The following is a 57,671-nucleotide window of genomic DNA, read 5'->3' as shown; positions in this document are numbered from 1 at the left end:
CTCCCGCGTCGGCGAGCGCACGCCAGGCCGACGCGACGGTTCCCGTCGACACCCCGAGAGCCGCGGCGACATCGCGGACCGTGGGCAGTCGTTCCCCCGGCGCGAGCGTCCCGTCGCTGACGAGCCGCGCGATCTCCGCCGCCAGGCCGGCTGACGTGCGCTCCACGAAGGAGTCGGGCGGGATCATGGGCCCCCAATTTACGGCGGTGTCACTCGTGGAAATCGTGGAGAAATGTTCAGGCGCGACAGTAACAGAACCGGGTCCTCGCCCGTCGGCAGCGACGGAATCGAGCCACGACGGCCCGGGAGGAACGAGGGCACCATGACGACGGTACGCGCCGCGATCACGCAGACCACCTGGACCGGCGACAAGGCATCGATGCTGGACAAGCACGAGCAGTTCGCGCGGGATGCCGCGGCGCAGGGCGCCGAGGTCGTGTGCTTCCAGGAGCTGTTCTACGGCCCCTACTTCGGCATCACCCAGGACCAGAAGTACTACCGCTATGCGGAGCCGGTCGACGGACCGATCGTGCAGCGCTTCGCCGCCCTGGCGAAGGAGCTCGGCGTGGTGTCGGTGCTGCCCATCTACGAGGAGGCGCAGACCGGCGTCTACTACAACACCTCCGTGCTCGTCGACGCCGACGGCACCGTGCTCGGCAGCTACCGCAAGAACCACATCCCGCACCTCGACAAGTTCTGGGAGAAGTTCTACTTCCGCCCGGGCAACCTCGGCTACCCCGTCTTCGAGACCGCGGTCGGCAAGGTCGGCATGTACATCTGCTACGACCGCCACTTCCCCGAGGGATGGCGCGAGCTGGGCCTGAACGGCGCGCACATGGTGTTCAACCCCAACGCGACCAAGCCCGGACTGTCGAACCGCCTGTGGGAGGTCGAGGGTCCGTGCGCCGCGGTCGCCAACGGCTACTTCGTGCTGCAGCCGAACCGTGTCGGCCGCGAGGACAACGAGTACGGCGAGGATGCCGTCACCTTCTACGGCACGAGCCAGGTGATCGACCCGCGGGGCAACCACGTCGGAGCGGTCGGTTCATCGGAGCACGAGGAGGTGCTCATCCGCGACCTCGACATGGACCTCGTGCAGCAGATGCGCGACGACTGGCAGTTCTACCGCGACCGCCGGCCCGACACCTACGGCGAGATCGTGGAGGCCTGAGATGGCGACCACCCTCATCACGGGCGGCACCGTCGTCTCGGCGACGGGGCGCAGCGCCGCCGACGTGCTGCTGGACGGCGAGACGATCGCCGCCGTGCTCGCGCCGGGCTCGACGCTCCTCGGCCACGACCTCGAGGCATCCGTCGACACCGTCATCGACGCGACCGGCAAGTACGTGATCCCCGGCGGCATCGACGCGCACACCCACATGCAGCTGCCCTTCGGCGGCACGAGCGCGTCGGACACCTTCGAGACAGGCACCCGCGCCGCGGCCTGGGGCGGGACGACGACGATCGTGGACTTCGCGGTGCAGCGCGCCGGCGAGCGCGTCCAGGACGGACTCGCGCACTGGCACGAGCTCGCGGCCGGCAACTGCGCGATCGACTACGGCTTCCATCAGATCGTCGGAGGGGTGGATGCCGACTCACTCGCGGCCCTGCCCGGCTTGATCGACGAAGGCATCTCGAGCTTCAAGATGTTCATGGCGTACCCGGGTGTCTTCTACGCCGACGACGCGCAGATCCTCCGGGCGATGCAGGTCGCCGCCGACACCGGGCTGCTGACGATGATGCACGCGGAGAACGGGCCCGTCATCGACGTGCTCGCCGAGCAGCTGATCGAGAAGGGCAAGACCTCGCCGTACTTCCACGGCGTCGCGCGCGCGTGGCAGATGGAAGAGGAGGCCACGCACCGCGCGATCATGCTCTCGAACCTCACCGGCGCGCCGCTGTACGTCGTGCACGTGAGCGCGAAGCAAGCGGTGGAGCAGCTCGCGTGGGCCCGCGACAACGGGCAGAACGTGTTCGGGGAGACGTGCCCGCAGTACCTCTACCTGTCGTTGGAAGACCAGCTCGGAGCCTCGAGCGAGGAGTGGGGCGACTTCGAGGGCGCGAAGTGGGTGTGCTCTACGCCCCTGCGCTCGAAGCACGAGGGCCACCAGCACCACATGTGGCAGGCGCTGCGCACCAATGACATCCAGATGGTGTCGACAGACCACTGCCCCTTCTGCATGAAGGACCAGAAGACGCTCGGCCAGGGCGACTTCCGCGCGATCCCGAACGGCATCGGCTCGGTCGAGCACCGCATGGATCTCATGTACCAGGGCGTCGTCACCGGGCAGATCACGCTCGAGCGCTGGGTGGAGCTAACCAGCACGACGCCGGCGCGCATGTTCGGCATGTACGGCAAGAAGGGCGTCATCGCCCCCGGCGCGGATGCCGACATCGTCGTCTACGACCCGGCCGGGCACACCTCGATCGGCGTGGGCAAGACCCACCACATGAACATGGACCACTCCGCGTGGGAAGGCTACGAGATCGACGGGCACGTCGACACCGTCATCTCGCGCGGCAAGGTCGTCGTCGACGAGGGCGCGTACATCGGCGCCAAGGGCGACGGGCGCTTCGTCAAGCGCGGCCTGAGCCAGTACCTGGTCTGAGAGGAGACCCCATGGATTTCGGCGTCGTCCTGCAGACCAACCCACCCGCGGCCCGCACGATCCAGCTCTCGCAGCTGGCCGAAGCGCACGGTTTCAGCCACGTCTGGACCTTCGACTCGCACCTGCTGTGGGAGGAACCGTACGTCGTGCACTCCGCGATCCTCGCCGCGACGCGACGAGTCACCGTCGGACCGTTCGTGACGAACCCCGCGACCCGCGACTGGACCGTCACGGCATCCACGTTCGCGACCCTGAACGAGATGTACGGCAACCGCACGATCTGCGGCATCGGCCGCGGCGACTCCGCAGTGCGAGTGACGAACGGGCGTCCGACGACGCTGAAGGCGCTGCGTGAGTCGATCCACGTCATCCGCGAACTCGGCAACTCCCGCGCCGTCGAGTACAACGGCGCGACCCTGCAGTTCCCGTGGAGCCGCGGGTCGAAGCTCGACGTGTGGGTCGCCGCTTACGGCCCCCTCGCGCTCAAGCTCACCGGCGAGGTGGGCGACGGCTTCATCCTGCAGCTCGCCGACCTCGACATCGCCGAGTGGATGATCAAAACGGTCCGCAAAGCCGCCGAGAACGTCGGCCGCGATCCCGACGAGATCGCCTTCTGCGTGGCCGCGCCCATGTACATCGGTGAGGACACCCCCGAATCGCGCGCGCACATGATCGAGCAGTGCCGGTGGTTCGGCGGGATGGTGGGCAACCACGTCGCCGACATCGTCGCGAAGTACGGCGAGGGCTCCGACGTGCCGGCCGCGCTGACTGACTACATCGCGGGCCGGACGGGCTACGACTACAACTCGCACGGCAAGAGCGACAACGACCACGTCGACTTCGTGCCCGACGAGATCGTCGAGCGGTTCTGCGTGCTCGGCACCGCCGAGGAGCACATCGCCAAGCTCGAGAAGCTGCGGGCGCTGGGCGTCACGCAGTTCGCCGGCTACCTCCAGCACGACAACAAGGAGGAGACGATGCGGGTGTACGGCGAGACGGTGATCCCCGCCCTGTCCGAGCACGTCACGGCGAAGCGGTGAGCGCCCCGTGACCGATCAGGTCGTCACGCCGGGCGAGACAGCGGTCGTCGGAAGGGTCGCGTCCACGCGCGGACGCACCGCGGCGGCCCGGATCGGCTGGGGTGCAGCCGGGGTGGCGGCAGTCATCGCCCTCTGGGAGCTGTACAAGTTCCTCGGTCCCGCTGACGGCGTGACCGTGGGCGGGGACGGATCCGCCGGGTCGGGCGTCATCCTGCTCCCCCGGACGCACGACCGCGCCATGCCGCACGTGTGGGACATGATCGCGCGGATGTTCGCGCCGACCAGCGGAGGAGAGACGCCGCCGCTGCTGCTGTCCGTGGTGCAAGCTGCCGGTACGACTCTCGGTCTCGCGGCCCTCGGGTGGCTGATCGGGGTGGTCGTCGGGTCGCTGCTAGGGATCGCGATGCAGCGCTGGCGTCTGGTCGAGGCGGGACTCCTGCCGTGGATCGTCGTGAGCCAGATCGTGCCGCTCATCGCGTTCGCACCGGTGGTGAATGCGCTCGGCACGCAGATCGACCGCTCCGGCTTCCCGTGGCCGCAATGGTTCTCGGTGGCGCTGATCGCGTCGTACCTCGCGTTCTTCCCCGTCGCGGTCGGCATGCTCCGCGGGCTCGAGGCCCCCGATGCCCTGCACCTCGACCTCATGCGCGCGAGCTCCGCCGGGTGGTGGCAGACCCTCGTGCACCTGCGGCTCCCCGCCGCCGTGCCGCACCTGCTGCCCGCTCTGCGTCTGGCCGCGGCATCCGCCGTCGTCGGTGCCGTCGTCGCGGAGGTGTCGATCGGTCTGCGCGGCGGGATCGGCCGCATGCTCATCCAGCTCGCGGGGCAGGCCTCCTCCGACCCCGCCGCGCCCTGGGCACCCACCTTCGGCACCGTCGTGATGGGACTCGTCGCCGCCGGCGGCGTCGCCCTGGTCGGCGTGGCCCTTCATCGTTTCCGTCGCGGGGAGGACACCGCATGACCACCGACACCGCTGTTCGAGCCCGCGGGCTCGGAAAGGTCTTCCCGAGCGCAGGGGGCGAGGTGATCGCCCTGACCGACGTCGACCTCGACATCGCGGCCGGCGAGTTCGTCTCGCTCATCGGCCCCTCCGGCTGCGGCAAGTCGACGCTGCTGCGCCTCATCGCCGACCTCGACACCGCGACGAGCGGCGAGCTGACCCTCGCGGGCAAGACGGCACGGCAAGCGCGACTCGACCAGGACTACGGCATCGCGTTCCAGCAGGCGGGTCTCCTCCCCTGGCGTACCGTCGCGGCGAACATCGCGCTGCCTCTCGAACTGCACCGGTGGACCCGCGCCCGCCGGGAGGCCCGCGTCGCCGAGCTCGCCGAACTCGTCGGTCTCACCGACTTCGTCGGGCGATACCCCGACCAGCTGTCCGGCGGCATGCAGCAGCGCGTCGCGATCGCCCGCGCCCTCGCGGCCTCCCCGAAGCTGCTACTGATGGACGAACCGTTCGGCGCTCTCGACGAGATGACCCGCGAGCGTCTGCAGAGTGAGCTCGCCCGGATCGCCGCCGAGACCGGAGCGACGGTGGTGTTCGTCACCCACTCGATCCCCGAGGCCGTGTTCCTCTCCGACCGGGTAGTCGTGATGAGCCCGCGCCCCGGACGCATCACCGACGTCGTCGACACGCGCCCGGGTCGCGCCCGCGACGACCTCCTCCGCGAGTCCCCCGAGTACTTCGCCCGCGTGACCGCCGTGCGCGAAGCACTCCACGGCTCGCCCGTGCAGCGGGCGAACGAGCGATGAACGCCGTCCGCCTCCCCGGCTGGGCACGTCTGCTCGCCCCGATCGTCGTCGGCATCGCGGGACTCGCCGCCTGGTACGCCTTCGTCGCCTCGGGCAGCGCCCCGCGGATGCTGCCCGATCCGTTCGCGGTCGTCACCGAGTTCGTCGAGCGCTTCGGCCTCATCGCCGAGGCGGCCGGCATCACGGGCACCAACGCGCTCGTCGGCCTCCTCGCCGGCAGCCTGCTCGCGATCCTGCTCGCCGCCCTCGCCGCGACCTGGCGCCCCGTCGACGGCATGACGGCACCGCTGGTCGCGGCCCTCGCCGTGGTGCCGATCGTCGCCCTCACCCCTATCTTCAACACGATGTTCGGTGCCTCGAGCCAGTTCGGTCGCCAGGCGGTCGCCGCGATCGCCGCCTTCGTCCCCGTGTTCGTCAACACGCTGCGCGGCCTCCGCCAGACCCGCCCGGTCCAGCGCGACTTCTTCCGCGCCACCGCCGCCAGCGGAGGGCAGACGTTCCTCCGTCTCACGCTGCCGACGGCCCTGCCGTACCTCGTGACGGGCGTGCGGGTCGCGGCATCCCTCGCCGTCATCTCCGCCCTCGTCGCCGAGTACTTCGGCGGACCCGCCGACGGCATCGGTACCGCGATCGCCACCTACGCCAAGTCCGGACGTGCATCGCTCGCCTGGGCGTTCGTGGGCGGAGGCATCGTGATCGGCCTCGTCTTCTTCCTCGTCACCTCACTGCTCGAACGCCTCGTCGCGCGCCGTCTCGGTGCGGGACGCGCGCGCAGCTGATCGGCATCCACCCCACGACGAAAGAGCCTGCACCACCCGCCACACGCTCCACCCGAACCGGAAGGACCTTCCATGAGACACAGCATCCGACGCACGCTCGGCGCGATCGCCGGCGTCAGCGTCGCCGCCCTCGCGCTCTCCGCCTGCTCCGGCGGCAGCTCCGCACCCGCGGCATCCGACGCCGACTTCACGCCTCTCACCTCGGTGAAGCTGCAACTGCAGTGGCTGCCGCAGGCGCAGTTCGCGGGATACTACGTCGCCCTGGACAAGGGCTACTTCCAGGAAGAGGGCTTCGACAAGGTCGACGTCATCCCCTCGGGCGGTGACATCGTGCCGCAGGACGCGCTGGTCGCCGGAGACGTGGACTTCGCCGTCGCGTGGGTGCCGAAGGTCCTCGGCACAATGGAGAACCAGGGCGTCGAACTCACCGACATCGCCCAGGTGTTCCAGAAGTCCGGAACGACCCAGGTGTCGTGGAAGGACTCCGGCATCACGTCGGTCGACGACTTCGAGGGCAAGCGCATCGGCTCGTGGGGCTTCGGCAACGAGTGGGAGATCTTCGCGGCCATGGCCGACAAGGGTCTCGACGCCTCGACGGTGAAGATCACGACGCAGGACTTCTCGATGAACGCGCTCCTCGACAAGGACGTGGATGCCGCCCAGGCGATGACGTACAACGAGCTCGCGCAGCTGCTCGAGACGGTGAACCCCGCCACCGGCAAGCTCTACACGATGGACGACATCAACGTCATCTCGTACCAGGACACCGCCGGCGCCATGCTGCAGGACGCGATCTGGGCCGACACGAAGCGTCTCTCCGACGACCCGGCGTACGCCGACGCCGCCACGCGCTTCCTCAAGGCCGTGACGAAGGGCTGGGTCTTCGCCCGCGACAACCCCACCGAGGCGGCGGACATCACCTACAAGGCCGCGACGGCTCCCGGTGTGAACGCGTTCCCCGTGGGACCCGTGCACCAGCTGTGGCAGATGAACGAGGTCAACAAGCTCATCTGGACGGGCGGCGACTTCGGCACGGTCGACTCGGCCGCGTGGGACAAGACGGTCCAGGGCGCGCTGAAGGCGGTCAACCAGGACGGCCTCAACCTCATCACGACCGAGCCGGCCGACTCCGCGTACTCGAACGAGTACATCGACAAGGCGCTGTCCGAGCTGAAGGACGAGGGCGTCACCGTCGACGGTGAATACACGCCGATCGACGTGACCCTCACCGAGGGCGGTCAGTAACACCACACGCACGCGCGGGGCGGCCGGATGCCATCGGCCGCCCCGTCGCGCACGTCCGGGGTTCTTTGCGAGCGGCGTGGTTTACTGACGCCGTGCCCCCCGAACCCTCCGCCGCTCACGCCCGCCGCCGCCCCGATTCGGGCTGGCGCCGAGGACTGAAACTGCTCGCCATCGGCCTCACCGTGGCCGTCGTCGCCGCGGTGGCGGTCGGGGGCGTGTACGCCTGGATGCTGTCGCAGCGCCTGCAGGAGGTCGCGGTGCCGCTCCCCGACGCCCCCTCGCAGGCCCCGTCGCTGAGCGAGTACGCGGGCGCGTTCGACGTGCTCATCGTCGGAACCGACGAGTGCGACGACCAGGTCAAGGACGATTTCGGCGAACGCTGCAGCGATCCAGAGGCCGAGGGCATCCGGAACGACGTCAACCTCCTCGTGCACGTGTCGGAGGCTCCACGCCGCGCGACGGTGGTCTCGTTCCCGCGCGACCTGCGGCTCGAGATCCCGGAGTGCACCAACGAGGACGGCTCGGTGTCGTCCGGGGCGTGGAAGGCGTCGATCAACACGGCGTACGAGGCCGGCGGCCTCGCGTGCGTGGCCAGCACGGTGTCGAACCTCACGGGTCAGCAGATCCCCTTCGCCGCGAAGGTGAGCTTCGGCAACGTCGTGAACATCACCGACGCCGTCGGTGGCGTCGAGGTGTGCATCGGCGGCGACGGCATCAACGACTACGACGCCGGGATCAACTGGGAGCCCGGCCCGCGCGTCGTCCAGGGATACGACGCCCTGGCGTTCCTGCGCACCCGCAAGGGCATCGGCGACGGCAGCGACCTCGCCCGCATCGGCAACCAGCAGCAGTACCTCTCGCGGCTGCTCAACAAGGTGCGCAGCGAAGAGGTGCTCTCCAACCCCGGAACCCTGCTGGCGCTCGCGAACACCGCGGTCAACAACGTCACCCCGAGCGAGAGTCTGGCCGATCCCGTTCGCATCGCACAGTTGGCGTACACCCTCAAGGACGTTCCGCTCAGCGACACCACGTTCGTGCAGTACCCCGTGCTGACCGACCCCGACGACAGCGACAAGGTCGTTCCCGACCTCGACGGTGCCGCCGTGTTGTGGGACGCCCTCGCCCGCAACGCGCCGATCGCCCTCACCGGTGAGCTCGGCGCGAACGAGGGCGTGACGCTGGACCCCTCGGCACCCACGGCCGAGCCCACGGCGCCCGAGACCCCCACCCCGGGCGCGACGGATGCCACCCCCGGTCCCGAGGTCGTCGAACTGCCGGGGAACGTCAGCGGGAGCAAGGCCGACCAGGCGACGTGTTCGCGCGGGAACGGTTGAGCCCGCGCGCAAGGGGAGGCGGTCCGGGTCGTCCGTGCGAGAGCATCGGAGGGTGAAGACCGCCACACGGACCTCCGCCCTTCTCGTGCTCACCGCGCTCGCGCTCACCGGGTGCGTCCCCGATCCCGCTCCGACGCCGAGTCCGACGGCATCCCCCTCTCCCACACCGACACCCACGCCGACGCCCACGACCGACCCGCTCGCGGGGATGAGCCTCGACGACAAGGTCGGGCAGATGTTCATGGTGGGCACGTCCGTCGAGGGAGCCGACCAGACCACCCTCTCGGCGGTCGCGGACGATCACATCGGCGGGATCTTCCTGCACGGGAGATCGGATGCCGGCGCGCAGGCGACCGCCCAGCTCGTGTCGACATTCACCTCGGCGCAGGCCGCGGGTCAGCCGCTGCTGTGGGTGTCCACCGACCAGGAGGGCGGCGAGGTGCAGGTACTGAGCGGACCCGGGTTCGATGAGATCCCCTCCGCGGTCGACCAGGGGCAGCAGGACGACGCGACCCTGCGCAGCAACGCCGCGACCTGGGGCGGGCAGCTCACGCAGGCCGGCGTGAACATGAACCTCGCTCCCGTCGCCGACATCGTCACGAGCCCCGAGACCGCGCAGAGCAACCCGCCGATCGGCGAACTCGAGCGCGAGTACGGCTACGACGGGGCGACGGTCGCGGCCAAGGCCGGGGCGTTCGCCGCCGGGATGCGCGACGGCGGCGTGCTTCCGACCTTCAAGCACTTCCCCGGGCTCGGGCACGTGGGCGACAACACCGATACGACCGCCGGGGTGACGGACGACTTCGTCACGGCCGACGGCGCCGACGTCGGCGTGTACTCGACGGTGCTGCCGGAGGGACCCGCCGTGGTCATGCTGTCGACCGCGATCTACGAGAAAATCGACTCCTCGGCGCCCGCAGCGTTCTCGCCCACAGTGGTCGGCGTGCTCCGCAACACGGTCGGCTTCGACGGAGTCGTGACCACGGACGACCTCTCCGCCGCGCAACAGGTGCAGGCGTGGTCGCCCGCCGACCGCGCAACACTCGCCATCGAGGCGGGGATCGACCTGCTGCTGGTCTCGGCCGATTCGTCGGTCTACCCCGAGATGCGCCAGGCCGTGCTGTCGAAGGCGCAGAACGACAGCGCGTTCGCCGCGAAGGTGGATGCGGCGGTGACCCGGATCCTGGCAGCGAAGGCTGCGATGCCCTGACGCCCGTCCGCGTCATCTGCCGGAAAACGTCGCTTCTCCGCCCTCCGAAGCGACACACCGCGGCAATCCACGCGGGTCGAAGCCGCCCTCTCCGCTCGCGAAACCCACACGGTCCGACATTGAGTTGTCGCATATGTGCGCCACCCCCCACGCGACGCGGCCACTCGCGGCAAACGAACGCCCCGCGGGCACTCGAACGTCGCACTGACTTGCCGCATATGTGCGCCACACCCCGCCCGACGCGACCAATCGCGACAACTCACGCGCTGACGCGAACGGTTGGGGCCGGACGCGGAGGCGCCACCCCGCGATAGGCTGGAAGGCTGTGTCTGTCGAACCCGTGATCGTCTACCCGCCCGAGCTACCCGTCAGCGCCGCGCGGGACGAGATCGCGCGCGCCATCCGCGACCACCAGGTCGTGATCGTCGCCGGCGCGACCGGATCGGGCAAGACCACGCAGCTGCCGAAGATCTGCCTCGAGCTCGGCCGCACCTCCATCGCGCACACGCAACCCCGCCGCATCGCCGCGCGCACGATCGCGGAGCGCATCGCCGAAGAGATGCGGGTGCCCCTCGGTTCGACCGTCGGGTACAAGGTGCGCTTCACCGACAAGGTGTCGGCCGATACACGTGTGGCGCTCGTGACCGACGGCATCCTGCTCAACGAGATCCACCGCGACCGGCTCTTGCGCCGCTACGACACGATCATCGTCGACGAGGCGCACGAGCGTTCGCTCAACATCGACTTCCTGCTCGGGTACCTCCGCCGCATCCTGCCGAAGCGCCCCGACCTCAAGGTCATCGTCACCTCGGCGACGATCGACCCCGAGAGCTTCGCGCGCCACTTCGCCGCGCCGCCCGCCGAGCCGGGCGGCGAGCCGGTGCCGGCGCCCGTGATCGAGGTGTCGGGGCGGACGTATCCGGTCGAGATCCGGTACCGGCCGCTGGATGGCGCCGACGGTGCGGGCGAAACTCCTGAGGATCCGGATGCCGACGGCTCCGACGCCGCGACATCCCGTGGCCGCGGGGTCGCAGCGCCGCAGAAAGTCAGGAGTTCGGCCCGCGCGACGCGCGACGGCGACGACGCCGACGAGGTCGGGGCCGTCGTGGCGGCGCTCCGCGAGCTCGACCGGGAGCCCGCGAGCGACGTGCTCGTGTTCTTCCCCGGTGAGGCGGAGATCCGGGATGCGGCGGATGCCATCCGCGGGGCGTATCAGAAGGATGCCGCGCCGACAGAGGTCCTCCCCCTGTACGGGCGCCTGTCCGCCGCCGAGCAGCACCGCGTCTTCGAGCGCTCCACCGTCGCGGGCGTTCGCCGCCGTGTCATCCTCGCCACCAACGTCGCCGAGACGAGTCTCACCGTCCCCGGCATCCGGTATGTGATCGACACCGGCACAGCCCGCATCTCGCGGTACAGCAACAGGTCGAAGATCCAGCGGCTGCCGATCGAGGCCGTGTCCCAGGCCTCGGCGCAGCAGCGATCCGGTCGCGCGGGGCGCACATCGCCCGGTGTCGCGATCCGCCTCTACTCCGAGGACGATTTCACGCGTCGGCCGGAGTACACCGAACCCGAGATCCTGCGCACGTCGCTGGCATCCGTGATCCTGCAGATGCTCTCGCTCGGGTTCGGCGACATCCAGGCTTTCCCGTTCCTGACCCCGCCCGATTCGCGCGGTGTGAAGGCGGCGTTCGACCTGCTCGTCGAGCTCGGCGCGGTGAAGCTGCCGGCACCGGGGGCGCGCTCGCGCGACGACCGACCCGATCGCGACCCGTCGCGCGGTGGCGGGCGTGAAGACGGTCCCCGCCTCACCGAGATCGGCCGCGAGATCGCGCGGCTGCCGATCGACCCGCGCTTCGCGCGAATGCTCATCGAGGCGCGCCGGAACGACGTCTCGGCCGAGGTCCTCGCGATCGTCTCCGGCATGTCCATCCAGGACGTGCGCGAGCGCCCCGAGGACCGCCGCGAGGAAGCCGACCGGTTCCACGCCCGGTTCACCGACCCGACCAGCGATTTCCTCTCGCTGCTGAACCTGTGGGAGTACCTGCAGGAGAAGCAGGCCGAGCTCGGCTCGAGCGCGTTCCGGCGCCTGTGCCGGAGCGAGCATCTGAATTACGTGCGCGTGCGCGAGTGGGTCGACGTGCACCGGCAGCTGCGCTCGTTGGGCGCCTCGGGCGAGCGCCCCGGCTCCGGCGACGGCGGGCGCGGCGCTTCCGGGCGCGGCGCGAAGAACCATGTCCCACTTATGGCCGGTGCGGAGCGCTCGAAGCAGCACAATTCGGGACACGCACCGTCAGAAGTGGGACGAGGCTCCTCGGGGGACACACCGGAGGGCCACGCCGCCGGCGACGCCATCCACCGTGCGATCCTCTCCGGACTGCTGTCGCACATCGGCATCCTGGATCCGCGCACGATGGCGCAGGCCAAGGACCGCAAGACCCCGGGCGACGCACGCCCCGTCAAGGGCGAGTACATCGGCGCCCGCGGCGCGCGGTTCGCGATCTTCCCCGGCTCGGGGCTGAAGAAGAAGCGTCCCTCGGCTGTGATGGCCGCCGAGCTCGTCGAGACCTCGCGCCTGTTCGCGCGGACGGTCGCGGCCGTCGACCCGGCGTGGGCGGAGGAACTCGCCCCCGACCTGGTGAAGCGCTCGCTGAGCGAGCCGCACTGGTCGAAGGATGCCGGCTCCGCCGCCGCGTACGAGAAGGTCACGCTGTTCGGTGTCGAGCTCGTCGGCCGGCGTCGCGTCCAGCTCGCGCGCTTCGACCGCCCTCTCGCCCGCGAGATGTTCGTCCGCCACGCCCTCGTCGAGGGCGAGTGGGACCCCTCGGTCCTCGACAAGCGCCTCACGGCGTTCCTCCGCCGCAACGTCGAGCAGCGCCGCCTGCTCGAGAAGATCGAGGAGCGCGAGCGCCGCCGCGACATCCTCATCGGCGATGAAGCGGTGTTCGCGTTCTACAACGCCCGAATTCCCGCCGACGTCACCGACGTCCGCTCGTTCGAGACCTGGTGGAAGGATGCCTCGAACCGCACACCGCACCTGCTCGACCTGCGCGAGTCCGACCTCACCGGAGACCGAGCGCAGGGCGACGACCGGGCCTTCCCCGCGCGCTGGCGGCAGGGCGATCAGACCCTGAACCTCGCGTATCGCTTCGAGCCGGGCGCCCCCGACGACGGCGTGACGGTCGTCGTGCCGCTGCCCCTGCTCGCGCAGCTGCGCCCCGACGGCTTCGACTGGCAGGTGCCCGGAATGCGCGACGAGCTCGTCACCGCGTTGCTTCGCGCCCTGCCGAAGACCATCCGCCGCAACGTGGTGCCGGCCGCCGACTGGGCGGAGAAGTTCTCGGCCGAACTCGCCGAGAAGGGCCCCGAGCACGCGAACGGCCTCCCGAAAACGACGCTCGTCGACGCCCTCGCCGCCCTGGTGCAGCGCGTCGCGAACCAGCGGGTGAGCGCGGCCGACTTCGAGCTCGAGCGCGTTCCCGCGCACCTCCTCCCCTCGTTCCGAGCGGTCGATGCCCGGGGCCGGGCGGTCGGCAGCGACCGCGACCTCGGTGCGCTGCAGCGACGACTGGCCGACCGGGCGCGCTCCAGCGTCGAGTCGACGATCTCTCGGCCCCCGCAGAGGGCCGCGAAGGTCGCCCAGGCCTCCCCCGCTTTCGCTTCGCGCACGAAGCTCACCACCTGGGACCTCGACGAGCTCACCGAGGTCGTCGACACCCCCGTCGCCGGCGGCGTCGTACGCGGCTACCCGGCGCTCGTCGACGAGGGCGACAGCGTCGCTCTGCGCGTCGAGGCGACACCCGAAGACGCCGCGCGGCTCACGCGGGCCGGCATCCGTCGCCTGATGCTGCTGGCCGTCCCCTCCCCCGCCATCTACGTTCTCGACCACCTCACCGCGAACGAGAAGCTCGCGCTCGCGGCATCCCCCTACCAGAACGCGAAAGCCCTGATCGAGGATGCGCGCGCGGCCCTGGCCGACGACATCCTCGGGCGCGACGGCGCCGTGCGCACCCGAGGGGACTTCGAGCGGGTGCGCGACGCGTTCTCTTCCGTTTCGGTGGAGCGCACGTTCCAGACGGTGTCGCTCGCGGCCAAGATCCTGCTCGCGCAGCGCGAGGTCGAGAGGGCGATGAAGGATGCCGCGTCGATGACGCTCCTCGGAGCGCTCAACGACGTGCGCGGCCAGGTGAAGGGGCTGCTGTTCCCCGGTTTCCTCTCGCGCACCGGCATCCCACGCCTGCAGCACTACCCCCGCTACCTCGCCGGTGCGCTCGAGCGGGTGAAGACGCTCTCGGACAACCCGGGCCGCGACCGCCAGCGCATGACCGAGTACGAGCGCGCCGCCGCCGGTTTCGTCGAGGCCGGAGGCACGGTGCCTCTTCCCGCCGACGCCCCGGCGAACCTCGTGCAGACGCGGTGGCTGCTGGAGGAGCTGCGCGTGAGCCTGTTCGCCCAGCGCCTCGGCACCGCGGAACCCGTGTCGATCCAGCGCATCGCGAAGGCGCTGAAGGGCGCGTGAGTCGCGCGCGGGATGCGCCGTGCGAGGCGATCGCCCGTGCGGGCGGCTTGTCGTAGCGGAAGACACGTGCGTGAGTTGCCGCAATTCGTCGCCTGAGCACGCGCCACGCGACAAACATGGGCAACTGAGGCGCGGGCGCGCCGGCGTCGGCAATCCTCATTTGCCGCACTTCGTCGCCCTGGCATGCGCCGAACGTCAGATTGAGGCAAACCAGGCGCGGGCGCGACGGCGTCGGGGCGTCAATTACCGCACGCGGTCAAACGAGCGTGCGACGAACGTCAAATTGAGGCAAACCAGGGACGGGCGCGACGGCGTCGGGGCGTGACTTGCCGCACGTGGTCGCCGGAGCATGCGCCGCACGACAAATAGGGGCAAACAAGCGCGGGCACGGCGGCGGCACCGGAAGCGTCAGCACAGCCTCAGCGCCTACACGCCGAGGGCAGACCCCCAGTTGCGCAGCAGCGCCTCCAGCGCACGACGGTCGGCCGGACGGAGCGCCGACAGCAGGCGCTCCTCGTTCTCGACGTGGGCGACCAGCGCCTCGTCGATGACCCGCCGGCCCGCCGGCGTGAGCGACACCACCCGACCGCGGCCGTCGTCGTCGCTCGCGCTTCTCGACACGAGCCCGGATGCCACGAGCCGGTCGACGCGCTTGGTCACCGCGCCGGTGGTCACCATCGTGTGCCGCGCGAGCTCGCCGGGTGCGCACGCGAAGGGCTCGCCGCTCCGACGGAGCGCGGCGAGGATGTCGAACTCCCCCTCGCCCAGGCCATAGCGCCGGAACACGGCGAGCAACTCGGCCTCGAGGCGGTCGACGATGCGGCTCATGCGCCCGATGATCTGCATCGGCGAGGCGTCGACGTCGGGACGCTCGGCAGCCCACTGCGCGACGAGTTCATCGACGTGGTCGGTCATGGCATCCATGATACCTTCCGCGGAAACTATACTGTCTTCCATGGAAGATAAATGGCGGCTCGTCGCGATCACCGCGGTTGCCCCGATCGCGTGGGGTGCCACGTACGTGGTCACGCGACACCTGCTCCCACCCGATGCACCGCTCTGGGGCGCGGCGCTGCGCGCCCTGCCCGCCGGACTCCTGCTGTGGGCGATCGCCCGACGCCGGCCGCGCGGCTCATGGTGGTGGCGGGCCCCCGTCCTGGGACTGCTGAACTTCGGCGCCTTCTTCGTGCTCGTCTACCTCGCGGCGCAACTGCTCCCGTCGTCCATCGCGGCGTCGATCATGGCGCTGGCCCCGCTCGCCCTGGCCGGCATCGCCTGGCCTCTCCTGTCCCAGCGCCCGACCGCGCGGTGGGCGGCCGGGGCCGTGCTCGGCATCGCGGGGGTGCTGCTGGTCGTCGGGCTCGGGGCACGCGCCGTGTCGCCCGCCGGGGTCGTGGCATCCGTCATCGCTCTGCTCGCGTCGTCGCTCGGGGCGATCCTCACCACCCGGTGGCGCGACGACTCCCCGCTGCTCGCGACGACGTCATGGCAGCTCATCGCCGGAGGGATCGCGCTCGTGGTCGCCGCGGCGATCGTCGAGGGGCCGCCCCCGCGCGTGGATGCGATCGGCGTCGCGGCCTACGCGGGGATCGCCGTCGTCGCCACCGCGCTGGCGTTCGTGTGCTGGTTCACCGGGCTTCGCCACCTGCCGGCGGGCACCGTCGGGATCATCGGGCTGCTGAATCCCGTCACCGGGGTCGTGCTCGGAGTGCTGGTCGGCGGCGAGTCCCTCGCGCCGCTCCAAGCCCTCGGCATCGCACTCGTCCTCGTGTCGCTGGTCGTCGCGCGCTCCCGGGTCACGCCGACCAGCCCGCGGCGAGCATCATCGTCGCCGCCCCAGCCATCAGCAGAGCGTGCAGGCGATGAGAGATCCCTCGCCGCTCGCGAACGTGATGCACCGTGACGCCGGCATAGAGCAGGAAGAGTACCGCGACCGTCGCGCCCAGCCCGTCGGATGCCACGTGATGATGCGCCGCTCCGGGTTGCCCCGCGACCATGCGGGCCATCGTCGCCGCCATGAACAGCAGCGCGATCGACTCGTGCAGGGTCGTCGTCGAGACCGGCGCGCGACGCGAGCCCGCGGCGACCCTGGCCGCCACCGCGAGCGCCACCGCGACGATGATCTGCGCCGAGACCCACCAGACCGCGTCGATCCGGCGTCCGAGGATCGTGTCGACCATGGCCGCCGTCATGAGGACGGCAGCGCCCACGGCGGCCCCGTGCTCCCGACGCGGAGGCACGAGGAGCGTCGCCGTCGCCGCGGCCGTCGCGAGAGCCGCCCCACCGTGAAGTGCCTCGGACAGCACCGGCTCAGCGCGCGGCGAAGCGCCGCCAGGGCAGCGAGTCGACGTCAGCCGGGGCCCCGGCGGCGAACTCCAGCGCCGCGGCGTCCACGTCGATCGCCACCGTGAGCTTCGTCTCCCACCGCAGATGCTCCGGCTGCTCGGCGCGAGCTCGCACCGAGATCCCCGGCCCGGACACCGCGCCGAACGCGCGCGCCCGCTCACGCGGTGCGACGATCCGGGCGAGTGCGGCGTTGTCGACGAGGCACTCGTACCGCGGCACGCTGGTCGTCTCATACGGCGAGCACTCGCCCGCCGCGAGGTGCGCGTCGAGGAAGTGGTTCGTGTGCGCGAGACTGTCGCCCGCGCCCACCGGGAGCACCGCGACACCGTCGGGCGTCACCTCGATGGCGGCAGCGGCCCCCTGCACGACGACGGTGAGCACGCTCGACGCGGCGAGCGGCACGGCACGCGCGAGGGCGGCGGCCTCGTCGAGGGTGCTCGCCCGATCGAGGATCATGCGAGAGAGCACGTGCACCGGCACACCGACCCGCGACCCGTCCGAACGGTGGTGGAGGATGTTGAAGTGCACGCCCAGACCACGGTCGTTCACACCGATCTTCGCCGGCTGCCCGAACTCGCAGAAGGCCGCGACCCGGGTGCCCGTGCTCGTGCGCCAACGCCGCACGAGGGTCTCGTTCGAGAGCGTCTCGTGCCAGTCCCAGGTCTGCAGCGTGCGGGGAGCGGCATCCGCGGCCGGTACGTGCACGATCGTCGAGCACTCCATCGACGGCGTCATACGGGCGAGCACCTCGGTCCGAGAGGTCAGCAGCAGCACAGCCTCCGGGTCGAGTCCGCTGCCGTCCGCGACCCCGCGGAACTCGGCGGCGACCTCCGGCGCGAACTGCTCGGTCGCCTCGCCGCATTCCCGGGCTATCTCGCCGACCATCCCCGCATCCACCCCGGACTGCTCGAACAGGGTGCGGTAAGAGGCGACGGCGGCATGCAGCTGGGGAGCCCACGCGGCTCCCAGACGGCGGCCCTCGGCCTCGGCATCCGTCCCCTCCGCCGACCACTCGTGCACAATCATGCGTCTCTCCCCACGCTCTCGATGAGACTCGCGACGTCGCCGTAACGGTCGCCCCGCGAGCGCGCGGCCGCCACGACCCGCGCCCGCACGTCGGCGGGCTTGTCCTGGCTGAGCTTGAACACGGCGCGTTGCTCGATGACGTCGAAGCGGAACGACACGACGCCGCCGACGATGCGCTCGAAGGTCGCGAGCGACGACGACGCGTCCCACGCGGTCGGTTCGAGGGCCTCGAGCTCCTGCACCGTCCGAGTCACCACGTGCATGCTGGCGTCGCGGTCGTCGAGCACCGTCACGCGCGCGGTGAGGTGGACCGCGGCATAGTCCCACGTGGGCACGTTCGGATCGTCCGCGTACGCCGTGGGTGAGACGTATCCATGCGGGCCGGAGAACACCAGCAGCACCGGCTGCCCGTCGCGGAGCGTCTTCCATTGCGGGTTCTTCCGCGCGATGTGGCCGAGGAGCTCGGCCCCCACGAGCGTGCTGTCATCGGGCATGTCCTCGATGATCACCGGGGTGTGCGTCGCGATCGGAGCAGCGTCGGAACCTCCGCCGGAGACGACCAGGGCGAACGGATGCCGACGCACGAGGTCGGTGACCTCGACCTGCGACGGAGCGAGATACGCGGGGAACTCGTGCACGACTCAGCCCGCCGCGCAGAGGATCGCGTCCCAGGCCGTCTCGCCCGCGAGGGTCGCGACGGCGGTGGGGTTCAGCGACAGCCGCCCGCGCGAGGTCGCCGGATCGACCGGCAGGTCCACCTCGTCGGTGGTCAGCGCGAACAGCGTGTCGCCGTCCATCGAGGTGTGGAAGGGCTGGATGCCACGGTGCATCGAACTGTGGACCTGAAGCGCGAACTGCTGCAGGTCGGTGTCGCTCAGGCGCACGTTGGTGACCACCGCGGTGATGGTCGTGTTCCCCGACACCGGCGCGACCAGGCGCGTCTCGGCGATCGCCTCCTCGTAGTCCGCGGCGGGATGCCGACGCTCCCCCGTGCGCTCGTCGTAGTTGCCCCGGACGATCCGCCCCTCGCGGTCCACGATCACGCCGTACGGGTTGAGGACGGTGACGACGAGCACCTTGACGTCGCCGACCTGCCGGAAAGCCGCTCCCTGGCCGGTGAATTCCACGCGGGACGGGTCGACCTTCCCGGCGGAGGCCGCGGCTCCACCACCGACGCGTCCGACCTCGACGACGCCGTCACGAGCGGCGCCGTACGCGGCCCTCCCGAGGGCGGCATCGGGGAAGACGCCGTTCTCGCGCACCGAGTAGTCGTAGATGATGGCTCCCGAGACCAGCTGCAGCTCGTCGAAGCCGGCGCGGTGGTCCACCACGTCGAACAGGGCCTCGGAGACCCCGGCGACGGCGGACAGCCCGTAGACCGAGCCACCGGCGAGACAGATCGCGTGGTTGAAGCCGTACAGTCCGCTCGCGCCGACCGCTCCGCCGCGGCGGTCGGCGTAGGTGCGGGCCCCGCGCGGGACGGACAGCACCGTCGCCCCGGTCGGACCCTCCGCGTATTCGGCGGTGCCCACGAGCACACCCGGGAAGTCATAGGCGACCCGACCGCGGTCGGTGCCGTGCACCGGCTGCAGGGCGAAGTCGGCGTTCGACAGGCGGGCGCCGTGCGTGCGCACGGGGGCGAGGCGGGGAGACGGGGTCATGAGGTGAGCTCCTGGAACAGTTGACGCGAGTAGGGGTGAGCGGGTGAGTCGTAGAAGACGCTCGTCGGGGCGAGCTCCACGATGCGGCCGCGCTGCATGACCGCGACACGATGCGAGATGTAGCGGACGGCGGCGAGATCGTGCGAGATGAACAGCGCGGCGAAGGCGTACTCGCGCTGGAGGTCCTGCAACAGGTTCAGGATCTGCGCCTGGACCGAGACGTCGAGAGCGCTGACCGCCTCATCGAAGACGACGAACGCGGGGCGCGTCACGAGCGCGCGTGCGACGCTGACGCGCTGCAGCTGACCGCCCGAGAGCTGGTGCGGGCGGCGCTGGTCGAAAGAGGCGGGCAGGCCCACGGCGTCCAGCATCCGTCGCGCCTGTGCCACCGTCGCGGGCGAGCGGCGACCGTTCACGAGCAGCGGTTCCAGGACGGCGTCGATGACGCTCGATCGCGGGTCGACAGCCCAGCGCGGGTGCTGCAGAACCGCCTGGATGCGACCGGCTCGCGCGCGCAGATTGCGCGCCAGCGGCATGCCTTCGAAGCGGACGTGTCCCTCGTCGGGGCGCTGGAGTCCCAGGACGACGGCGCCGGTCGTGGATTTCCCCGAGCCCGACTCGCCGACAAGGCCGAGCGTCTCGCCGGCCGCGATGTCGAACGAGACGTGGTCCATCGCGGAGATCGCGCGCCGCGTCGGACCGAAGCCCGACGAGAAACGGACCGACACGTCGTCGAGCGAGATCACGGGGGCGCTCACGCGGACACCTCGCTTTCGCGGACGCGGGGGCGGAGTTCGTCGGTCCGGATGCAGAGGGTCGCACGGGGGCCCAGCGGTTGCGGCCGGGTGCGCGCGCACGCGTCGATCCGCGACGGACAGCGCGACTCGAACGCACACCCCACCGCCTCGCCGTGGAGGACCGGAGGCGCGCCGGGGATGCTGACGAGCCGCTCCCCCTGGCTGACCCGTGAGGGGTCGGTCGCGGCGAGGGCACGGGAGTAGGGGTGCACGGGTGCGCCCAGGACATCGGCGGCACGCCCGCGCTCCACGACGCGTCCGGCGTACATCACCGCGACGTCGTCGCACCATCGCGCGACAGCGGGGAGGTCGTGACTGAGCCACAGGATCGTCGTGCCGAGAGCTCGCGCCTGATCGAACATCAGCCGCACGACCTCCTCGCGCACCTGCGAGTCCAGCGCCGCGGTCGGCTCGTCCGCGATCAGCAGACGGGGCCCACGGCACAGAGCCAGCGCGATCGCGATGCGCTGCGCCATCCCGCCCGACACCTGGTGCGGAAAGAGCGGGATCACGCGCTCGGGGTCGGCGATCCTCATCGCCTCGAGCATCTCGACCCGGCGTCGGAGCGACGCATCCCGTCCGGTGCTCTGCAGGACGAGCTGCAACTGGCGGCCGATGCGCATCGTGGGGTCGAGCGAGCCGATGGGGTCCTGCGCGACGAAGGCCAGTTCGTCGCGACGGAAGCGGCGCAGGGCGGGAGTATCCAGGGAGAGCACATCGGTACCCGCGACGTGCACGCTGCCGCGCACGATCCGTGCCGAACGGGGCTGCAACCGCCCGAGAACGGACGCGAGAGTCGACTTGCCCGACCCCGATTCGCCGACGAGGGCGAGCGAGGAACCCTCTGCGATCTCGAGGTCGACACCGTCGAGGGCACGGACCGGCGGCGAATCATCGAATTCGAGGGCGAGATCGCGGATGGTGACGGCGCTCATGTGAGGGACCTCGTTTCGCGGGGTTCGAGGCGATCGCGCAAGCTGTCGCCGATGAGGTTGATGCACAGGATCGCGACGACCAGCACAGCGCCGGGCACGATGAGCAGGTGCGGGGCGAAGGTCATCGCGAGCATCCCCTGCTGGATGAGCAGACCGAGGGAGGCCTCGGGCACCTGCACTCCGAAGCCGAGGAAGCTGAGCCCGCCCTCGACCAGGATGGCGACCGAGAGCGCGTAGCTGGCCTGCACCACGACCGTGCCGGCGATGTTGGGCAGCACCCGTCGCACGAAGATGACGGGAGTGCGCACCCCGCTGATCCGCGCGGAGACGACGAAGTCTCGTTCGGCGATCGTGCGGGTCGCCACCCGCACGACCCTCGTCATCAACGGGATGGTGATGGCGACGATGCTGATGATCGCCGCCGGCCGGCCCGGGCCGAGCAGCGCCGAGACGAGGATGGCGAGCACGAGGGCGGGGAAGGCGTAGAGGACGTCCACGATCCGCATCACGAGCTCGCTCACCGCGCCGCCGTAGTACCCGGCGACCATTCCGATGATGATACTGATGGCCACGGAGCACAGCACCGCGACGATCGAGACCACCAGCGTGGTCGCGATGCCCTCGAACAGGCGCGGCAGGAAGGACCGACCGAGGTTGTCGGTGCCCAGAGGAGCTGTCGGGCTGGGAGGCGCGAAGCGTCCGCTGATGGTCGCACTCGTCGACCCGAAGACGCCGGTGAGCACGGCGACCATCGTGAGCAGCACGAGCGCGGCCAGGACGATCATCGCGGTCCGGGCGAGGCCGTCGAGACCGCGCCACGCGCCGAACGTGCGGTCGCGCGCGCTCACCAGGCGCTGCGTCGAGGTGGGGGTGATGGTCATCGTCGACCCCCTCCGGTCAGGCGCAGGCGCGGGTCGATGGCGTTCGAGACCAGGTCGACGACGAGGGCGGTCACGATGAAGACGGTCGCCGCCAGGAGGACGGCGTTCTGGATGATCCCGTAGTCCCGGCGCCCGAGCGCGGTCTGCAGGTAGGACCCCATTCCGGGGACGTTGAAGACGGACTCGACGATGACGGTGCCGCCGAGGAGCACCGCGACCAGGGCGCCGACGATCGTCAGGATCGGGACAGCCGCGTTGCGCAGCACGTGGTGCCGGATGATGAACATCGGCGTCTCGCCTCGCGCGACGCTCGCCTGCACGTGGGGTTCCACCAGCACATTCAGCACGGCGTCGCGGGTGTTGCGGGCCACGACGGCGACGCACCCGACGGACAGCACGACGATCGGCAGCACGAGAGAGCCGAAGAAGCGCGCCGGGTCGTCGGCGAACGACGAGTACTGCCCGACCGAGATCCCCAGCCCCAGGGTGGACACCGCGAAGACGAGGAGCCCCGCGAGAAGGAACTCCGGCACGCTGATGCCCAGGGCGCTCACGAGGCGGCCGGCCGCTCCCGCCGATCCCTCGGCCCGCAGGGCCGAGACGAAGCCGAGGGGGATGCCGATGAGCAGCGTGACCACGACGGTGATCGCCGCGATGGTCGCGGTGACCGGCAGGCGCGCGGCGAATTCGTCGGTCACCGACACGTTGGAGACGAAGGAGTAACCGAGGTCACCGGTGAGCACCCCGCCGATCCAGCGGAGGTACTGCTCGGGAAGCGGCAGATCCAGACCCGATGCGGCCACGGCCTGGGCCCGCTGCGCCTCGGTGGCGAGCGGACCCAGGACGAGGTCGGTGTAGTCACCGGGCATCAGTCGCACGGAGGCGAAGATGAGCACGGAGACCCCGACGAGCGTGGCGAGAGCCGCGAGCACCCGTCGGAGCGACCAGAGGACGACGGTCATGTCAGCCGACGCGGAACTCGGCGATGTGACGAAGGACGTTGCCGTATCCCTCGTCGGCGGTGAGGGTGGGGCTGAGCTCGGCGGTGTTCCAGCCGATCGTGGAGGGCCGAAGGACCAGCGGCACCATCTCGCTCTGCCGGTCGGCGAGGTCGCACACGTCCGCGAGGGCCGTCGCGCGCTCCGCACCGGCAGGGGTCGACGCACCCGCGGCGATCGCGGCGTTCAGGTCGTTCGATCCGGTCATGTACACCGCCGAGAATCCCGCGAGAGAGGGGTTCCACCAGGTGGTGACCATCGACGGGTCGGCGTAGCCCGCGAACCAGCTCAGAGCGAGGTCGAAGTCGGAGGGGTCGGCGTACACCTTCCCGGAGTACGTCGCGTAGTCGACCTGCTCGATCGAGACCTTCACGTCGATCTCGGCGAGGTTCTGCTGGATGATCTGCGCGATCTGTGCCAGGACGGGCTCGTCGGTGTAGACGAGCAGGTTCAGGTCGAGACCGCCGACGGCGTCGATCGCGCTCTTGGCTGCGGCGAGATCGCGGGCTGTGGAGGGCAGCATCGAGGGGTCGCAGGAATCGGGGAGTCCGGCGGGCGTGACGCCGGTGACGGCGGTCGAGCCGCCGAACACCAGCGTGTTGATCGCCTCGCGGTCGATCGCCGAGTTCAGGGCGAACCGCACCTTCTCGTCCGCGAGTGCGGGGTCCCCTCCGATCGAGTTGATCATCAGGTAGTGGAAGTCGGTGTTGCGCTGTGTCGCGACACGCACATCGGCGGCCCCCGACAGCAACGAGGCCGAGTCGGTGGAGTTGAGGATCGCGAGGTCGGCCGACCCGTCCCGCAGCGCGGCGGCACGCGTCGCTTCATCGCCGACGATGTCGACGGTGAGGGTCGAGAAGCCGAGGGACTCGGCATCCGGGTGGTGCTCGTTGGGGACGAAGGTCCACTGCTCGTCCTGACGGTGGGCCGAGGCGACCAGCGGCCCGGTGCCGAGCATCTCGGTCGTGATGTCGACGGTGCCCGCCTCGATCTCGGCCATCGGCAGGATCGCAGCGGGCGTATTGGCCAGGGCGGCCAAGAACGGGGTGTACGGCTCTGACAGGGTGACGGTGACCTCGCGGTCCCCCGTCGCCTCGATGGACGCGATCGGGCCGAGCTGGCCGGTCCAGGTCACCGGGGTGTCGCGCAGGCGCTGGAGACTGCCGACGACATCGGCAGCGGTCATCGGCCGGCCGTTGGAGAAGACCGCGTCGTCGGCGAGGGTGAAGACGTACTGCGTGTCGGACGGCGTCTCCCACGACGTGGCGAGGCCGGGAGCCACGTCGAGGTTCTCGTCGATCGTGGTCAAGGTCTCGTAGACGAGGCCCTCGAGCATCCACGACCGAGCGGTCGCCGCGGCCTGCGGATCCAGGCCGGCGGCTTCGGCGGTGTCGTAGTCGACCTGCACGACGAGATCTCCCCCGGCGGGGGCGGACTCATCGGCCAGAGCGAGGAAGCCGGGCGCGACCTCTTCCGACGTGGCAGCGGGGGCGGGACCGGATGCGCCGGTGCACCCGGTCAGGGCGAGGAGGGCGATCGCGGTGATCGCGGCTCCCGCGGTTGTGCGTGTTCTCATGGCGGTTCCTCTCGAGGGGCCGGCCCGCGGATCAGGGTGCGGGGCTCGACGGCGAAACAGGGAGGTGGTGCGAGTGGGACGGGTGGTGCGAGTGGGACGGGTGGTGCGAGTGGTGCGGGTCAAGCGAGGTCGTCGAGTGGGTGGGCGCCTCGTGGGCGCATGCACAGGACGATGCGGACGCCGGGACGTCCAGGGTCGGGTTCCGGTCGAAGAAGTCGTGCGGGGTGAGCGCGAAGCCGCAGGAGTCGACGGGCATGATCGGCCAGTCCTCCAGACGGGGGAAGTGCGTGAGGCCGAAGGTGTGCCACAACACCAGGTCAGCGGGTTCCAGCGACGCATCGTCGGCGATGAAGGCCGGGAGTCCCTGCTCCCCCACGCTCTGATTGACCACCGCACCGGCGGGGTACCGCTCGTCGGGGTCGTAAGCGGTCACCCACAGGTCGGACGTGGCGAACCGTGCCCGTGACGCGATCACGGACTCGGGGTGGGCTTGGAGCACGGGCTTGCCCTCGGGCTTGAGCACGTACGACACCGGGCGGCCGAAGCGATTGGTCGCTTCCGCGCTGCTCACGCGCCAAGTGCGGTCGACGGAGGCATCGGCGCGGCGCACGGCCTCGCTCTCGCGGGTGAGTCGTGTCGAGCGGAAACCGATCGCGGTGCCGTGCGGGTTGCCGTCGTCGATGGGGACGGTCGCGACATCGATCTCGTCGATGACCGCGGGGCCCTCGTCGACGGCCATGTCCAGGCGGGCGCAGAACAGGTGCTGGTGGTACGGAGCGGCCAGGCCCGGCGCGAGCTCGCTCGCGAAGCGTGCGGTGCGCTCGTCATAGGCCGCGGTGAAGACGAGTCCGGTGGCCTTCGCCTCGAACTCGATCTTGCCGTCGAGGTACAGGTACCAGTAGAAGCCGTAGTCGTAGTTGCCCACGGTGACGAAGAACGACACCACCAGTCGACGTTGACGACGCACGTCGCTCGTGCCGGTGAACTGCTCGGTGTGCTTCCACAGCACCCCGGCGTCCTCCTCGTGGATGCAGATCGCGTTGGGGAGCACCTTGACCTCGCCGTGGGCATCGGCGATGGGGACGTCGAGGTAGGTGATGTCGCCGACGCAGTCGCACCCCAGCTCGAGGCTGTTCACGAGACGACCCAGCAGGTACTCGCCGGTGTCGAAGTAGTTCTGCCAGAAGCGCACCGGACCCGGGTCGCCGTAGGGGACGAGCATCTCCGCGATCGAGGCACGGTGCACGACGGGGCGCGTCCGGCCGGCATCCTCGAAGCCGATCCCGTGGAGGATGAGCCCCTCGCGCATGTCGTAGCCGATGCGCAGCGACCACTTCTCCCAGGTGAGCACGTCGCCGTCGAACGAGAAGCTCGGCCCCTCCGGCTGCTGGATCACGATCGGTCGCTGGGTCGTCCGCTCGGGGCCGAACGTCCCCGGCACGTGATAGTCGGCCGTCTCCTGCGGGATGGGCATGACCTCGACGTCGACCACTCGTGCCACGCGACGGGCGCCGAGGTCGACGTAGGCGACGAGACCGTCGATGGGGTGCGCCCACGGCATGGTCTGCGGGGTGGGCTGGTGATGGGCGAGCACGCGTGCGAGCCGACGCCCCTCCTCTCCCTCGATCGGGTAGCGCCCCGCGGAGAGCCCCGCCAGGGCGACGGTGGAGGGGTCGGTGATCCCGCGCAGACGCAGCGCCGCCATCCAGTCCTCGTCGACCGCCAGCAGATCGCGGATGAGCGCGTGTTCCTCCTGCAGGAGCGGCACCTGTCCGCTGTCGTCGTGGTCGATGGGCGCGTCGAGGACGAGCGTGCCCGTCTCGAGGTCGACCGCGATGTCGCGGGCGTGGCCGGTCGCCACGTCGAGCACTTGCGCGCGAGCCCGCCGGGCCACCGTGCGCCCCGCCCGCACATCGCGCCGGTCCGGCTCGTCGAGGCCGAGGTACGCGATGCGGTGATCGGTGCCGAGGGCCCCGTTGGCACGCAGGATCTCGGCGGCACGTCGCAGCTCGCCCTCGGAGAGGGTCGCGTACGGGGCCCCGGACTCGTCGCCGAGTCGGCGCGAGCGCGAGGTGTGCGGGGCGGGGGTGCAGGTGCAGGTCATCGCATCTCCAGTCGGGCGGCAAGACTGATGCCGGAACGTTCCGGCAAAAGTATGCGAGAGTCCCGTTTCGGCGCAAGACCCGAAATGTTTCGGGGAGATGACGCTCGCGGCGGTGTGGTTAGACTCCTCGGCATGCACGAGACCGGCCGAGCGCGCCTGATCGATGTCGCCCGTCGCGCCGGGGTCGGCAAGACCACGGCGTCGGACGCCCTGAGCGGAACCGGACGAGTCTCCCCCGCGACCCGCGAGGCGGTGCTCGCGGCGGCCGCGGCCCTCGGCTACACCGCCAACACCGCCGCTCGACAGCTGCGCAGCGGCTCGGTGGGGACGATCGGCATCGTCCTGCCCGAGGTCGTCTCGCGCTCTTCGTACTACATGGCCTTCACGTTCGGCATCGTCACCCACGCCGCCGCGCACGACGTCGACGTCACGATCGTGAGCCCCTCGGTCTCCTCGGGACGATCCCGCCCGATCCGCGCCGACGGCCTCGTCATCGGAGACCCGCTCGCGGGAGACCCCGCGTTGCCGGCGCTCTTCGCCTCCGGCATCCCCATCGTGACCCAGGAGCATCTCCCCGCCGACGTCGAGGGCGAGCCCGTCGGCGTCGTGTGGTCCTCGCACGAGTCGGCGATGCGGCGACTGTTCGACGAGATCGACCGCACGGGCGCCCGTCACCCCGCTCTCCTGGTCGCGCCGGACTCCTCGGACTGGGGCCGCCAACTCGTCGCCGGATACCGCCGCGCGTGCGGGGAGCGCGGACTCGACCCCGTCCTGGCAGCGGTGTCGTTCGAAGCGCCCTGGGTCGAGATCCGCAGCCGCACCGAGCAGCTGCTGGCGGAACGGCCCGACACCGACGTCATCGTCTGCGGGCCCGACTCCAGCGCGATCGAGGTGGTCGCCACCCTCGAACGACTCGGCCGGACAGTCGGCGACGACATCACGGTCGTCTCGTGCGTCGATCATCCCTCGCTGCCGTTCCTGCGCCCGTCGATCACCTCGATCGACCTGCGTCCGCGAGCCTCGGGGGTGGCGTGCGCCGCGCTCCTCCTCGATGTGCTGGAGGGGCGGAGCCCGCGTGGCACCGACGTCGAGTTCCCGATCGAGGTCGTGGCGCGCGCGTCCACGGCGCACGCGCTGGCGGGGGTGCACACGTGAACGCCCCCCTCGAGGGCGTGGTCGTCGCCGACTTCTCACGGGTGCTCGCGGGCCCTCTGGCCACGATGATGCTGGCCGACCTCGGCGCCCGCGTCGTGAAGATCGAACGCCCCGGGGGCGGCGACGACACCCGCGCGTGGGGCCCGCCCTACGCCTCCTCGGGCATGACCACGTACTTCGAGGCGGCCAATCGCGGGAAGTCGTCCATCGCGCTCGACCTCACCCTCCCCGGCGATCGAGCGCGGGCCGAGCAGATCATCGCCCGCAGCGACGTCGTCATCGAGAACTTCCGCCCCGGCCAGTTCGCGCGGCTCGGCTTCGACTGGGAGACGTTGTCCGCGCGGCATCCGCGACTCGTCTACGCCTCCGTGAGCGGCTTCGGCCTCGACGGGGGCGCGCGCCTCCCCGGCTACGACTTCGTCGCCCAGGCCGTCGGCGGGCTCATGCACATCACCGGCGAGAGGGAGGGCGAGGCCATGAAGGCGGGGGTCGCGCTCGTCGACGTTCTCACCGGCAAGGACGCCGTCATCGGCATCCTCGCCGCACTCCGACGTCGAGAGCTGACCGGGCGAGGTTCCCGCATCGACGTCAACCTCCTGTCGAGCCTCCAGGCAGCGCTCGTCAACCAGGTCTCGGCTCACCTCGGTGCCGGGGCCGAGCCCGCGCGCCTGGGGAACCGGCATCCCTCGATCGCCCCCTACGAGGTGTTGCGATGCGGCGACGGTCCCCTCGCGGTGGCGTGCGGCAACGACGCGCAGTTCCGACGCATGACCGAGGTGCTCGGCGTCGGCCACCTCGCCGAGCACGAGCGCTTCGCGACCAACGCGCTCCGCGTCGGCAATCGTGATGACCTCGCCGTGGCCCTCGAGGAGGCCCTGGCCGGCGACACGGCCGCCGCGTGGGCCGAACGCCTCAACGCGGTGGGCGTCGCTGCGGGCGTCGTGAACACCATCGGCGAGGGGCTCGCGCTCGCCGACCGCCTCGGCCTCGATCCCGTGTACGAGACCCGGGGAGCGGACGGGCGTGCCTCGCGCCAGGTGCGATCGCCCATCGCCTGGTCACCCGCCGTGCCGAGCGCCTCGTCCGCGCCGCCGCGACTGGGAGAGCACACCGAGCAGGTGCTCGCGTGGCTCGACGAGGTCAACGGCTGACGCGACGGAGAGCGATCCAGAGCTCGGCGGCGGCGTCGGGGTCGGTGAGAGCGACGCCCATCGCGCGTTCCGCCGCCGCGATCCGCTGTCGGGCCGTGTTGCGGTGCACGCCGAGAGCACGCGCGGTGTGCTCGACGCGCTGTCCTCCGGCGAGGTGCGCGCGGACCAGGTCGCGCAGCTCGGGCGTACGGAGCGCGTCGAGCCATCGAGTCGCGCGGTCCGCGGGCTCGACGACGGCGGGCATGGCGTCGGGGTCGTCACGGATCGCCGCGAACCACGACGCCCGTACGCGATCGGCGGCGGCGGGGACGTCTTCCCACACGACCGGCACGCTCGTCGCCCCGATCGGCGGGACGTCGTCGGCCCCGCGCAGCGTGACGCGGAGCGGGCCGTCCACGACCGAGAGCGGCGCCGCCCCGGCGTCGGGGGGCCCGACGTGCACCCGGACGACGGGAGGCAGATCGACGCCGCTGGAGCGAGCCAGGTCGCGGGCCGCCGAGGCGCGCCCGTCGAGGGCGAGGCGCACGATCCACGCGCCGGCGGTCGACGCATCGGTCGACGCGCTGGGCGCGGCGAGCGCGCGCAGGAGCGCGATGGCGGTGCGCGCGAGCTGACGATCGGCGGGGGCGAGGGGACGCCCTGCGCCGATCGCGAGAGCGCCGACCCGGCCCGACCCCGTCGTCACGGGCAGCGCCAGCACGACCGAGCCGTGCGCCGAGAACGAGGCCGCGCCCGCACCCGATCGGCCGAGCGACGCCTCGATGTCGGCGACGACCGAGGGCAGCAGGCCCTCCAGCGCGGGCGGGTGCAGGAGCGCCGTCCCCCCGGCCCGGGGCGCGGGCACCCACGCGGCCCACCCGCCGACGGCCTCGGCGATCGCCCTCACCACACCAGCTCTTCCGTCCTCTCCCGCGGCGGCCTCGGCCAGTCGGGTGTGCGCGGAGGCGGCCCGGAGCCCCGCATCGCGCTCGAGCCGGCGTTCCAAGCCCACGAGCGCCCGTGACACGTCGAGGAAGGGGATGCCGTCGGGCACCACGAACAACGGCACTCCCGCCCGCGCGCACCGATCCGCGAACCCCGGGGGCGGAGCGTCCCACCCCTCGCCCAGGCCGAGGCCGAGGGCACCGACGTCGTGCGCCGCGAGCGAGGCCACGTAGTCCTCGTCGCTGTCACGCCCGGTGAGGGGGATGCCGGTGGTCAGCAGCAGTTCCCCGCCGGCGAGGTAGCGGCCCGGTGCCGCCAGCTCCGACACGTGCACGCCGGTGACGAGCCGCGACGGGGGAAACGGCGTCACGGGCACGAGGGCATCACCCGCGGCGTCGGCGAGCGCGGAAAGGGTCGGCATTCCCCTATTGTGCAGGATGCACAGCAGTCGTCACGACGACGTGCACACCGCCCGATCATGCTCGCGCGCCGAGCCGTACAGTCGCCCCATGACCGTTCCCCGCCTCGTCACCGAGATCCCCGGCCCCCGCTCGCGCCGTCTGCACGACGAACGCACGAGCGCCGTGCCCGGCGGTTTCGGCGTCACCCTGCCCGTCTTCGTCGCCCGAGCCACGGCCTCCACCCTCGAGGACGTCGACGGCAACGAGCTGATCGATCTCGCCTCGGGTATCGCCGTCACCAGCGTCGGCGCCGCGAATCCCCGCGTGGCGGAGCGCGTGTCCGCCCAGGTGAGCCGCGTGACGCACACCTGCTTCATGGTCACCGAGTACGAGGGGTACGTCCGTGTCGCTCAGTGGCTGAACGCGAACACGCCGGGGACGCACGACAAGCGCACCGGCCTTTTCACCACGGGAGCGGAGGCGGTCGAGAACGCCGTCAAGATCGCCCGCGCCCACACCGGACGCGCCGGGGTCCTGGTCGTCGACGAGGCGTACCACGGCCGGTCGCTGCTGACCCTCGGCATGACCGCGAAAGAACATCCGTACAAGACCTCGTTCGGACCGTTCCCGGGCGACATCGTGCGCCTCCCCAATGCCAACCCCCTGCGCGGACGCCCGGTGGACGAGGTGCTCGCCGAGATCGAGCGCATCGTCGGAGAGCACGGCGCCGAGAGCTTCGCCGCTCTCGTGGTGGAGCCGATCCAGGGCGAGGGCGGCTTCGTCGTCCCCTCCCCCGGGTTCCTGCCCGGACTGCGCGAGATCACCGAGCGGCACGGCATCCTGCTCGTGATCGACGAGATCCAGAGCGGACTCGGGCGAACGGGACGCCTGTTCGCGAGCGAGCACGAGGGCGTCGTCGCCGATCTGCTGCTCACCGCGAAAGCCCTGGGCGGCGGCCTCCCCCTGAGCGCCGTCACCGGCCGGACGGAGATCATGGATGCCGTGCACCCGGGCGGTCTGGGCGGCACCTACGCCGGAAATCCCGTCGCGTGCGAAGCCGCACTGGCGGTCTTCGAGGTCCTCGACGACCCCGATCTGCTCCCCCGCGTCGGCCGGATCGAACGCGCCGTCCGCGGCCATCTCGAACCCCTCGTCGACGAGGTCCCCTCCGTGGCCGAGGTGCGCGGACGCGGAGCGATGATGGCGATCGAGTTCGCCGACCCCGGCACCCTCGCCCCGCGCGCCGACCTCGCCCAGCGCGTCTCCGCCGCCTGCCACGCGGCCGGCGTGCTGACGCTCACGTGCGGCACGCACGGCAACGTCATCCGGCTGCTTCCCCCGTTGGTGATCGACGAGGCCATCCTCGATACGGGGCTGCGGCTCCTCGTCGACGCCGTCCGCACCGTGACCGCCACCCTGACCCAGAGGGAGGATGCCGCATGAGCACCGTTCCCGACCTGCTCGACTTCGACGGCCTGCTCGATGACGCCGAACGCGAGGTCCGCACCCGCGTGCGGGCGTTCGTCGACGAGCGCGTGAAGCCCTCGATCGCCGATTGGTACGACCGGGCGCATTTCCCCGTCGAGCTCGTGCCGGAACTCGCCGCCCTCGGGCTGCTCGGCATGCATCTCTCGGGGTACGGGTGCCCCGGTCGCAGCGCCGTCGAGTACGGCCTCGCGGCCATGGAGCTCGAGGCCGGCGACTCCGGACTCCGCACGTTCGTCTCGGTGCAGGGCTCCCTGGCGATGAGCGCGATCCACAAGCACGGCAGCGAGGAGCAGAAGCAGCGCTGGCTTCCGTCCATGGCACGCGGCGAGGCGATCGGGTGCTTCGGGCTCACCGAGCCGAACTCGGGTTCCGACCCCGCGAGCATGACCACTTTCGCCCGCCGTGACGGCGATGACTGGGTGCTCAACGGTGCGAAGAGGTGGATCGGCCTCGCTTCGATCGCCGACGTCGCCGTGATCTGGGCGCAGACCGACGAGGGCGTCCGCGGCTTCCTGGTCCCCACCGACACCCCCGGGTTCACCGCGACCCCGATCGCCCCCAAGATGTCGATGCGCGCGTCGATCCAGTGCGACATCGCTCTCTCGGACGTGCGTATCCCGGCGGACGCGCAGCTCCCCGAGGCGCGCGGACTGCGGGCCCCCTTCTCGTGTCTCAACGAGGCTCGATACGGCATCGGGTGGGGCGTGATCGGGGCCGCGCGCGACAGCTACGAGACCGCGCTCGCCTACGCCGGGCAACGCATGCAGTTCAACCAGCCGATCGCGTCGTTCCAGCTCACGCAGAGCAAGCTCGTCGACATGGCCCTCGAGATCGAGAAGGCCCAGCTGGTCGCCCTCCGTCTGGGGCGATTGAAGGATGCCGGTCGCCTCGCGCCCCATCAGATCTCGGTCGCCAAGCTCAGCAACACCCGCGCGGCGATCGCCGTGGCACGGGAGGCGCGGACGATCCTCGGCGGCAACGGTGTGAGCGCCGAGTACTCGCCCATGCGGCACGCCGCGAACCTGGAGTCGGTGCGCACCTACGAGGGCACCGACGAGATCCACACGCTCGTGCTCGGCGCCCACCTCACCGGCATTCCGGCCTTCCGTTCCGTCACCGAGGGAGAGAAGCGATGACCGACACGACCCTGTTGCAGCACCTCATCGACGGCCGCTGGGTCACCGGCGGCGGAGAAGAGCTGGTCGACGTCAATCCGAGCCGTCCGTCCGACATCGTGGCCACCGGTCCCGGTGCCGACCACGCGGACGTCGACCGCGCCGTCGCGGCCGCGCGCGCCGCGTTCGCGAGCTGGAGCCGCACCCCGGCCCGCGCTCGTGCGGCCGTGCTCCGCGGCGCCGCCGACATCGCCGCCGCGCACGCCGAGGAATGGGGAGCCGAACTCGCCCGCGAGGAGGGCAAGACCCTCGCCGAGGCGGTCGCCGAGGTGGGACACGGGGCGAATATCCTCCGCTATCACGCTCACGACGTCGAGCGCCCCTCCGGCGAGGTCTACGAGTCGCCGACGCGGGGCGAACGCATCCTCGTCGTTCGTCGCCCCGTCGGGGTCATCGGGGCGATCACCCCGTTCAACTTCCCCTTCTCGATCCCCGCGTGGAAGCTCGCCCCGGCCCTCGCGTGGGGCAACACGATCGTGTGGAAGCCCGCGACCTTCGTCCCGGTCCTGGCGATGCGATTCGCGCAGGCGCTGCAGCAGGCGGGTCTCCCCGACGGGGTGCTCAACCTCGTCAACGGCACCGCTGCGGTCGGCGAGGCGCTCGTCGCGCACCCCGACATCGACGCCGTGACCTTCACCGGATCCACGCGCGTCGGACGGGCGATCGCGGCGCAGCTCGCGGCGCGTGGCGTGCCGTTCCAGGGCGAGCTCGGCGGCAAGAACGCCGCCCTCGTCCTCGACGACGCCGACCTCGAGCTCGCCGTCGAGCAGGTCGCCGTCGGAGCCTTCCGGGCCGCGGGACAGAAATGCACCGCGACCTCGCGCGTGATCGTGCACGAGGCGGTCGCCGATCGGTTCCTCGCCGCTCTCGCCGAGCGCACCGCGGCCGCCCGCGTCGGTGACGCGGTCGCGGACGGCATCGAGGTCGGCCCGCTCGTCGACGCCGCAGCCCGCGACAGGGTGAACGCCGCCCTGGAGCGCGCGAGCGGATACGCGCGTCCGGTCGTCGCGCCGGGCCCCTACCGCGAAGGACCGCTCTCGGAGGGGTTCTTCGTGCCGCCGTCGGTGTTCGAGGTCCCCGAATCCAACCCGGGCGAGCTGTGGCGGGAAGAGCTGTTCGGACCGGTCGTCGCCGTCCGCCGCGTCGCCTCCGCCGCCGAGGGATTCCGCCTCGTCGACGACAGCGACTACGGCCTGTCGGCGGCGATCTTCACCACCGACCTCGGTCGCGCCCTCGCCGCGATCGAGGAGGTCCGCGTCGGCGTGGTCCACGTGAACTCGGCCTCGGCCGGCGCCGACCTCCACGTTCCGTTCGGAGGGAACCGCGGCAGTGCCCTCGGCCCCAAGGAGCAGGGGCAGGCGGCACGCGAGTTCTTCACGGAAACGGCGACCGTCTACCTGCGGGGATGACCGCACGGGCCACGCCCCCGTGATGCACACGAGCCCGCCTCGCGGTCCGACGTATCGGGGTCCACGAGGCGGGCGCCGTCGCGACGCTCAGGACGACAGAGACACCTGCCCCAGCGCCGCCTCGACGTCGACGACGGCCTTCGCCGACGACGAGGTGCGCAGGCTGTTGTCGACCGAACCGATACCGTCCTGGTTCACGACCCGGTACTCGTCGTCGGGCAGTGTGATGTCGGCGGATCCCGCCGTGACCGTGACCGTCGTGCGGCTGGGGGTCGCACCGCTCAACCCGGCCGTCAGCTCCCCGCCGGCGACCTCGAAGGTCGCCGTGTCGACATCCTCGACGTCGGCCGTGGCGGCGCCGCCGGCGACCGTGACCTCGAGGGTCTCGGCGCTCCCGGACAGGTCGACCGCACCGCCGGCCAAGTTCACCGTCAGCGCGCGCATCTCGGCGTCGAGGTCGAGCGTCCCGCCCGTGACGTCGATGCGCCCGTCGAGCGGCGAACCTTTCAGGCTGCGCGGGAGCGTCAGCGTCGCGCCCGGGCTCCGGTCCCAGTCGACGAAGGCTCCCCGCGGCGACGACACGCGCAGCGTGTCGCCCGTGCGCTCGAACGTCCAGCCGCCGCGTCGATTGCCCCCGGCCTCGAGCGTCGCGTCGGTCCCATCGCCGTACTCGATCGTGAGCGAGCCTCCGGCGACGTCGACCGAGAGATCGGTGAGGCCGCGCGCCGAGACGGAGCCCGCGTTCACACCGGATCGCGTGTCGGCGAGCGTGGCCGCCGCGGTGATCGCGGTGCCGCCCACCGTGCCGACGAGGGCGATCGCTCCGACGACGATCGTGACGATCGACACCGCGAGCACGGTTCCCCGGCGCGAGGTCTGCGCCGGCGGAGGAGTCGGCTCGACGGGGGTCGGCTCGAGGGGGGTCTGCGTGGTCATGACGTTGCTCCGGTGTGGTCGTGGCCCAGGTGCACGAGGGCGGCGATGACGCGGCGGTTGCCGGTCTCGTCCTGCTCGAGGCCGAGCTTGGTGAAGATGGCGGTGATGTACTTCTCGACGCTGGCCTCGCTCACGAAGAGCGCGGCGGCGATGGCCTGGTTCGACCGGCCTTCCGCGATGAGCGCGAGCACGCTGCGCTCCCGCTCCGTCAGGCTCTGCAGACGCTCGTCACGACGGCGACGGGCGAGGAGCTGGCCGACGACCTCGGGGTCGAGCACGGTCGCTCCCCCGCTGATGCGGGCGACCGCGTCGAGGAAGTCGCGGACGTCGGCGACCCGGTCCTTCAGCAGGTAGCCGAGCGAGCCCTGCCCATCGGCGATCAGGTCGCTGGCGTACTGCTCCTCGACGTACTGCGAGAGGACGAGGACAGCGAGTCCCGGATGCCGGGACCTCAGCGCGATCGCCGCGCGGATGCCCTCGTCGGTCCAGGTCGGCGGAAGCCGCACGTCGAGGACGCAGAGGTCGGGGGCGTGCTCGTCGACCGCGGCCTGGAGCCCGTCGGCGTCGGGCAGGGCGGCGACGACCTCGTGACCGTCGTCGGCGAGAAGGCGGACGAGCCCCTCGCGCAGCAGCACGGAGTCCTCGCAGATCAGGATGCGCACGGGACGCTCACCTCCACGGTCGTGGGTCCGCCCTGGGGGCTGTCGATGCGCGCCGTGCCGCCGGCGGCGGTGACGCGGTTGACGATGCCGTCGAGGCCACCGCCCGGGACAACGCGCGCCCCGCCCAGCCCGTCGTCCTCGACCCGGGCCCAGAGGGTCCCGTCCTCGCGGAGGCGGACGTGTACGCGACACCCGGTCGCCCGGGAGTGCTTCGCCGCATTCGTCAGGGCCTCGGCGATCGCGAAGTACACGGCGGCCTCCGCCGGACGACTGCACCGACGCGGCAGACGCACGTCGAGGGTCACGGGGATGTGCGAGCGCGACGCGAGCGCCGAGAGGGCGGCATCCAGTCCCCGATCATCGAGCACCGAGGCGTGGATGCCACGGGCCAGCTGCCGGAGTTCGGTGATCGCCGACTTGGTCGAGGCGTGCGCCTCGGCGACGAGCGCTTTCGCCGTCTCAGGGTCGTCGTCGATCTTGGTCTGGGCGAGCCCCAGGGTCATGCCGATCGAGACCAGTCGCGGCTGGACGCCGTCGTGGAGATCGCGCTCGATGCGTGTGCGCTCGACCTCGGCGGCGCGGACCGCTCCGGCACGGCGGGTGTCGGAGGTGCGTGCGCGCTCCTCGAGCTCCGCTTCCCGCGAGGGGACGAAGATCGCGCGGACGATCACGCCGTGCAGCACGGCGAGTCCGACGATGGCGGCGAGCGATGCGACGAGCGCGATGACACCGACGAGGGGCGCAGCGAACCCGTCGAGCGGAAAGATGCCGAGGAAGCGCGTATCCGGCCACCCGACGATCGGGGCGATCGCGAGGGCGAAGCCCCACGCCACGAGACCCGCGGCGGTCAGGGTGACCAGGCCCAGGATCGTGCCGATCGTGAACGAGGCCACCGCGCGCCACTGGCCGGGGTCGATCGCTTGCAGCCAGACCGTGTGGAGGAAGCCGACGAATCCGGGGCGCGGGCTGCGGCGGGGACTCAGCGCCGGGAGGCCGAAGCCGTAGAGGCCGTCGACACGGGCCCTCTCGAACCAGGCCACTGCGAAGAGGGCGTAGACGAGGGCGACGAGAACGACGACGCCGATCAGGAGCGCGAAGAGCAGTCCGATGCCGCCGCCCAGCATGCCGAACAGCGCGCTGAACACCATCGGGCCGATGAGGCCGAGCGCAGCCATCTGGGCCGCGGCCCCGGCGATGCGCCCGGGGGTGGCGATGCGCACACGGGACGAGGGGGTCACGGCCGGCTCGACGGGCGGCAGCGGCACGGTGTGGGCTGCGGTGTCCGCGGCGATGGTCGCGGAGTCGTCGCGTCCGGGCGGGTTCGGCGGAGGAGGCGGAAGAACGGATGCCGTGGTCATGTGTTCCACGGTAGGGGTGGGCCTCGTCTCCGCACCGCCCGGGCAGCCCCCGCCCTCGTTCGGGTTATCCCGAAAGCTCTTCGGGGGTCATCCAGCCGGTGTCGAGCAGGACACGCGTGATGTCGTCGGCACGAACGGTCTGCGGGCCGACCGCGACAGCCGGGACGTCCGTCGATCCGGGGAGCTCGGTGCCGTCCGACGCCGGTTCGCGCTCGTCGAGCAGCGCTTCCACGGCATCGGCGATCGGCGCGGCCAGATCGCGCGTGTCGACGAAGACGGTCGCGGTGAGTGCGCCCTGCTCGAGGGCGCGCACGGTGCCGACGTCGGCTCCGGAGACGACGATGATCGGGTCCGGACGTTCGGCGGTCGGCGACGAACGCTCCGCGGCCGGCGAGGGCGACGGCGTCGGCGACGGCGTGGGCGAAGCGGTCTCGGAGACGGGCGGGTCGGTGGTCAGCGCGGTCACGACACCGCGGGTCACGTCGTCGCCGAGGGCGAGGAACGCCGTGCGGCCGGCCGTCTCACCCCGCGCGTCCGCCTCCGCGACGACGTTCCGCACGCGCTTCTCCGCGGCGTCCGAGACGTCGAGCGGATCCGCGTCGACGGCGGCCTCATCCCACGTCGCGCCCGACACAATGACCAGGCGCCCCTCGTCGACCGCGGGGGTCAGGGCGTCGAGCGCTGCGGCGTGACGGCGCTGTTCCCAGCCGTCGTCCGCGGCGCCGGCGAGCATGGTCAGTTCGACGGGTCCGGCCGGCGAGGTCGGGCTGACGTCGTCGGGTGCGACCGTCTCGGGCGCGTCGCTCTCGGGCGTCTCGGTCGCGGGCGTCTCGGTCGCGGTGGTCTCGGTCCCGGGGGCGGGCGTCGGGTCCGTGGCATCCGCCCCCTGCCCCGCGTCGAGCGCGTCGAGCAGAGCCTGGGCCTGGGCGCGGCCGAGCTCTTCCGGCTCGACCACCGCGGCGAACCCCCCTCCGGCAACGGCGAGACCGCGACCGAGGAGGGCGATCGGAACGCCGTCTTCCTCGGCGAGTTCGGCGGGCGCCGCGAGCTCCTCGGTGGACAGGGGCGCGACGATCACGGCATCCACCCCCTTGGTGAGCATGTTCTGCACCTGCGAGGCCTGCGTTCGCGCGTCGTCGGCGGCATACTCCAGGTCGACGCGGTAGCCACGATCGCGAAGTTCGGATGCCACGGCCTCCCCCGCGCGCTCCCATCCGGCGTCGGTGGTCGAGGGCAGCGCGACGCCGATCACGCCGGCCCCGTCGCTCGAGCCGGCCGCCCGGTTCGACGTCGCCGTGCAACCGGCGAGTCCCAGCGCGAGCACGGCGAGCACCGCGGCGGCGCGGCGGACGGGCGTGCGGGGGGTCACCGTTCCATCCTGCCGCAGGAACGACGAGACGCCCCGGCGCCGAAGCGTCGGGGCGTCTCGATGGGGTGGATCAACCGCGCGTGCGGTTCTTGTTCCACACGTCGAAGGCCACGGCCAGAAGGAGCACGAGACCCTTGATGAACTGCTGGACGTCGGTCGAGATACCCATGAGCGACATGCCGTTGTTGAGCACACCCATGACCAGACCACCGGCGATCGCGCCGACCACGCGGCCGACACCGCCCTGGACGGCGGCGCCACCGATGAACGAGGCGGCGATGGCATCCAGCTCGAACAGGTTTCCGGCGCCGGGGCCGGCGGAGTTCAGTCGGCCCGTGAAGACGATGCCCGCCAGGGCCGCGAGGACGCCCATGTTCACGAAGAGCAGGAAGTCGACGCGACGGGTGTTGATGCCCGACAGCTTCGCGGCGGTGCGGTTGCCGCCGATCGCGTAGATGTGGCGACCGAACACGCTGCGGCTCATGACCGTGGAGTACCCGATGATCAGCACGCCGAGCACGACGAGCACGATGGGCGTCCCGCGCGACCCCGGAGCGACACCGAGCAGGTAGGTGAGGTAGGCGATCAGGGCGCCGCCGCCGATGAGCTTGACGAGGAAGGCGACCTGCGGTTCGTTCTGCAGTTCGAGCGCCGCGCGCTTCGCCCGCTGACGCACCTGGGAGACGACGAAGAGGACGAGGGTCAGCACGCCGAGGCCGACGGTGATCCACTCCGCCGGCGAGGACGCGGCCGGGAACAGGTCGGGGAAGAGGTAGCCGCCGCCCAGCGCGCGGTACTCCGTGGGGAACGGCGTGATCTGGGTGTTGCCCAGGGTCATCTGGGTCAGACCGCGGAAGAGCAGCATGCCCGCCAGGGTCACGATGAAGGCCGGGATGCCGATGTACGCCACCCAGAAGCCCTGCCACATGCCGACCACGGCACCGAGGAGGAGCGAGAGCAGGATGCCGAGCCACCAGGGCAGGCCCCACTGCACGATCAGCACACCCGAGACCGCACCGACGAAGGCGGCGACCGAACCGACCGACAGGTCGATGTGTCCGGCGATGATGATCATCACCATGCCGATCGCGAGGATCAGGATGTAGCTGTTCTGGACGATGATGTTCGACACGTTGCCCGCGGTGAGCAGGCGCCCGCCGGTCAGCGCCTGGAAGAGCAGGACGATGACGATCAGGGCGATGAAGATGCCGATCTCACGCAGTCGCGACGTGAAGAACTGCAGAATGCTGCCGGCACCGCCGCCGGTGCCGCCGCCGACGGGACCCTTCGGCGTCGCGGGACCCTGCGGGGTCACGGTGTTGTCAAGCGCTGACATGGTCGGCTTCCTTTTCCTTCGTCATGAGCACCATGAGTGCCTCGGGAGTGGCCTCTTCGATGGGCAGCTGGCCGGTGATGTGGCCTTCGCTGAGGGTGTAGATGCGGTCGCAGATGCCGAGCAGCTCGGGGAGCTCCGAAGAGATCACCAGCACGCCCTTCCCCTGTGCCGCGAGGGAGTTGATGATCGTGTAGATCTCGTACTTCGCGCCGACGTCGATGCCGCGCGTGGGCTCGTCGAGGATGAGCACCTCGGGGTCGGAGAAGAGCCACTGCGACAGCACGACCTTCTGCTGGTTGCCGCCGGAGAGCTTCCCGACGACCACGTCGACGCTCGGCGCCTTGATGTTCATCGACTTGCGGTAGCGGTTGGCGACGAGGTATTCCTCGTCGCCGTCGACGAACCCGCCCTTCACGAGCTTGCGCATCCCGGCGATCGAGATGTTGCGCTTGATGGTGTCGATCAGGTTGAGTCCGGCGCCCTTGCGGTCTTCGGTGACGTACGCGAGTCCGCTGCGGATCGCCGCGGGGACCGTGGAGGTGTCGACCTTCTGGCCGCGCACGTACACGTTCCCCGAGATGCGCGAGCCGAAGCTCTTGCCGAAGACGCTCATCGCGAGCTCCGTGCGACCGGCACCCATGAGACCGGCGATCCCGACGACCTCGCCGGCGCGAACGGTGAGGTTCGCGTTGTGGATGACCGTGCGACTGGCATCCGTGGGGTGACTGACGTTCCAGTCCTCGATGCGCAGGACCTCTTCGCCGATCTCGACGTCCCGGTCCGGGTAGCGGTTCTCGAGCTCGCGTCCGACCATCCCGCGGATGATGCGGTCTTCGCTCGTGCCGCCGGTGGCGACGTCGAGCGTCTCGATCGTGCGCCCGTCGCGGATGATCGTGACCTCGTCGGCGATCGCGCGGATCTCGTTGAGCTTGTGGCTGATGATGATGCAGGTGATCCCCTGGCCCTTGAGGTGACGGATCAGATCCAGCAGGTGCTCGGAGTCGTCGTCGTTCAGGGCCGCGGTGGGCTCGTCGAGGATGAGGAGCTTGACGTCCTTCGACAGCGCCTTCGCGATCTCGACGAGCTGCTGCTTGCCGACGCCGATCTCGTTGACGGGCACGTCGGGGCTGTCGCCGAGCCCGACGCGGGCGAGCAGCTTCGACGCCTCGCGGTTGGTCGCGTCCCAGTCGATGAGACCGCGGTGGGTGATCTCGTTGCCGAGGAAGATGTTCTCGGCGATCGAGAGGTAGGGGCTCAGCGCGAGCTCCTGGTGGATGATGACGATGCCGGCGGATTCGCTGTCGCGGATGTCCTTGAACTCGACGGTCTTGCCGTCGAAGACGATCTCGCCGCGGTAGTCGCCCGCGGGATACACACCGCTGAGCACCTTCATGAGAGTGGACTTGCCGGCGCCGTTCTCGCCACAGATGGCGTGGACCGTTCCGCGCCCGACGGTCAACGACACGTCGGCGAGCGCGATGACGCCGGGGAACTCCTTGGTGATCGAGCGCATCTCGAGGATGGTGCTCACGAGGTCCTCCTTGCAGGGCCGGCCATGGGCCGGTGGGGGTGAGAGACGTGGGGGCGCCTCCGCCGCGACCGAACGGGTCGATCGCGGCGGAGGCGGTGCGGGCGGCGCAGGGCGCGCCCGCGGGGATTACTTGAGGTCGGCCTCGGTGTAGTAACCGCTGTCGATCAGGACTTCCTTGTAGTTGTCCTTCGTCACGATGGTCGACTGCAGGAGGTACGAGGGGACGACCTTCTTGCCGTTGTCGTAGGTCTTCTCGTCGTTGACCTCGGGGGTCTCGCCCTTGCGGATGTCGTCGACCATGGTCACGGCCTGCTTGGCGAGCTCGCGCGTGTCCTTGAAGATCGTCGAGTACTGCTCGCCGGCGATGATCGACTTGATCGAGCCGGCCTCGGCGTCCTGACCCGTGATGACGGGGAGGTCGCTGGCCGAGTAGCCGCCCGAGGTGAGGGCCGAGATGATGCCGATCGACAGACCGTCGTAGGGCGAGAGCACACCGTTGAGCTTGGTGCCCCCGATGACGGTGAGGATGTTCTCCATGCGCTTCTGCGCCGTCTCGGGCAGCCAGCGGAGGATCGCGGCCTGGCCGAACTCGGTCTGACCCGAGGGCACCACGAGCACGCCCTTGTCCATGTACGGCTTCAGGGTGTCCATCGCGCCGTTCCAGAAGAACGTGGCGTTGTTGTCGTCGGGGCTCCCGGCGAACAGCTCGACGTTGAACGGGCCGGTGGCGCCGGTCTCCTTGCCCGAGGCGTCGAGGACGCCGAGGCCCGTGAGGAGCGAGGTGGCCTGCTGGACGCCGACCTTGTAGTTGTCGAATGTCGTGTAGTAGTCGACGTTCTCGGTGCCGTTGATGAGGCGGTCGTACGCAATGACGGGGATGTTCGCGTCCTTGGCCTGCTGCAGCACGTCGGTGAGCGTGGTGCCGTCGATCGAGGCGATGATCAGGGCCTTGGCGCCCGTGGTGATCATGTTCTCGATCTGCGAGACCTGGGTCGGGATGTCGTCGTTGGCGTACTGCAGGTCGACCTGGTAGCCCAGCTCCTCGAGCTGCGACTTGACGTTGTTGCCGTCGGCGATCCACCGCTCCGACTGCTGGGTCGGCATCGCGACGCCGATGGTGCCACCCGCCTCCTGGTCGCCGCCAGCGCTGTTGCCCGTGCGGTCTCCGGCGCAACCGGCGAGGCCGATGCCGAGCGCGAGAACGCCCACTCCGGCGATCGTCTTGAGCATGCTGTGCTTGTTCACTCTGGTTCCCTCCATTGGGTTTTTGCGCGGTGTCTCCACGTGGAGCCCACCGCGGTCTCTGCGGACGAGGTCACGCCGGACGCACGATTCGACAGGGCGAAACGAAAGACGGTCGAAACATCTTCGTCTCGACGGATCCGCTCCGCAGCGAGTCCCGTCGGTCGTGTGACCGGTCATGTGACCGTTCACATTGTGTGTGTGATGCTACCCCCGTGCGGGACCGACGTGTCAAGTCCCCGTGCGCACCCCGTCCAGCCGTTGCCGAAATGTGACGATCAGCGACTGGGTGGCGCGGTCGACGATCGCACGATCAGGCGCAGGTGGTCGGGCTCGACCGAAGCGCCCGCGTCGGCGGGTTCACCCAACGCGGCGAGGACCTCGCGCACCGCGCGCGCGCCGATGCCCGCGAAGTCCTGCCGCACCGTCGTGAGCGGCGGCCACAGGTGCGCCGACTCCGGCACATCGTCGAAGCCGACCACCGAGATGTCCTCGGGCACCGAGCGTCCTATGGCCCGGACGGCATGCATGAACCCGAGCGCCATATGGTCATTGCCCGCGAACACCGCTGTCGCGTCCTCGGTGCGCAGCAGTTCGAGGCCCGCTTCGAAACCGAACTGCGCCGTCCAGTCGCCGAGGACGGGTGGACGCGGCGCGAGGTCGTTGGCATCCATCTCCGCCAGGTACCCCCGCATGCGGTGGTCGGCCTCGACCCAGTCGCGGGGACCGGCGATGTGCAGGATGCGCGTGTGCCCGATCTCGATGAGGTGGCGAACCGCGGCGCGCGCGCCGGCCGCCTGGTCGTTGTGCGAGGTCGAGGTGCCCGTCGAGGCGACGATCTGCACCGGCACGGGGAGCCGCAGCTCGTCGAGGATCGGAACGACGCGCGTCTGCGGCGCGACCGCGATCAGTCCCTCGACCGACTGCTGCATGAGGTGATCGATCGAGGCACGCACGTCCTCGGGGGCGCTCGTGGCCAGATTCGTCAGGGTCAGCCGGTATCCCGCGGCGCGGGCTGCGGACTCGATGGCCTGGACCATCGTCGCCGTGCCGTGCGTCGTCGTCCTCGGACCGAGGACGCCGATGAGACGCGAACGACTCGTCGCCAGGGCGCGTGCCGCCTGATTCGGGACGAACTTCAGCTCGGCGATCGCCGAGCGGACCCGCGCCGCCGTCTCGGGGCGGAGCTGGGGGCTGTTGTTGATGACCCGCGAAACCGTCTGATACGACACCCCCGCGAGACGCGCCACGTCGCGGATGCTGGGGGCACGGCCCGTGGCATCCGGAAGGTCGGTCTCGCTCATGGTTCGCCTCTTTGCGTCAACGGCCCTCGCGTGACCGGTCACACGAGGATAACCCGGCGCTTCGCCCGTTGCGTGCCGCGCGCGATCGCACGGTCAGGATTCGAGCAGAGCCCGGTAGAAGCGGATGCCGCGGAGCCAGGAATCCACGCGGATGCGCTCGTCCGGCGCGTGCAGAGCGTCGCGCTCTGCACGGGTGAGGTGGAAGGGCGCGAAGCGATACACGTTCGCGGTGAGACCGGTGTAGAAGCGGCTGTCGCTCGCCCCGAGCTGGAGGTACGGCAGAGGCACCACGTCGTCCCCGAGCGTCGCGACAACCGCACTCGCCACGCGGCGCCACTCGTCGCCGTGCCAGGGTGACACCGGAGAGGCCTCGCCGCCCTGGCGGAGCTCGAGGTCGACGAGCGGATCCGCGACGGCGCGGCGGAGATGGATCGCGACGTCGGAGAGCGTGTCTCCGGGGAGGAGGCGGACGTTCACGCTCGCGCGCGCCGTCGTGGCCAGGACGTTCTCGCCGGCCGCGCCCTCGAGCCGGGTCACGACCGCGGTCGTGCGGACGAGCGCATTCGTCTCGGGACCGAGGAGAGAGAACGCGGCGGTGACGACCGGCGCCGACAGGCTGGTGCGCCGGAAGAGCGTGCGGAGGGGTTCCCCCGCGTGGGCGGCGGCCGTCCCGAGCATCGCGCGCACCGGATCCGCGAGCCGCAGCGGGAACGGACGTCGACGCAGGCGGTCGATCGCGCGCGCGAGCCGGGCGGTCGCGGGCAGGCGCGGCGGAGTCGAGGCGTGGCCCCCGGCCTCGCGCGTGACCAGATCGAACGTCGCCACCCCGCGCTCGGCGACGCCGATCATCGCGGTCGGTGCCGCCACGCCCGGCAGCGCCCCCTCCACCACGGCCCCACCCTCGTCGAGCACAAGGGCCGGACGGATGCCACGCTCCGCGAGGAGCGCCGCGATCGCACGAGCCCCCGAGCCGTGCGTCTCTTCGTCGTGACCGAACGCGAGCCAGACGTCGGTCCGCGGCGTGACACCCTCCGCCAGCGCTTCTTCGACAGCCTCGAGGATGGCGACGAGAGCGCCCTTGTCATCTATCGCTCCGCGGGCATATATCACTTCTTCGGCCCCCTCCCCCTCGACGACGGCGTCGAAGGGCGGATGCCGCCACGCTTGCCCGTCCACCGGCACGACATCCTGGTGCGCGAGGAGCACGAGGGGCGCATCCGTCGACTCCCCCGCCCACCGGTACAGCAGCGAGTGACCGGCGACGATCTCGCGCTCCAACCGCGCGTGCGTCAGCGGGTAGAGCCGTGCGAGCGCCGCGTGGAACTCCTCGAACCGGGCTGTATCGACCTCGGCGAGGTCCACCCGGGAGACGGTGGGGATGCGCAGGAGCTCGCGGAATCGCTCGACGGGCGTCATGCAGCGAGCCTAAGCCCGCGGCATCCGAGACTCCCCGCGCAGACGGGGCGGTCGATGTCGGACGCCGCCGATACGGTGGGACCATGACCGGACTGCACTGGGGCATCCTCGCGACAGGTGGCATCGCCCACGCCTTCACCTCCGACCTCCGCACGGCGGGCCTCGACGTCGCCGCCGTCGGCTCCCGCCGCATCGAGAGCGCGCGCGAGTTCGCCGCGCAGTATGACATCCCGCACGCGCACGGCTCGTACGAAGAGCTCGTGAGCGACCCGACGGTCGACATCGTCTACATCGCCACCCCGCACCCGGGTCACGTCGACAACGCGCTGCTCGCCCTCGACCACGGCAAGCACGTCCTGGTCGAGAAGCCCTTCACGCTCAACGAGACCGAAGCCGCGATCATCCGCGACCGCGCCGCCGAGAAGGGCCTCCTCGCCATGGAGGCGATGTGGACCCGGTATCTCCCGCACATGGTGCGCATCCGCGAGATCATCACCGAGGGGACCCTCGGTGAGATCCGCGTGGTCTCGGCCGATCACACGCAGAAGATCTCGACCGACCCCGCTCACCGCCTCAACGCCCTCGAGCTCGGGGGCGGTGCCCTGCTCGACCTCGGCATCTATCCGATCTCGTTCGCCGTCGACGTGCTCGGCCTGCCGCAGAGCGTCTCGGCTGTCGCCCGGCTGTCGGATGCCGACAGCGACGCCGAGGTCGCCACGCTCTTCGTGCACCCCGGCGGCGCCCTCTCGACCACCGTGTCGTCCTCGCGCGGCGCCGGCGCGAACACCGCGCAGATCGTCGGCACCGAGGCCCGCATCGAGATCGACCGGGTCTGGTACACCCCCACGTCGTTCCGTGTGGTGTCGCCCGACGGCGATGTGCTCGAGGAGTTCACGACCGAGATCGAGGGTCGCGGCATGCAGTTCCAGGCCGAGGCCGCCGAGCGCTTCGTCGCGGCCGGCGTGACCTCGAGCGACGTGCTGCCGATCGACGAGACCGTCGCGATCATGGGCGTCCTCGACGAGGTCCGCCGCCAGATCGGCGTGGTCTACCCCGGGGAGCGCTGAGTCCGGGGTCGGTTCTCGGGGCAGCGCCGGGGCAGCGGCATCCATTCCCCGCACGGCGGGCCGCCGGGGCGTACCGTCGCGCGGAGTTCGTGGCCGACACGCCGCCACGAGACGGGCTTAACCGGCGCGCCGCGGACGAACTCCGCACGACGGCACACACCCCACCCCGACCGCAGCACCGGCCCACGGCATCCATTCCCCCCGGCGTGCGGCGCCCTGGGGCGTACCGTCCCGCGAAGTTCGTGCACGGTTCGTACGGGCGGTGGGCATCAGGGGCGTGCCGTCCCGCGGAGTTCGTGGCCGACACGCCGTCACCGGAGGGCCCGAACCGGCGCGCCGCGGCCGAACTCCGCGCGACGGCACACACCCCACCCCGACCGCAGCACCGGCCCACGGCATCCATTCCCCCGGCGTGCGGCGCCCTGGGGCGTACCGTCCCGCGAAGTTCGTGCACGGTTCGTACGGGCGGTGGGCATCAGGGGCGTGCCGTCCCGCGGAGTTCGTGGCCGACACGCCGCCACGAGACGGGCTGAACCGGCGCGCCGCGGCCGAACTCCGCACGACGGCACACCACGCAGCGACGAGCGGCACGCCGACCACCGCGCCCGGGAGCACGCCGAGCGGCGCGACCGACCGCGGACTGGCCCTGGCAGCCCCGACGGGTGAAACTGGATGCCATGCCCGAAACGCAGAGCGCCCGCGTCGCCGTCTATCTCGACTTCGACAACATCGTCATGTCCTGGTACGACCGGGTGCACGGCCGCAACGCCTATTCGCGCGATCGGCAGAAGATCGCCGAGAACCCGATGGATCCCGAGATCGCCGACCGGCTCACCAAGGCGACCATCGATGTCGGGGCGGTCATCGACTACGCGGCGTCGTTCGGCACACTCGTGCTCACGCGCGCCTACGCCGACTGGTCGGCACCGGTGAACGCTGAGTACCGCTCACAACTGGTCGCTCGCGCCGTCGATCTCGTGCAGCTCTTCCCCGCGGCGGCGTACGCCAAGAACGGTGCCGACATCCGCCTCGCGGTGGATGCCGTCGAAGACATGTTCCGTCTCCCCGACCTCACCCACGTCGTCATCGTCGCCGGCGACAGCGACTACGTCCCCCTCGCGCAGCGCTGTAAGCGACTCGGACGCTACGTCGTGGGCGTCGGCGTGGCCGGCTCGACGGCCAAGTCGCTCGCTGCGGCGTGCGACCGCTTCGATTCGTACGATTCGCTTCCCGGCATCCCGAATCTTGCGGAGACGAAGAAGGATGCCGCGCCCTCGCGGCCCCGCGCACGCAAGCGTTCGAAGGACCCGGCGGTCGACCTGCTCGACCGCGCAATGCAGCTCGAGGGCGAGCGCGCCGACGGCGAATGGCTGCACGCCTCCGCCGTGAAGGACCTCATGAAGCGCCTCGACCCCTCGTTCAGCGAGAAAGCGCTCGGGTTCCGGAGCTTCTCGGACTTCCTGAAGGCGCAGACGGATCACGTCGAGGTCGACGAGGAGTCCAACGTCGTGCAGGTCAAGGCGGTGTCGCGGGGCTGACCCGGCGCCATCCCGCCATCGATCCGCCGGCGACTCGAGAGCGCGCGGTCCATGCCGCGACGCGTCGGCAGCGGTGAGCCGAGACTCGCGGCGAGTCAGCGACGCGCGGCGCCCGGGGCGACGTGAGCGAGAACGCGGTCCCATACCGACGTGAGCGTGATCTCTCCGTTGACCGAGCCGATCTCGTCGTCGGGGACGACCTGCATCTCGGCCTCCCGCATGCGCCCGACGTACCACTCGGCGTCGGCGACCGCAGCGGGCCCCTCTCCCCCGACGATCACGAGCGCCTCCGCGTCGAGATGGTCGAGGAGAGGGGTACGCAGGTCACGGCTCAACGGGTCGGATGGACTCGCCACGCCGACGATCGCGAGGCGATCGACGACCGGCCCCATCGCCGCGGCGAGGTAGATCGCAATCGGTCCCGCCGCCCGTTCGCCCACGAGGCCCACGGTCGCGCCGGGGGCCTCACGCTCGAGGAGGTCGCGCAACGCTTCGACGGTGAGGCCCGCGGGCGTCTGTCCGCCGAACACCGGCGGATCCTCGAGTTCGGGGGCGTCGAGGCCCACCGCGACGACCCGCACGTCGTACCCCGAAGTCACACGCGCATCGGGATCCGTGGTTGAGACGTCGCCCGTACGGAGGACGAACACCGCCCGCGGAGCGCCCGGTGTACCGAAGCTGCGGTAGCCCAGTTCACCGTCGAGCCAGGGAGCCAGACTCATCGTGTCGTCCTCTCGTCGGGGGAGGTCACCGCTCCGGCGGCACCACCCGGAAGCATCGCCCGGAGGGTGCTGATCGTGTCGGCCTCGGCCGCCGGCTTGTCGGGGCGGTACCCCTTGACCCGGGCGAAGCGCAGAGCGATCCCGCCGGGGTACCGCACCGAGCGTTGCACCCCGTCGATCGCGATCTCGACCACGGTGTCGGGGACGACGCGGATGCCACCGGCCACCTCACCCATCGCCCGGTCCGCGAAGTGCGCGGTCTGCCACCGCAGGAGTTCGTCGGTCAGCCCCTTGAACGTCTTGCCCACCATCACGAAACCGCCCGGCTCACCGAACGCCCCCTCGGGATCACGCGCCCCGAGATGCAGGTTCGACAGCCACTCGGCACGGCGCCCGGACCCTCGCTCGACGCCCAGCACCACGAGGTCGAAGGTGTGCACGGGTTTGACCTTCAGCCAGCTCTTGCCGCGGCGCCCCGCCGCATAGGGCGCGTCGAGCCCCTTCACCATGACGCCCTCGTGTCCTGCGTCGAGCGCCGCCCGGGCGAAGGCATCGGCGGCCCTGGCATCGTCGGTCAGGAGGCCGGGAATGCGGTACTCCCCCGCGACACGCTGCAGCTCGTCGAGGCGCGCCTCGAGCGGTTCGTCGATGAGGTCGCGCCCGTCGACGTGCAGGATGTCGAAGAACCACGGCCGCAGAGCGATCTCGCGGGCCGTCTCGGCGCCGAAGCGCGCCATCGTGTCTTGGAACGGACGCGGAGCACCGTCGTCGTCGAGCGAAAGCGTCTCGCCGTCGAGGATCACGTCCTCGACGGGGAGCGAGCGCGCGACCTCGACGATCTCGGGCACGCGGTGCGTGACATCGGCGAGCGTCCGGGTGAACACGCGCACCTCGTCGCCGCGCCGATGGACTTGCACCCGCGCGCCGTCGAGCTTGTACTCCACCGACGCGCGGCCCGCGGCATCCAGAGCCTCCGCCACGGTCGCGGCCGTGGACGCCAGCATGGGCTGGACGCCGCGGCCGACCACGAACCCGACCGCGGTGAGGTCGTCGACGGAGCCGGTCAGGGCAATGACGGCGGTCTCACCCAGGTCGCCCGACAGCATGGCGGCCCGACGCACCGCGGCGCCGTCGCGTTCGGCGGCTCGAGCGATGGCATCCTGCAGGACGCCCTCGAGGGCACCCGTCCGCAGCTCGCCCGTCATGATCCGGACCAGGAGCTGCCACTCACTCGCGGTCGCGCGGGACGCGAGATCGTCGAGGAGGGCCGTCCGCACGGCCGCGGATCCCGCTCCGCCGATCTCGACGAGACGCGAGAACGCCTCGTCGACCTCGCGGATCGTGAGGGTCGGATCCGCCGCGTGCGCCCCTCCGCGCGCGGACAGCGTGCGCCAGCCGACGCCGAGCCGGCCCTGCCGAGGAGACGCCGTGAGCAGACCCACCGCCGGAGCGATCTCATCCGGCCCGAGGTCGCTGAGCAGGGCGGCCAGGGCGTCGACTTTGGCCAGGCGCGAGCGCGTGCTCGTCACCGCCACGAGGGTCGTCTCGATGTCGCCGAACAGCATGTTGGCATCCTGGCATCCCCCTCCGACATCGCTTCGACACTTGCGCGCGCGGAGCGGCCGTGCGAGGAGCACGTCGGATGTCGTGTGTTCCACACGCGCCCCCTCCTCGCAACCCCCGCGGCGATGTCGGAGGTTCAGGGTGTGCTGGAAGCCTCCCCCAGGAATGAGGCACCGTGAACGCACCCGCCACCCTCGAACAGTCCGCCCGCACCGCCCGCGAGGTGTTCGGCTGGGACGACCTGCTGCCCGGCCAGGCCGAGGCGATCGACGCGGTCGTGGGCGGCCGCGACACGCTCGTGGTGTTCCCCACGGGGGCGGGCAAGTCGGCGGTGTATCAGATCGCCGGATGCGAGCTGGGCGGGACGACCCTGGTGATCTCACCCCTGCTGGCGCTGCAGCGCGACCAGATCGACTCCATCGACGCGGCACCCGATGCCCCCGCCGCCGTCGCGCTGAACTCGCGCACGAGCGCCTCGGCGCGCAAGGCAGCCTGGGCGGCGATCGAGGGCGACGACGCCGTCTACGCGTTCCTCGCGCCGGAGCAGCTCGCCAACGCCGAGGTGTTCGAGCGACTCGCGCGCTCCGACGTGCGGCTGGTGGTGGTCGACGAAGCGCACTGCGTGTCGGCCTGGGGCCACGACTTCCGCCCCGACTACGCCCGCATCGGGGATGCCGTCGAGGCCCTCGGGCACCCGCCGGTCCTGGCGCTGACGGCGACGGCATCCGCGCCCGTCCGCGATGACATCGTCGCGAGCCTCGGCATGCGCGATCCGCACCTCGAGGTGCGCGGCATGGACCGCCCCGAGATCCACATGGCCGTCCGCCGCCACGAGCACGACGCCGACAAACGCCGTGCCGTGCTCGCGGACGTTCAGGATGCCGAGGGCCCGGCGCTCCTCTACGTTGCCACGCGCAAGGGCACCGAGCTGTACGCGGACGAGCTGGGTGAGCTCGGGCTCCGGGCGGCCGCCTACCACGGCGCGATGGCGCAGAAGCGACGTGATGAGGTGCATTCCGCGTGGAGCGCCGGCGAGCTCGACGTCGTCGTCGCCACCTCGGCGTTCGGGATGGGCGTGGACAAGAGCGACGTGCGCCTCGTCGTGCACGCCGACGTGACCGAGTCGCTGGACGCGTACGCGCAGGAGATCGGCCGCGCCGCGCGCGACGGTCAGCCCGCGCGGGCGATCCTCCACTATCGAGCCGAAGACTTCTCGCTGCGGTCGTTCTTCGCGGGTGGGCACACCAAGCGCGCCGACATCGCGGGGGTCTGGGATGTGCTGCGCCGTTCGCGCAAGCCGCTCCGAACGAAAGACGTCGCTGAGCGCAGCGGTCGCCCCGCTCGGGTCATCGGTCGCGTGCTCAATCAGCTCGTCGCGAGTGGTCTGGCCGTGTCGGGGGCCGAGGGCGTGTCCGTGCAGAAGAAGGTCTCGGCCGGCGACGCCGTCGCCGCCGTGCGTGAGCGCGACGAGGCCGAGGAGCGCATCCGTGCCTCGCGTATCGAGATCATGCGCGGCTACGCCGAGACCACGCACTGCCGCCGCCGTGCTCTGCTGGAGTACTTCGGTGTCGAGAGTCCCGCATCGTGCGGTTCCTGCGACCGGTGCGATCACGGCGTCGGCGCGCCGGTCGAGGCCACGGACGCGAACGACGACGGCGGGATCCGCATCGACTCGACCGTCCAACACGCGGAGTTCGGGACCGGCACGGTCATGGGCATCGAGGACGACCGACTGACGGTCTTCTTCCCCGAGCACGGCTACAAGATCCTCGCCCGCGCCGCGTTCGAGAACGGCATCCTGGAGCTCGGGGAGGCGGCCTAGAGCATCCCGCATCGTCTGCGGTCGCCGTCGCGCGTGGAGGGCGGCGGGGCGGGGCGCGGAGCGTCCCGCGGCGAAAGCGGAACGCGGCGCGACGTCAGCGCCGACGCGTCGCCCACCAGGCCCACGCCACGAGCGGGACCTGCAGGAAGAGCCGGACGAAACGCGCGCGATCGGTGTTCAGGCCGGGTGCCGATCGCCCCGTGCGCCACTGGTGCACGTTGCCGGGAAACACCGCGACGAAGAACGCGGCGATCGCCGCGCCGATCCGTCCGCGTTCTCGCGGGAGCGCGATGAGCGCGGTGCCGAGGAGCACTTCGGCCGCTCCGGATGCCACGACGATGGCGTCCTTGTCGGTGTGGAGCATCCTCGTCGCCCAGCCGGGCACGACGATGCGGTAGCCGCGACGACCCCACGTCAGGTGGCTGACGCCGGCGCCGACAAGGAGCATGGCCAGGCCGCCGCGCGCGACGGAGCGGATGGTGAGACCTCGGGGGCGTGGCATCCGGTCAGTCTTCCACTCACGACGCGGTCGAGGGCCGGTCGCGCGCGGCCAGGTTCGCGGCCGCGCGCCACAGCCACTCCACCGGTCCCGTCGAGAAGCGACGCAACCAGAGGTGCGCCGCGCTCGCGACGAGGACGGTGATCGCGACGAAGGCGATCACCGTCACGGGCACGCGCCAGGGCTCGAGACTCTCGGCGAGCCCGAACCCCCATCCGTAGAAGAGCGCGCCGCCGAGAAGGTTCTGCAGAAGATATGCGCTGAGCGCGACCCGGCCGATCTCGGTCGCGCGGCGGGCCCACCACCCGCTCACTCCACGGAACCGACAGAGCTCGACGATGAGTCCGAGAAGACCGAGGCCGACGACCGGTGCCGCAACGTACCGTTCGAGGAGGAGTCCCGCGGGCGTCGCCGTGAGGGCGAGCACGAGGTCGAGTGGAGCGGCGCACGCCCCCGCGACCATGAGTCGGCGACGCAGCCCTGCGCCGTCGGCCGTGAAGACACCGGCCCGCAAGAGGGCCGCGCCGGCGAGGAACATCGCGAGCGACAGGAAGCCGATGAGGACCGGTTCTGCGCGGAACACGTCGATGTTGTCCACGCGGAAAAGAGCGAGACCCCAGAACGATTCGGTGGCGTACGGACTTGGACCGTCCGGTAGCGCTCCATCGACGTTCGCCCCGGGAATCGCCGTAAGCGCCAGCACGATGAGCGAGATCATGGCGACGTGGAGACCGCCGAACACGAGGATCATCGCCCGTTGCGCCCGGGGCCGGGTCAGGAGCAGGAACGACACGATCGCAGCCGTGACGGCGTACCCCATCAGGACGTCGAACTCGGCGATGAGGACGTAGTTGACGACACCGTCGACGAACAGAAGCGCGGCGCGCCACAGGTAGCGTCCCGGCCACCGCCGTCGGTGGCTATGGGCCGAGCGATGCTGCAGGGCCAGGCCGATCCCGAAGGTGAGCGAAAGCAGCGCGAGGAACTTCCCCTGAGCCAAGGCCATGAGCACCAACTGGGCGTCGGCTGCCTGCTCCCCCGGAACCGTGGGCGAGCTCAGCATGCCGAGCAGACCCCACGGGTGCGAAAACACCCAGATGTTGGTCGCGAGCGTGCCGACGATGGCAACTCCGCGCACGACGTCGAGGGCCTGGACACGATGAGGACTGGGCAATACGTTCGTATTGGTCACGCCTTCACCGTAGCCTACGAGGGTGAACCCACGCGTTCCCCCCGCGCCCAGCAGCCGGGAGATCATCACCGAGGCGGTCCTCGACGTGCTGTCGACGCGGGGCGCTGACGACCTCAGCGTCCGCAAGGTCGCCGCCGCCGCGGGTGTCTCCGTCGGCGCGGTCCAACATCACTTCCCCACACGGGCGGCGCTGATCATCGGGGCCATGGATGCCGTGACCGCGCACTTCCACGATCGCGTCGGGGCCGCGTTGGCCGGAGTCGACTCGGCGGGCGAGCGCCTGAGCGTGTTCTGCGAGGAACTGGCCGCCCTCGGTGAAGCGGGCCGGCGGGACGCGATCGTGTGGACCGCCTTCGCCTCGCGCGCGGGCACCGATCCCGAGGTCCGCGCGATGCACGAGCGGGAGTGGCGGCGCACCGAAGAGGCCGTGCAAATGCTGCTGTCCGAGGCTTATCCCGCCGCCGACATCACCGCCAACGACGCGGGCCTGCTTCTCGCGGTCCTCGACGGCATCGCGGTGGCGCGTGGGGCCGAAGGGGACGGACGGATGCCGCCCGAGCGCGGGCAGAGGCTGGTCGCTGCGGCGTTGGCCCCGTTCGCCGCCAGGTCCGTTGCCTAAACTCGCCGCATGCCCGTCTCGGACTATGTCGCCTCGATCCGCTCGCGCATCGGAACCGACCTACTGCTCCTGCCGGGAGTGACCGCGGTGATCCGCGAACGGGATCGGTTCCTCCTGGCCCGCCACCGACACTCCGGGCTGTGGAGCCTGATGGGCGGAGCGGTGGAACCCGGCGAAGAGCCGGCCGAGGCCCTGCACCGCGAGATCGGCGAAGAAACCGGAGCCGCCGTGCGCATCCGCGGGATCGTCGGCGTGTATGGCGGGGACCCCATGATGGTGACCTACCCGAACGGCGATCAGGTCGGATACGTGACCACCGCCTACGACTGCGAGCTGCTGAGCGCGGCCGTCGCCGACCAAGATGAGCTGCTCGAAGTGGGATGGTTCGCGCGCGACGAGATCGCCGCGCTTCCCCGCAGGGACTGGATCGATCGAGTCATCGCGGACGCGCTGGTGGGGATGGAGACGGCCGGCACCTCAGCCTGACCCGCGCCGGATCAACCCTGACCGGGCAGACCGAAGCTCGTGCCGGGATCGGGCTCCGGGCACACGGAGGTCGAGCCGAGCGCGACGACGTCGGCTTGCACGGCGACGCTGGAACCTCTGCGATCCGCCCGGAAGAGGACGCCCTGCTGGGAGAGGTCCTCCGGGGTGAAGGCGACAGTCGCGGAGGTCGGCGGCGGGGCATCGCCGAACGAGCCGCCCCCGGTCGTGGCCTTCAATCCGGCGGGCGGGTTCTCGCGAATCCAGTCGATCGTCCCGTCCACATCGGCGTTCGGGACGAGCCACTCCCCGTGCCGCCCCGCGATCGGCGCGCAGATCCATCCGGCGAACGACGTGTACAACCGGGTGTTGTCATCCGTGCGCACCGCCCCCGCGGGCAGCGCGATCGCGCCGAGCCACGCATCGGCTTGGGCGATCGAGGCGGCGTCCGGAGTCGACGCGGGAGCCGGGGTCGGCTCCGAACCGAGGTTCGACTCCGTGGCGGGCGGCGGGCCGACCGAGGCCGCCGCGGCGCTCCCTGTGGGAGCGTCCCCCGCTGCCGGCGCACCGGTGCAGGCGGAAAGCAGCGCCGCAGTGGCCGCGATCGTCACGAGGGTCACCGGAAGTCGCCGCATGGGCCCATGCTACGGCGCGCGGCGCGGCGAACATCCGCACGGAGTCCCGCATCGACCGAGCGCGGCTCGGTAGCGAGAGCGACCCGGCAGCGAGAGCAACCCGGCGGCGAGCGCGCGGCCCGGCGTGTTCCGGAGTGCGCTCGGTGCGGGGCCCGCAGCGACCGCCCTCGCGCGCCGACAGGCGCGAATAGGCCAGCGGGAGAGCCGCGCAAACGACTGTCGCGTCGGCCCCGCGAAGACGGGTCAGCCGTGGCCCCCCTTCCCGTCAGCTCGGCGAGGGCGCCGTCCGCCGCACGAAGTCGATGTACGCCTCCACCGTATCTTCCGGCACGATCGCGCGGAGCACGACCTCGTCGGTCGCCGCGGTGTACGCCTCGAGCGCGTCGCTCAGCTCGGTGACGTCGCGGATCGTCGTGTCCGCGGCATCCACCCCCATCCGCGCGAAATTCGCGGCGTAGTTCGGGAACGACGCGTATCGCTCCGTCTCGGCCTCGAGGCGGGCCCGCGCGCCGGGAACGATCGCCGTCCGCACGTAGACCGCGATGTGCGCAGCAGGAGAGATCTCGTGCAGAGCGTCGGTCTGCGCGCGTGCCTCGACCGGCGGCACCCAGTTGAGAAGCACCCCCTCGGCCCGCTCGACGCCGGTGCGGCGCATTTTCGGACCGAGCGCGCCGACGAGCACACGCGGCATGCCCGCGCCGTGCAGCACCTCGATCGCGTCGCCGACCCGTGCCAGAGCGCCCTCTTTCGCGATGCCCGAGCCGATCCCTAGAGTCAACCGGTCGAGCGGAAGATCGAGGGACGCCACCTCTGCGGCGATCGCATCACCAGGTCGACGGTCGACAGGCACGACGCCGGTGGCGAGGTGCAGGCGCTCGGTCACCGTCGCCGCCGCGGCGAGCGCGGCAAGGGCGTCACCGTCGGGGGTGTCGTTGATCCAGAGCGCGTGGAACCCGGCTCTCTCGACCTCGGGGGCGATACGGGCGATCGACTCGGGGCCGAGCGCTCCCGCCAGTCCGAGCGAGACGACGCCCCGGGTCATGACACCCCTCCGGCGTTCGGAACGGCGATCGCCACCTGGCCGACCGCGGCGTAGAAGGCCGCGAGGTCGACGTCATCCGTCGGAAGCAGCACGACATCGTCGACGCCGGCGGCCTGGAATCGAGCGACGCCCTCGGCGACCTCGGATACGGAGCCGGCCAGCACCCGATCCGCGGCGTCAGGTCGGTCGCCCACCGCGGCTGCCGCCCGCTCCCGGGCGCCGGGACCGAAGGCCGTGAGCACGTAGGCGACGACATCGGTGCGGCCGTCGCGACCGGCATCCGCTCTCCCCGCCCGCACCACGCCGACGGCCTCGGCGATCTCGTCGACCGTGTGCCGACTGTCGAGGATGACGCCGTCGGCGACGGCACCGGCGAGAGCCAGGGTCTTCGGCCCTTCGGCCGCCGCGTAGACGAGCGGAGCCTCGGCGGGCGGCCAGTCGAGGGCGACCTCGCGCAGTCGCACGTATCTCCCCTCGGCGCTGACCGTGTCGCCCGCGAGCAACGAGCGGAGGGCGGGGAGCTGCTCCTGCATGAGCGTGAGCGGCGAGGCGGCCTTCGCCCCGATCTGACGCATCCAGTCCTGTACGCCGTGTCCGAAACCGGGGAGGAGCCGACCGGGGAACATCCGCTCGATCGTCGCGACCTCCATCGCCGAGGCGGCGACGTTGCGGAGGGGGAAAGGCGCGATCCCGACACCGATGCGCAGGTGATCGGTGACGGCGAGGGCGGCGGCTGCGGCGGCCCACGCGGAAGAGCGGAAGCAGTCTTCCCAGAGCCACAGCTCCTCGACACCGGCGTCCTCCGCCGCGCGCGCGGCGTCGC

General features: G+C 70.9%; 50 protein-coding genes (1 of these 50 running past the window's edge). 21 read left to right on the top strand and 29 right to left on the bottom strand.

Annotated elements, in window-relative coordinates; genetic code table 11:
* Positions 1-187, bottom strand: partial view of an aminotransferase class I/II-fold pyridoxal phosphate-dependent enzyme gene (locus tag NS283_RS11185; protein WP_058596941.1) — the start only. It extends 1,208 nt beyond the left edge of the window; only the first 187 of its 1,395 coding nucleotides appear in the window; it begins with the start codon at positions 185-187; the stop codon falls past the left edge of the window.
* Positions 188-322: 135 nt separating this feature from the next.
* Here NS283_RS11185 and NS283_RS11180 point away from each other — a divergent pair, with 135 nt between their 5' ends.
* The 10 genes from NS283_RS11180 (at position 323) to NS283_RS11135 (ending at position 14,485) form a co-directional block, all read left to right on the top strand.
* The gene (locus NS283_RS11180) at positions 323-1,171 is read left to right on the top strand and encodes a nitrilase-related carbon-nitrogen hydrolase (RefSeq protein WP_058596940.1); all 849 of its coding nucleotides are present in this window, start codon (positions 323-325) and stop codon (positions 1,169-1,171) included.
* 1 nt (position 1,172) lies between these two features.
* Positions 1,173-2,609, top strand: a complete 1,437-nt coding sequence (gene hydA / locus NS283_RS11175; RefSeq protein WP_058596939.1) for a dihydropyrimidinase — start codon at positions 1,173-1,175, stop codon at positions 2,607-2,609.
* A gap of 11 nt (positions 2,610-2,620) precedes the next feature.
* A complete protein-coding gene (locus tag NS283_RS11170) occupies positions 2,621-3,649 on the top strand; it encodes a TIGR03842 family LLM class F420-dependent oxidoreductase (RefSeq protein WP_058596938.1) in 1,029 nt (342 codons plus the stop codon).
* Between the two features lie 7 nt (positions 3,650-3,656).
* A complete protein-coding gene (locus tag NS283_RS11165; RefSeq protein WP_058596937.1) occupies positions 3,657-4,610 on the top strand; it encodes an ABC transporter permease in 954 nt (317 codons plus the stop codon).
* On the top strand, positions 4,607-5,401 hold the full coding sequence (locus NS283_RS11160; RefSeq protein ID WP_058596936.1) for an ABC transporter ATP-binding protein: 795 nt from the start codon (positions 4,607-4,609) through the stop codon (positions 5,399-5,401). Before NS283_RS11165 ends, NS283_RS11160 begins: the two co-directional genes overlap by 4 nt.
* On the top strand, positions 5,398-6,180 hold the full coding sequence (locus tag NS283_RS11155) for an ABC transporter permease (protein WP_058596935.1): 783 nt from the start codon (positions 5,398-5,400) through the stop codon (positions 6,178-6,180). The genes NS283_RS11160 and NS283_RS11155 overlap by 4 nt, the downstream gene beginning before the upstream one ends.
* 72 nt (positions 6,181-6,252) lie before the next feature.
* Positions 6,253-7,425, top strand: a complete 1,173-nt coding sequence (locus NS283_RS11150; RefSeq protein WP_058596934.1) for an ABC transporter substrate-binding protein — start codon at positions 6,253-6,255, stop codon at positions 7,423-7,425.
* 92 nt (positions 7,426-7,517) lie between these two features.
* Positions 7,518-8,759: an LCP family protein gene (locus tag NS283_RS11145; protein WP_058596933.1), complete on the top strand. Its 1,242-nt coding sequence runs from the start codon at positions 7,518-7,520 to the stop codon at positions 8,757-8,759.
* 52 nt (positions 8,760-8,811) lie between these two features.
* Entirely contained in the window at positions 8,812-9,969 is a 1,158-nt protein-coding gene (locus NS283_RS11140; RefSeq protein WP_058596932.1) for a glycoside hydrolase family 3 N-terminal domain-containing protein, read from the top strand.
* Positions 9,970-10,294: 325 nt separating this feature from the next.
* Positions 10,295-14,485: a DUF3418 domain-containing protein gene (locus tag NS283_RS11135; protein ID WP_058596931.1), complete on the top strand. Its 4,191-nt coding sequence runs from the start codon at positions 10,295-10,297 to the stop codon at positions 14,483-14,485.
* 426 nt (positions 14,486-14,911) lie between these two features.
* Here NS283_RS11135 and NS283_RS11130 read toward each other — a convergent pair whose 3' ends face one another.
* Entirely contained in the window at positions 14,912-15,400 is a 489-nt protein-coding gene (locus tag NS283_RS11130; protein WP_081317393.1) for a MarR family winged helix-turn-helix transcriptional regulator, read from the bottom strand.
* Between the two features lie 40 nt (positions 15,401-15,440).
* Here NS283_RS11130 and NS283_RS11125 point away from each other — a divergent pair, with 40 nt between their 5' ends.
* Positions 15,441-16,388 carry a DMT family transporter gene (locus NS283_RS11125; protein ID WP_081317391.1) on the top strand — a complete coding sequence of 316 codons (948 nt, stop codon included), beginning with the start codon at positions 15,441-15,443 and terminating at the stop codon, positions 16,386-16,388.
* Here NS283_RS11125 and NS283_RS11120 read toward each other — a convergent pair.
* The 10 genes from NS283_RS11120 to NS283_RS11075 are packed head-to-tail and all read right to left on the bottom strand — an operon-like array spanning position 16,282 to position 26,809.
* Complete coding sequence (locus NS283_RS11120) at positions 16,282-16,791, bottom strand: hypothetical protein (RefSeq protein WP_058596928.1); 510 nt, start codon at positions 16,789-16,791, stop codon at positions 16,282-16,284. The genes NS283_RS11125 and NS283_RS11120 overlap by 107 nt on opposite strands.
* Positions 16,792-16,795: 4 nt before the next feature.
* Positions 16,796-17,857, bottom strand: coding sequence for a C45 family autoproteolytic acyltransferase/hydolase (locus tag NS283_RS11115; RefSeq protein ID WP_081317390.1), 1,062 nt, complete (start codon positions 17,855-17,857; stop codon positions 16,796-16,798).
* The gene (locus tag NS283_RS11110; RefSeq protein ID WP_058596926.1) at positions 17,854-18,495 is read right to left on the bottom strand and encodes an FMN-binding negative transcriptional regulator; all 642 of its coding nucleotides are present in this window, start codon (positions 18,493-18,495) and stop codon (positions 17,854-17,856) included. Before NS283_RS11110 ends, NS283_RS11115 begins: the two co-directional genes overlap by 4 nt.
* A 3-nt stretch (positions 18,496-18,498) precedes the next feature.
* Positions 18,499-19,518 (bottom strand): P1 family peptidase, encoded by a 1,020-nt coding sequence (locus tag NS283_RS11105; RefSeq protein ID WP_058596925.1) that lies wholly within the window; start codon positions 19,516-19,518, stop codon positions 18,499-18,501.
* Complete coding sequence (locus tag NS283_RS11100; RefSeq protein WP_058596924.1) at positions 19,515-20,276, bottom strand: ATP-binding cassette domain-containing protein; 762 nt, start codon at positions 20,274-20,276, stop codon at positions 19,515-19,517. Before NS283_RS11100 ends, NS283_RS11105 begins: the two co-directional genes overlap by 4 nt.
* Positions 20,273-21,250, bottom strand: coding sequence for an ABC transporter ATP-binding protein (locus NS283_RS11095; RefSeq protein ID WP_081317389.1), 978 nt, complete (start codon positions 21,248-21,250; stop codon positions 20,273-20,275). The genes NS283_RS11100 and NS283_RS11095 overlap by 4 nt, the downstream gene beginning before the upstream one ends.
* A complete protein-coding gene (locus tag NS283_RS11090) occupies positions 21,247-22,131 on the bottom strand; it encodes an ABC transporter permease (RefSeq protein ID WP_081317388.1) in 885 nt (294 codons plus the stop codon). The genes NS283_RS11095 and NS283_RS11090 overlap by 4 nt, the downstream gene beginning before the upstream one ends.
* Positions 22,128-23,093 (bottom strand): ABC transporter permease, encoded by a 966-nt coding sequence (locus tag NS283_RS11085; protein WP_058596923.1) that lies wholly within the window; start codon positions 23,091-23,093, stop codon positions 22,128-22,130. The genes NS283_RS11090 and NS283_RS11085 overlap by 4 nt, the downstream gene beginning before the upstream one ends.
* Before the next feature lies 1 nt (position 23,094).
* Positions 23,095-24,705 carry an ABC transporter substrate-binding protein gene (locus NS283_RS11080; protein ID WP_058596922.1) on the bottom strand — a complete coding sequence of 537 codons (1,611 nt, stop codon included), beginning with the start codon at positions 24,703-24,705 and terminating at the stop codon, positions 23,095-23,097.
* Positions 24,706-24,736: 31 nt separating this feature from the next.
* A complete protein-coding gene (locus NS283_RS11075) occupies positions 24,737-26,809 on the bottom strand; it encodes a primary-amine oxidase (RefSeq protein WP_081317387.1) in 2,073 nt (690 codons plus the stop codon).
* A 132-nt stretch (positions 26,810-26,941) separates the two neighbouring features.
* Here NS283_RS11075 and NS283_RS11070 point away from each other — a divergent pair, with 132 nt between their 5' ends.
* Positions 26,942-27,964, top strand: a complete 1,023-nt coding sequence (locus tag NS283_RS11070; protein ID WP_058596921.1) for a LacI family DNA-binding transcriptional regulator — start codon at positions 26,942-26,944, stop codon at positions 27,962-27,964.
* Positions 27,961-29,115 carry a CaiB/BaiF CoA transferase family protein gene (locus tag NS283_RS11065; RefSeq protein WP_058596920.1) on the top strand — a complete coding sequence of 385 codons (1,155 nt, stop codon included), beginning with the start codon at positions 27,961-27,963 and terminating at the stop codon, positions 29,113-29,115. The genes NS283_RS11070 and NS283_RS11065 overlap by 4 nt, the downstream gene beginning before the upstream one ends.
* Here NS283_RS11065 and NS283_RS11060 read toward each other — a convergent pair.
* Positions 29,105-30,460, bottom strand: coding sequence for a PucR family transcriptional regulator (locus tag NS283_RS11060; protein WP_058596919.1), 1,356 nt, complete (start codon positions 30,458-30,460; stop codon positions 29,105-29,107). The genes NS283_RS11065 and NS283_RS11060 overlap by 11 nt on opposite strands.
* An 88-nt stretch (positions 30,461-30,548) precedes the next feature.
* Between NS283_RS11060 and gabT the strand changes: the two genes are divergently transcribed.
* The 3 genes from gabT to NS283_RS11045 are packed head-to-tail and all read left to right on the top strand — an operon-like array spanning position 30,549 to position 34,512.
* A complete protein-coding gene (gene gabT / locus NS283_RS11055; RefSeq protein WP_058596954.1) occupies positions 30,549-31,883 on the top strand; it encodes a 4-aminobutyrate--2-oxoglutarate transaminase in 1,335 nt (444 codons plus the stop codon).
* A complete protein-coding gene (locus NS283_RS11050; protein ID WP_058596918.1) occupies positions 31,880-33,064 on the top strand; it encodes an acyl-CoA dehydrogenase family protein in 1,185 nt (394 codons plus the stop codon). Before gabT ends, NS283_RS11050 begins: the two co-directional genes overlap by 4 nt.
* Positions 33,061-34,512 carry an aldehyde dehydrogenase family protein gene (locus NS283_RS11045; protein WP_058596917.1) on the top strand — a complete coding sequence of 484 codons (1,452 nt, stop codon included), beginning with the start codon at positions 33,061-33,063 and terminating at the stop codon, positions 34,510-34,512. The genes NS283_RS11050 and NS283_RS11045 overlap by 4 nt, the downstream gene beginning before the upstream one ends.
* Before the next feature lie 87 nt (positions 34,513-34,599).
* On the opposite strand, the gene NS283_RS11040 is transcribed toward NS283_RS11045, so the two are convergent.
* The 9 genes from NS283_RS11040 to NS283_RS11000 form a co-directional block, all read right to left on the bottom strand.
* On the bottom strand, positions 34,600-35,448 hold the full coding sequence (locus NS283_RS11040) for a hypothetical protein (protein WP_058596916.1): 849 nt from the start codon (positions 35,446-35,448) through the stop codon (positions 34,600-34,602).
* Positions 35,445-36,110, bottom strand: coding sequence for a response regulator transcription factor (locus NS283_RS11035; RefSeq protein WP_058596915.1), 666 nt, complete (start codon positions 36,108-36,110; stop codon positions 35,445-35,447). Before NS283_RS11035 ends, NS283_RS11040 begins: the two co-directional genes overlap by 4 nt.
* A complete protein-coding gene (locus tag NS283_RS11030; protein WP_193752673.1) occupies positions 36,098-37,468 on the bottom strand; it encodes a sensor histidine kinase in 1,371 nt (456 codons plus the stop codon). Before NS283_RS11030 ends, NS283_RS11035 begins: the two co-directional genes overlap by 13 nt.
* A 64-nt stretch (positions 37,469-37,532) precedes the next feature.
* Positions 37,533-38,837 carry a substrate-binding domain-containing protein gene (locus NS283_RS11025; protein ID WP_058596914.1) on the bottom strand — a complete coding sequence of 435 codons (1,305 nt, stop codon included), beginning with the start codon at positions 38,835-38,837 and terminating at the stop codon, positions 37,533-37,535.
* A 70-nt stretch (positions 38,838-38,907) separates the two neighbouring features.
* Positions 38,908-40,173 (bottom strand): multiple monosaccharide ABC transporter permease, encoded by a 1,266-nt coding sequence (gene mmsB / locus NS283_RS11020; protein ID WP_241490381.1) that lies wholly within the window; start codon positions 40,171-40,173, stop codon positions 38,908-38,910.
* A complete protein-coding gene (gene mmsA / locus NS283_RS11015; RefSeq protein ID WP_058596952.1) occupies positions 40,160-41,686 on the bottom strand; it encodes a multiple monosaccharide ABC transporter ATP-binding protein in 1,527 nt (508 codons plus the stop codon). Before mmsA ends, mmsB begins: the two co-directional genes overlap by 14 nt.
* A gap of 144 nt (positions 41,687-41,830) precedes the next feature.
* Positions 41,831-42,934 (bottom strand): multiple monosaccharide ABC transporter substrate-binding protein, encoded by a 1,104-nt coding sequence (gene chvE / locus NS283_RS11010; RefSeq protein ID WP_058596951.1) that lies wholly within the window; start codon positions 42,932-42,934, stop codon positions 41,831-41,833.
* A gap of 290 nt (positions 42,935-43,224) precedes the next feature.
* Positions 43,225-44,250 carry a LacI family DNA-binding transcriptional regulator gene (locus NS283_RS11005; RefSeq protein WP_058596913.1) on the bottom strand — a complete coding sequence of 342 codons (1,026 nt, stop codon included), beginning with the start codon at positions 44,248-44,250 and terminating at the stop codon, positions 43,225-43,227.
* A 93-nt stretch (positions 44,251-44,343) separates the two neighbouring features.
* A complete protein-coding gene (locus NS283_RS11000; protein WP_058596912.1) occupies positions 44,344-45,666 on the bottom strand; it encodes a M20/M25/M40 family metallo-hydrolase in 1,323 nt (440 codons plus the stop codon).
* An 83-nt stretch (positions 45,667-45,749) separates the two neighbouring features.
* Here NS283_RS11000 and NS283_RS10995 point away from each other — a divergent pair, with 83 nt between their 5' ends.
* Both NS283_RS10995 and NS283_RS10990 read left to right on the top strand, forming a co-directional pair.
* On the top strand, positions 45,750-46,733 hold the full coding sequence (locus tag NS283_RS10995) for a Gfo/Idh/MocA family protein (RefSeq protein ID WP_058596911.1): 984 nt from the start codon (positions 45,750-45,752) through the stop codon (positions 46,731-46,733).
* Positions 46,734-47,410: 677 nt separating this feature from the next.
* Positions 47,411-48,271, top strand: a complete 861-nt coding sequence (locus NS283_RS10990) for an NYN domain-containing protein (protein WP_058596910.1) — start codon at positions 47,411-47,413, stop codon at positions 48,269-48,271.
* Positions 48,272-48,366: 95 nt separating this feature from the next.
* Here NS283_RS10990 and NS283_RS10985 read toward each other — a convergent pair whose 3' ends face one another.
* Positions 48,367-48,993: a hypothetical protein gene (locus tag NS283_RS10985; RefSeq protein ID WP_058596909.1), complete on the bottom strand. Its 627-nt coding sequence runs from the start codon at positions 48,991-48,993 to the stop codon at positions 48,367-48,369.
* A complete protein-coding gene (locus NS283_RS10980) occupies positions 48,990-50,558 on the bottom strand; it encodes an ATP-dependent DNA ligase (RefSeq protein ID WP_058596908.1) in 1,569 nt (522 codons plus the stop codon). The genes NS283_RS10985 and NS283_RS10980 overlap by 4 nt, the downstream gene beginning before the upstream one ends.
* A 173-nt stretch (positions 50,559-50,731) precedes the next feature.
* On the opposite strand from NS283_RS10980, the gene NS283_RS10975 reads away from it, so the two are divergent.
* Positions 50,732-52,378 (top strand): RecQ family ATP-dependent DNA helicase, encoded by a 1,647-nt coding sequence (locus NS283_RS10975; RefSeq protein ID WP_058596907.1) that lies wholly within the window; start codon positions 50,732-50,734, stop codon positions 52,376-52,378.
* A 94-nt stretch (positions 52,379-52,472) separates the two neighbouring features.
* Here NS283_RS10975 and NS283_RS10970 read toward each other — a convergent pair whose 3' ends face one another.
* The gene (locus NS283_RS10970) at positions 52,473-52,880 is read right to left on the bottom strand and encodes a DoxX family protein (RefSeq protein WP_153003344.1); all 408 of its coding nucleotides are present in this window, start codon (positions 52,878-52,880) and stop codon (positions 52,473-52,475) included.
* Positions 52,881-52,896: 16 nt separating this feature from the next.
* A complete protein-coding gene (locus NS283_RS10965) occupies positions 52,897-54,069 on the bottom strand; it encodes a DUF418 domain-containing protein (RefSeq protein WP_241492237.1) in 1,173 nt (390 codons plus the stop codon).
* Between the two features lie 22 nt (positions 54,070-54,091).
* On the opposite strand from NS283_RS10965, the gene NS283_RS10960 reads away from it, so the two are divergent.
* Both NS283_RS10960 and NS283_RS10955 read left to right on the top strand, forming a co-directional pair.
* Positions 54,092-54,688: a TetR/AcrR family transcriptional regulator gene (locus NS283_RS10960; protein ID WP_058596905.1), complete on the top strand. Its 597-nt coding sequence runs from the start codon at positions 54,092-54,094 to the stop codon at positions 54,686-54,688.
* Positions 54,689-54,697: 9 nt separating this feature from the next.
* The gene (locus NS283_RS10955; protein ID WP_058596904.1) at positions 54,698-55,174 is read left to right on the top strand and encodes an NUDIX domain-containing protein; all 477 of its coding nucleotides are present in this window, start codon (positions 54,698-54,700) and stop codon (positions 55,172-55,174) included.
* An 11-nt stretch (positions 55,175-55,185) separates the two neighbouring features.
* On the opposite strand, the gene NS283_RS10950 is transcribed toward NS283_RS10955, so the two are convergent.
* The 3 genes from NS283_RS10950 to NS283_RS10940 all read right to left on the bottom strand — a co-directional run.
* On the bottom strand, positions 55,186-55,806 hold the full coding sequence (locus NS283_RS10950; RefSeq protein ID WP_058596903.1) for a hypothetical protein: 621 nt from the start codon (positions 55,804-55,806) through the stop codon (positions 55,186-55,188).
* Positions 55,807-56,071: 265 nt separating this feature from the next.
* Complete coding sequence (locus NS283_RS10945; protein WP_058596902.1) at positions 56,072-56,848, bottom strand: LLM class flavin-dependent oxidoreductase; 777 nt, start codon at positions 56,846-56,848, stop codon at positions 56,072-56,074.
* A partial coding sequence (locus NS283_RS10940) for an LLM class flavin-dependent oxidoreductase (protein WP_058596901.1) occupies positions 56,845-57,671 on the bottom strand: 827 nt, incomplete at its 5' end. The genes NS283_RS10945 and NS283_RS10940, both read right to left, overlap by 4 nt.

The organism is Microbacterium testaceum, assembly GCF_001476285.1.
Lineage (GTDB): Bacteria > Actinomycetota > Actinomycetes > Actinomycetales > Microbacteriaceae > Microbacterium > Microbacterium testaceum_B.
This window is presented reverse-complemented; position numbering and strand designations above follow the sequence as displayed.

Excerpts from the sequence above, each read along its gene's own strand:
- NS283_RS11180 (WP_058596940.1), top strand. The coding sequence starts at position 323 with ATGACGACGGTACGCGCCGCGATCACGCAGACCACCTGGACCGGCGAC.
- hydA (WP_058596939.1), top strand. The coding sequence starts at position 1,173 with ATGGCGACCACCCTCATCACGGGCGGCACCGTCGTCTCGGCGACGGGG.
- NS283_RS11170 (WP_058596938.1), top strand. The coding sequence starts at position 2,621 with ATGGATTTCGGCGTCGTCCTGCAGACCAACCCACCCGCGGCCCGCACG.
- NS283_RS11160 (WP_058596936.1), top strand. The coding sequence starts at position 4,607 with ATGACCACCGACACCGCTGTTCGAGCCCGCGGGCTCGGAAAGGTCTTC.
- NS283_RS11155 (WP_058596935.1), top strand. The coding sequence starts at position 5,398 with ATGAACGCCGTCCGCCTCCCCGGCTGGGCACGTCTGCTCGCCCCGATC.
- NS283_RS11150 (WP_058596934.1), top strand. The coding sequence starts at position 6,253 with ATGAGACACAGCATCCGACGCACGCTCGGCGCGATCGCCGGCGTCAGC.
- NS283_RS11130 (WP_081317393.1), bottom strand. The coding sequence starts at position 15,400 with ATGACCGACCACGTCGATGAACTCGTCGCGCAGTGGGCTGCCGAGCGT.
- NS283_RS11125 (WP_081317391.1), top strand. The coding sequence starts at position 15,441 with ATGGAAGATAAATGGCGGCTCGTCGCGATCACCGCGGTTGCCCCGATC.
- NS283_RS11115 (WP_081317390.1), bottom strand. The coding sequence starts at position 17,857 with ATGATTGTGCACGAGTGGTCGGCGGAGGGGACGGATGCCGAGGCCGAG.
- NS283_RS11105 (WP_058596925.1), bottom strand. The coding sequence starts at position 19,518 with ATGACCCCGTCTCCCCGCCTCGCCCCCGTGCGCACGCACGGCGCCCGC.
- NS283_RS11095 (WP_081317389.1), bottom strand. The coding sequence starts at position 21,250 with ATGAGCGCCGTCACCATCCGCGATCTCGCCCTCGAATTCGATGATTCG.
- NS283_RS11090 (WP_081317388.1), bottom strand. The coding sequence starts at position 22,131 with ATGACCATCACCCCCACCTCGACGCAGCGCCTGGTGAGCGCGCGCGAC.
- NS283_RS11085 (WP_058596923.1), bottom strand. The coding sequence starts at position 23,093 with ATGACCGTCGTCCTCTGGTCGCTCCGACGGGTGCTCGCGGCTCTCGCC.
- NS283_RS11080 (WP_058596922.1), bottom strand. The coding sequence starts at position 24,705 with ATGAGAACACGCACAACCGCGGGAGCCGCGATCACCGCGATCGCCCTC.
- NS283_RS11075 (WP_081317387.1), bottom strand. The coding sequence starts at position 26,809 with ATGACCTGCACCTGCACCCCCGCCCCGCACACCTCGCGCTCGCGCCGA.
- NS283_RS11070 (WP_058596921.1), top strand. The coding sequence starts at position 26,942 with ATGCACGAGACCGGCCGAGCGCGCCTGATCGATGTCGCCCGTCGCGCC.
- NS283_RS11060 (WP_058596919.1), bottom strand. The coding sequence starts at position 30,460 with ATGCCGACCCTTTCCGCGCTCGCCGACGCCGCGGGTGATGCCCTCGTG.
- gabT (WP_058596954.1), top strand. The coding sequence starts at position 30,549 with ATGACCGTTCCCCGCCTCGTCACCGAGATCCCCGGCCCCCGCTCGCGC.
- NS283_RS11050 (WP_058596918.1), top strand. The coding sequence starts at position 31,880 with ATGAGCACCGTTCCCGACCTGCTCGACTTCGACGGCCTGCTCGATGAC.
- NS283_RS11045 (WP_058596917.1), top strand. The coding sequence starts at position 33,061 with ATGACCGACACGACCCTGTTGCAGCACCTCATCGACGGCCGCTGGGTC.
- NS283_RS11040 (WP_058596916.1), bottom strand. The coding sequence starts at position 35,448 with ATGACCACGCAGACCCCCCTCGAGCCGACCCCCGTCGAGCCGACTCCT.
- NS283_RS11030 (WP_193752673.1), bottom strand. The coding sequence starts at position 37,468 with ATGACCACGGCATCCGTTCTTCCGCCTCCTCCGCCGAACCCGCCCGGA.
- mmsB (WP_241490381.1), bottom strand. The coding sequence starts at position 40,173 with ATGTCAGCGCTTGACAACACCGTGACCCCGCAGGGTCCCGCGACGCCG.
- mmsA (WP_058596952.1), bottom strand. The coding sequence starts at position 41,686 with ATGCGCTCGATCACCAAGGAGTTCCCCGGCGTCATCGCGCTCGCCGAC.
- chvE (WP_058596951.1), bottom strand. The coding sequence starts at position 42,934 with ATGCTCAAGACGATCGCCGGAGTGGGCGTTCTCGCGCTCGGCATCGGC.
- NS283_RS11005 (WP_058596913.1), bottom strand. The coding sequence starts at position 44,250 with ATGAGCGAGACCGACCTTCCGGATGCCACGGGCCGTGCCCCCAGCATC.
- NS283_RS11000 (WP_058596912.1), bottom strand. The coding sequence starts at position 45,666 with ATGACGCCCGTCGAGCGATTCCGCGAGCTCCTGCGCATCCCCACCGTC.
- NS283_RS10995 (WP_058596911.1), top strand. The coding sequence starts at position 45,750 with ATGACCGGACTGCACTGGGGCATCCTCGCGACAGGTGGCATCGCCCAC.
- NS283_RS10990 (WP_058596910.1), top strand. The coding sequence starts at position 47,411 with ATGCCCGAAACGCAGAGCGCCCGCGTCGCCGTCTATCTCGACTTCGAC.
- NS283_RS10985 (WP_058596909.1), bottom strand. The coding sequence starts at position 48,993 with ATGAGTCTGGCTCCCTGGCTCGACGGTGAACTGGGCTACCGCAGCTTC.
- NS283_RS10980 (WP_058596908.1), bottom strand. The coding sequence starts at position 50,558 with ATGCTGTTCGGCGACATCGAGACGACCCTCGTGGCGGTGACGAGCACG.
- NS283_RS10970 (WP_153003344.1), bottom strand. The coding sequence starts at position 52,880 with ATGCCACGCCCCCGAGGTCTCACCATCCGCTCCGTCGCGCGCGGCGGC.
- NS283_RS10955 (WP_058596904.1), top strand. The coding sequence starts at position 54,698 with ATGCCCGTCTCGGACTATGTCGCCTCGATCCGCTCGCGCATCGGAACC.
- NS283_RS10950 (WP_058596903.1), bottom strand. The coding sequence starts at position 55,806 with ATGCGGCGACTTCCGGTGACCCTCGTGACGATCGCGGCCACTGCGGCG.
- NS283_RS10945 (WP_058596902.1), bottom strand. The coding sequence starts at position 56,848 with ATGACCCGGGGCGTCGTCTCGCTCGGACTGGCGGGAGCGCTCGGCCCC.